49 protein-coding genes, 1 other RNA gene and 1 pseudogene (1 of these 51 running past the window's edge) are annotated in these 43,758 nt (G+C 47.1%); 37 read left to right on the plus strand and 14 right to left on the minus strand.

Annotation, left to right across the window (positions count from 1 at the left end; genetic code table 11):
* Together FQV30_RS07550 and recU are read right to left on the minus strand one after the other, a co-directional pair.
* Positions 1 to 1,175, minus strand: the beginning of a protein-coding gene (locus tag FQV30_RS07550; RefSeq protein ID WP_146499478.1) for a penicillin-binding protein 1A. It extends 1,636 nt beyond the left edge of the window; only the first 1,175 of its 2,811 coding nucleotides appear in the window; the start codon lies at positions 1,173 to 1,175; its stop codon lies beyond the left edge, outside the window.
* A 33-nt stretch (positions 1,176 to 1,208) separates the two neighbouring features.
* Positions 1,209 to 1,805, minus strand: coding sequence for a Holliday junction resolvase RecU (gene recU, locus FQV30_RS07555; protein ID WP_146499479.1), 597 nt, complete (start codon positions 1,803 to 1,805; stop codon positions 1,209 to 1,211).
* A gap of 190 nt (positions 1,806 to 1,995) precedes the next feature.
* Between recU and FQV30_RS07560 the strand changes: the two genes are divergently transcribed.
* The 11 genes from FQV30_RS07560 to FQV30_RS07610 all read left to right on the plus strand — a co-directional run bounded on the left by FQV30_RS07560 (position 1,996) and on the right by FQV30_RS07610 (position 17,143).
* Positions 1,996 to 2,364 (plus strand): YppE family protein, encoded by a 369-nt coding sequence (locus FQV30_RS07560; RefSeq protein WP_146499480.1) that lies wholly within the window; start codon positions 1,996 to 1,998, stop codon positions 2,362 to 2,364.
* On the plus strand, positions 2,357 to 4,627 hold the full coding sequence (locus FQV30_RS07565) for a DEAD/DEAH box helicase (RefSeq protein WP_146499481.1): 2,271 nt from the start codon (positions 2,357 to 2,359) through the stop codon (positions 4,625 to 4,627). Before FQV30_RS07560 ends, FQV30_RS07565 begins: the two co-directional genes overlap by 8 nt.
* A 6-nt stretch (positions 4,628 to 4,633) precedes the next feature.
* Entirely contained in the window at positions 4,634 to 5,881 is a 1,248-nt protein-coding gene (locus tag FQV30_RS07570) for a ribonuclease H-like domain-containing protein (RefSeq protein WP_146499482.1), read from the plus strand.
* Between the two features lie 152 nt (positions 5,882 to 6,033).
* Positions 6,034 to 6,327: a cell division regulator GpsB gene (gene gpsB / locus FQV30_RS07575; protein WP_146499483.1), complete on the plus strand. Its 294-nt coding sequence runs from the start codon at positions 6,034 to 6,036 to the stop codon at positions 6,325 to 6,327.
* Between the two features lie 48 nt (positions 6,328 to 6,375).
* Positions 6,376 to 6,755, plus strand: an RNA gene (rnpB, locus tag FQV30_RS07580) — RNase P RNA component class B.
* 133 nt (positions 6,756 to 6,888) lie between these two features.
* Positions 6,889 to 8,025 carry a THUMP domain-containing class I SAM-dependent RNA methyltransferase gene (locus FQV30_RS07585; protein ID WP_146499484.1) on the plus strand — a complete coding sequence of 379 codons (1,137 nt, stop codon included), beginning with the start codon at positions 6,889 to 6,891 and terminating at the stop codon, positions 8,023 to 8,025.
* A gap of 51 nt (positions 8,026 to 8,076) precedes the next feature.
* Positions 8,077 to 9,984 (plus strand): ATP-dependent DNA helicase, encoded by a 1,908-nt coding sequence (locus FQV30_RS07590; RefSeq protein ID WP_146499485.1) that lies wholly within the window; start codon positions 8,077 to 8,079, stop codon positions 9,982 to 9,984.
* Between the two features lie 92 nt (positions 9,985 to 10,076).
* On the plus strand, positions 10,077 to 11,537 hold the full coding sequence (locus FQV30_RS07595; RefSeq protein ID WP_370512374.1) for a carboxypeptidase M32: 1,461 nt from the start codon (positions 10,077 to 10,079) through the stop codon (positions 11,535 to 11,537).
* A gap of 235 nt (positions 11,538 to 11,772) precedes the next feature.
* Positions 11,773 to 12,534, plus strand: coding sequence for an SDR family NAD(P)-dependent oxidoreductase (locus tag FQV30_RS07600; protein ID WP_186725548.1), 762 nt, complete (start codon positions 11,773 to 11,775; stop codon positions 12,532 to 12,534).
* Positions 12,535 to 12,628: 94 nt separating this feature from the next.
* Complete coding sequence (locus tag FQV30_RS07605; protein ID WP_146499488.1) at positions 12,629 to 16,210, plus strand: dynamin family protein; 3,582 nt, start codon at positions 12,629 to 12,631, stop codon at positions 16,208 to 16,210.
* 3 nt (positions 16,211 to 16,213) lie between these two features.
* On the plus strand, positions 16,214 to 17,143 hold the full coding sequence (locus FQV30_RS07610; protein WP_146499489.1) for a sulfurtransferase: 930 nt from the start codon (positions 16,214 to 16,216) through the stop codon (positions 17,141 to 17,143).
* 42 nt (positions 17,144 to 17,185) lie between these two features.
* On the opposite strand, the gene FQV30_RS07615 is transcribed toward FQV30_RS07610, so the two are convergent.
* On the minus strand, positions 17,186 to 18,526 hold the full coding sequence (locus FQV30_RS07615) for a hemolysin family protein (RefSeq protein ID WP_146499490.1): 1,341 nt from the start codon (positions 18,524 to 18,526) through the stop codon (positions 17,186 to 17,188).
* A 179-nt stretch (positions 18,527 to 18,705) separates the two neighbouring features.
* Here FQV30_RS07615 and FQV30_RS07620 point away from each other — a divergent pair, with 179 nt between their 5' ends.
* The 3 genes from FQV30_RS07620 to FQV30_RS07630 are packed head-to-tail and all read left to right on the plus strand — an operon-like array spanning position 18,706 to position 21,244.
* Positions 18,706 to 20,289: an amidohydrolase gene (locus tag FQV30_RS07620; RefSeq protein ID WP_146499491.1), complete on the plus strand. Its 1,584-nt coding sequence runs from the start codon at positions 18,706 to 18,708 to the stop codon at positions 20,287 to 20,289.
* Positions 20,289 to 21,038, plus strand: coding sequence for an SDR family NAD(P)-dependent oxidoreductase (locus FQV30_RS07625; RefSeq protein ID WP_146499492.1), 750 nt, complete (start codon positions 20,289 to 20,291; stop codon positions 21,036 to 21,038). Before FQV30_RS07620 ends, FQV30_RS07625 begins: the two co-directional genes overlap by 1 nt.
* On the plus strand, positions 21,035 to 21,244 hold the full coding sequence (locus FQV30_RS07630; protein ID WP_146499493.1) for a hypothetical protein: 210 nt from the start codon (positions 21,035 to 21,037) through the stop codon (positions 21,242 to 21,244). Before FQV30_RS07625 ends, FQV30_RS07630 begins: the two co-directional genes overlap by 4 nt.
* 32 nt (positions 21,245 to 21,276) lie before the next feature.
* Here the strand turns inward: FQV30_RS07630 and FQV30_RS07635 are convergent, their stop codons facing one another.
* The gene (locus FQV30_RS07635; RefSeq protein WP_146499494.1) at positions 21,277 to 22,077 is read right to left on the minus strand and encodes a TIGR00266 family protein; all 801 of its coding nucleotides are present in this window, start codon (positions 22,075 to 22,077) and stop codon (positions 21,277 to 21,279) included.
* 115 nt (positions 22,078 to 22,192) lie between these two features.
* Here FQV30_RS07635 and FQV30_RS07640 point away from each other — a divergent pair, with 115 nt between their 5' ends.
* The 3 genes from FQV30_RS07640 to FQV30_RS07650 all read left to right on the plus strand — a co-directional run bounded on the left by FQV30_RS07640 (position 22,193) and on the right by FQV30_RS07650 (position 23,744).
* Positions 22,193 to 22,945 (plus strand): nucleotidyltransferase domain-containing protein, encoded by a 753-nt coding sequence (locus tag FQV30_RS07640; RefSeq protein WP_146499603.1) that lies wholly within the window; start codon positions 22,193 to 22,195, stop codon positions 22,943 to 22,945.
* Positions 22,942 to 23,439: a cupin domain-containing protein gene (locus FQV30_RS07645; protein WP_146499495.1), complete on the plus strand. Its 498-nt coding sequence runs from the start codon at positions 22,942 to 22,944 to the stop codon at positions 23,437 to 23,439. Before FQV30_RS07640 ends, FQV30_RS07645 begins: the two co-directional genes overlap by 4 nt.
* A 65-nt stretch (positions 23,440 to 23,504) precedes the next feature.
* Positions 23,505 to 23,744, plus strand: coding sequence for a hypothetical protein (locus FQV30_RS07650; protein WP_146499496.1), 240 nt, complete (start codon positions 23,505 to 23,507; stop codon positions 23,742 to 23,744).
* Positions 23,745 to 23,786: 42 nt separating this feature from the next.
* Here the strand turns inward: FQV30_RS07650 and FQV30_RS07655 are convergent, their stop codons facing one another.
* Positions 23,787 to 24,431, minus strand: coding sequence for an SDR family oxidoreductase (locus tag FQV30_RS07655; RefSeq protein ID WP_146499497.1), 645 nt, complete (start codon positions 24,429 to 24,431; stop codon positions 23,787 to 23,789).
* A gap of 186 nt (positions 24,432 to 24,617) precedes the next feature.
* On the opposite strand from FQV30_RS07655, the gene FQV30_RS07660 reads away from it, so the two are divergent.
* The 3 genes from FQV30_RS07660 to FQV30_RS07670 are packed head-to-tail and all read left to right on the plus strand — an operon-like array spanning position 24,618 to position 26,398.
* Complete coding sequence (locus tag FQV30_RS07660; RefSeq protein ID WP_146499498.1) at positions 24,618 to 24,824, plus strand: hypothetical protein; 207 nt, start codon at positions 24,618 to 24,620, stop codon at positions 24,822 to 24,824.
* A 47-nt stretch (positions 24,825 to 24,871) separates the two neighbouring features.
* The gene (locus tag FQV30_RS07665) at positions 24,872 to 25,882 is read left to right on the plus strand and encodes a S66 family peptidase (protein ID WP_146499499.1); all 1,011 of its coding nucleotides are present in this window, start codon (positions 24,872 to 24,874) and stop codon (positions 25,880 to 25,882) included.
* Positions 25,883 to 25,900: 18 nt separating this feature from the next.
* Positions 25,901 to 26,398 carry a GNAT family N-acetyltransferase gene (locus tag FQV30_RS07670; RefSeq protein WP_146499500.1) on the plus strand — a complete coding sequence of 166 codons (498 nt, stop codon included), beginning with the start codon at positions 25,901 to 25,903 and terminating at the stop codon, positions 26,396 to 26,398.
* A gap of 144 nt (positions 26,399 to 26,542) precedes the next feature.
* Here the strand turns inward: FQV30_RS07670 and FQV30_RS07675 are convergent, their stop codons facing one another.
* Together FQV30_RS07675 and FQV30_RS17900 are read right to left on the minus strand one after the other, a co-directional pair.
* Positions 26,543 to 26,968 (minus strand): PQQ-dependent sugar dehydrogenase, encoded by a 426-nt coding sequence (locus FQV30_RS07675; RefSeq protein ID WP_146499501.1) that lies wholly within the window; start codon positions 26,966 to 26,968, stop codon positions 26,543 to 26,545.
* A complete protein-coding gene (locus FQV30_RS17900; protein ID WP_186725549.1) occupies positions 26,969 to 27,118 on the minus strand; it encodes a hypothetical protein in 150 nt (49 codons plus the stop codon).
* 67 nt (positions 27,119 to 27,185) lie between these two features.
* Here FQV30_RS17900 and FQV30_RS18180 point away from each other — a divergent pair, with 67 nt between their 5' ends.
* Entirely contained in the window at positions 27,186 to 27,308 is a 123-nt protein-coding gene (locus tag FQV30_RS18180) for a hypothetical protein (protein ID WP_255473350.1), read from the plus strand.
* Positions 27,309 to 27,318: 10 nt separating this feature from the next.
* Here the strand turns inward: FQV30_RS18180 and FQV30_RS07680 are convergent, their stop codons facing one another.
* From FQV30_RS07680 to FQV30_RS07695, 4 genes and pseudogenes are all read right to left on the minus strand, one after another.
* The gene (locus FQV30_RS07680; RefSeq protein WP_146499502.1) at positions 27,319 to 27,639 is read right to left on the minus strand and encodes a hypothetical protein; all 321 of its coding nucleotides are present in this window, start codon (positions 27,637 to 27,639) and stop codon (positions 27,319 to 27,321) included.
* A 14-nt stretch (positions 27,640 to 27,653) separates the two neighbouring features.
* The gene (locus FQV30_RS07685; RefSeq protein WP_146499503.1) at positions 27,654 to 27,854 is read right to left on the minus strand and encodes a hypothetical protein; all 201 of its coding nucleotides are present in this window, start codon (positions 27,852 to 27,854) and stop codon (positions 27,654 to 27,656) included.
* A 110-nt stretch (positions 27,855 to 27,964) separates the two neighbouring features.
* Positions 27,965 to 28,354: a ribonuclease HI family protein gene (locus FQV30_RS07690; RefSeq protein WP_146499504.1), complete on the minus strand. Its 390-nt coding sequence runs from the start codon at positions 28,352 to 28,354 to the stop codon at positions 27,965 to 27,967.
* Positions 28,355 to 28,362: 8 nt separating this feature from the next.
* Positions 28,363 to 29,046, minus strand: a pseudogene (locus FQV30_RS07695) (queuosine precursor transporter).
* A gap of 147 nt (positions 29,047 to 29,193) precedes the next feature.
* Here FQV30_RS07695 and FQV30_RS07700 point away from each other — a divergent pair.
* Positions 29,194 to 29,391 (plus strand): zinc-finger domain-containing protein, encoded by a 198-nt coding sequence (locus FQV30_RS07700; protein ID WP_146499505.1) that lies wholly within the window; start codon positions 29,194 to 29,196, stop codon positions 29,389 to 29,391.
* 54 nt (positions 29,392 to 29,445) lie between these two features.
* Here FQV30_RS07700 and FQV30_RS07705 read toward each other — a convergent pair whose 3' ends face one another.
* On the minus strand, positions 29,446 to 30,015 hold the full coding sequence (locus FQV30_RS07705; protein ID WP_146499506.1) for a GNAT family N-acetyltransferase: 570 nt from the start codon (positions 30,013 to 30,015) through the stop codon (positions 29,446 to 29,448).
* Between the two features lie 159 nt (positions 30,016 to 30,174).
* Here FQV30_RS07705 and FQV30_RS07710 point away from each other — a divergent pair, with 159 nt between their 5' ends.
* Both FQV30_RS07710 and FQV30_RS07715 read left to right on the plus strand, forming a co-directional pair.
* Positions 30,175 to 31,401 carry an ATP-grasp domain-containing protein gene (locus FQV30_RS07710; RefSeq protein ID WP_146499507.1) on the plus strand — a complete coding sequence of 409 codons (1,227 nt, stop codon included), beginning with the start codon at positions 30,175 to 30,177 and terminating at the stop codon, positions 31,399 to 31,401.
* Positions 31,402 to 31,418: 17 nt separating this feature from the next.
* A complete protein-coding gene (locus tag FQV30_RS07715; RefSeq protein WP_146499508.1) occupies positions 31,419 to 33,383 on the plus strand; it encodes a hypothetical protein in 1,965 nt (654 codons plus the stop codon).
* Positions 33,384 to 33,556: 173 nt separating this feature from the next.
* Here FQV30_RS07715 and FQV30_RS07720 read toward each other — a convergent pair whose 3' ends face one another.
* Positions 33,557 to 33,763 (minus strand): cold-shock protein, encoded by a 207-nt coding sequence (locus tag FQV30_RS07720; RefSeq protein WP_146499509.1) that lies wholly within the window; start codon positions 33,761 to 33,763, stop codon positions 33,557 to 33,559.
* A gap of 159 nt (positions 33,764 to 33,922) precedes the next feature.
* Between FQV30_RS07720 and FQV30_RS07725 the strand changes: the two genes are divergently transcribed.
* From FQV30_RS07725 to FQV30_RS07745, 5 genes are all read left to right on the plus strand, one after another.
* Complete coding sequence (locus FQV30_RS07725) at positions 33,923 to 34,558, plus strand: HD domain-containing protein (RefSeq protein ID WP_146499510.1); 636 nt, start codon at positions 33,923 to 33,925, stop codon at positions 34,556 to 34,558.
* Complete coding sequence (locus tag FQV30_RS07730; protein ID WP_146499511.1) at positions 34,555 to 36,435, plus strand: ABC-F family ATP-binding cassette domain-containing protein; 1,881 nt, start codon at positions 34,555 to 34,557, stop codon at positions 36,433 to 36,435. Before FQV30_RS07725 ends, FQV30_RS07730 begins: the two co-directional genes overlap by 4 nt.
* A 21-nt stretch (positions 36,436 to 36,456) precedes the next feature.
* Positions 36,457 to 37,587 (plus strand): conserved virulence factor C family protein, encoded by a 1,131-nt coding sequence (locus FQV30_RS07735; RefSeq protein ID WP_146499512.1) that lies wholly within the window; start codon positions 36,457 to 36,459, stop codon positions 37,585 to 37,587.
* Positions 37,588 to 37,760: 173 nt separating this feature from the next.
* Positions 37,761 to 38,072: a hypothetical protein gene (locus FQV30_RS07740; RefSeq protein WP_146499513.1), complete on the plus strand. Its 312-nt coding sequence runs from the start codon at positions 37,761 to 37,763 to the stop codon at positions 38,070 to 38,072.
* 75 nt (positions 38,073 to 38,147) lie between these two features.
* Positions 38,148 to 38,357: a hypothetical protein gene (locus tag FQV30_RS07745; protein WP_146497619.1), complete on the plus strand. Its 210-nt coding sequence runs from the start codon at positions 38,148 to 38,150 to the stop codon at positions 38,355 to 38,357.
* 152 nt (positions 38,358 to 38,509) lie between these two features.
* Here the strand turns inward: FQV30_RS07745 and FQV30_RS07750 are convergent, their stop codons facing one another.
* Positions 38,510 to 38,905: a hypothetical protein gene (locus FQV30_RS07750; RefSeq protein WP_146499514.1), complete on the minus strand. Its 396-nt coding sequence runs from the start codon at positions 38,903 to 38,905 to the stop codon at positions 38,510 to 38,512.
* A gap of 258 nt (positions 38,906 to 39,163) precedes the next feature.
* Here FQV30_RS07750 and FQV30_RS07755 point away from each other — a divergent pair, with 258 nt between their 5' ends.
* The 8 genes from FQV30_RS07755 to FQV30_RS07785 all read left to right on the plus strand — a co-directional run.
* A complete protein-coding gene (locus FQV30_RS07755; RefSeq protein WP_146499515.1) occupies positions 39,164 to 39,373 on the plus strand; it encodes a hypothetical protein in 210 nt (69 codons plus the stop codon).
* A gap of 14 nt (positions 39,374 to 39,387) precedes the next feature.
* A complete protein-coding gene (locus tag FQV30_RS17905) occupies positions 39,388 to 39,534 on the plus strand; it encodes a hypothetical protein (RefSeq protein WP_186725550.1) in 147 nt (48 codons plus the stop codon).
* 50 nt (positions 39,535 to 39,584) lie between these two features.
* Positions 39,585 to 39,980, plus strand: coding sequence for a hypothetical protein (locus FQV30_RS07760; RefSeq protein ID WP_146499516.1), 396 nt, complete (start codon positions 39,585 to 39,587; stop codon positions 39,978 to 39,980).
* A 172-nt stretch (positions 39,981 to 40,152) separates the two neighbouring features.
* The gene (locus tag FQV30_RS07765; protein WP_146499517.1) at positions 40,153 to 40,590 is read left to right on the plus strand and encodes a BrxA/BrxB family bacilliredoxin; all 438 of its coding nucleotides are present in this window, start codon (positions 40,153 to 40,155) and stop codon (positions 40,588 to 40,590) included.
* Entirely contained in the window at positions 40,587 to 41,378 is a 792-nt protein-coding gene (locus FQV30_RS07770; protein ID WP_146499518.1) for a class I SAM-dependent methyltransferase, read from the plus strand. Before FQV30_RS07765 ends, FQV30_RS07770 begins: the two co-directional genes overlap by 4 nt.
* A gap of 355 nt (positions 41,379 to 41,733) precedes the next feature.
* On the plus strand, positions 41,734 to 42,327 hold the full coding sequence (locus FQV30_RS07775) for a YpjP family protein (RefSeq protein ID WP_146499519.1): 594 nt from the start codon (positions 41,734 to 41,736) through the stop codon (positions 42,325 to 42,327).
* Positions 42,328 to 42,401: 74 nt separating this feature from the next.
* Entirely contained in the window at positions 42,402 to 43,346 is a 945-nt protein-coding gene (locus FQV30_RS07780) for a thymidylate synthase (RefSeq protein WP_146499520.1), read from the plus strand.
* A gap of 12 nt (positions 43,347 to 43,358) precedes the next feature.
* Positions 43,359 to 43,758, plus strand: a 400-nt coding sequence (locus FQV30_RS07785; protein ID WP_146499521.1) for a dihydrofolate reductase, incomplete at its 3' end; no start/stop codon positions are given.

Genomic DNA, 43,758 nt, shown 5'->3' on the forward strand with positions numbered 1-43,758 from the left:
ATCGTCGACCCGATAACACGGTCTTTGGAAACTGCATAGTTTCTCCGGACATCACCGCTGTAATCACGGCCAGCCCCGATAGCGCGGATGCCGCCAGTTTCTGTATCGACAATCGTCATCGCGGATTCCACATCTTCGTCGAAAAACAGATCAGAGGACATGGCTTCGTTTACCGCTTTTTGTACTGATGGGTCCAGCGTCGTATAGACGGTCAGCCCCTCATCCAGAGAAATGTCTCCATCAAGCGATTCAAGCTCGTCTTCCACCATTTCCATGAAAGCTGTATACTCCCCGGTCGCTGCGGTTTGCTGGCGGTCCTCTTCTTTTAGCAGCGAATCTTCAATAGGCACTGCTTGGGCTTCCTCTTTCTCGGCTGTGGTAATTTTGCCATGCTGTTCCATCAGGCTCAAAACAACATTTCGTCTTGTTTCTGCCCGCTCAGGATTTTTGAAAGGGTTGTAGCCGTTAGGGCTTTGAGGCATTCCGGCCAACATGGCCATTTCATGCAGTTCCAATTCGTTAAGCGGTTTTCCAAAGAAATATTCGGCTGCCGTTCCGAAGCCGTAGATATTGCCGGACATCAAGATTTTATTGAAGTACATCTCGAAAATTTCTTCTTTTTCGTACTTTTGCTCAAGCTTATAAGCCAAATAAGCTTCCTGGGCTTTTCGCTTCAACGTTTTATCATTGGATAGAAACGAGTTCTTGATCACTTGCTGTGTGATTGTACTCGCTCCCTGAGAACCGAATCCACCGGTTATGTTGGCGACAACTGCGCCTCCGAGCCGGATCACATCGATGCCGGAATGCTTGTAGAATCGGTTGTCCTCAGTTGCCAAGATAGCATCTTCCATCTCTTTCGGAATATCCTCATAGTTGATATAAGTCCGGTTTTCAGTGGTTATATAAGGGATTTCCGTTTCGCCGTCAGCAGCTAAAAAAGTTGGGGTGATAGGGTCTCTCAGCAACTCTTCATCAATTTCCGGCGCGCTGCTTGCATAATAAGCGAACAGCCCGGCTCCGCATATAAATCCGATCAATCCGATCAAAACAAGTGCTGTAAAGATTCGTTTGATCCAGGAAGTTCCTGGCTTCTGCTTTTTCTTGCTGGTCTTTTTCTTTTGTTGTTCGATTGCTTTTCTGCGCTGTTCGCGCGAAATTGGTTTTTCGCTCACAATCGGTTCCTCACTTTCATAAATATGACTCGGTCAAAGCTTTTGTAGAATGGGCAGGTAATCAATGGGAGGAAAAGCTCCGGGTGCAATCTCGAAAGAGGTTTCTTCAACTTCTTGCAACGTAATTGACTTTCGGCCGCCGGCTAGCATCCGGTCCCAAAAGATTTCCAATGATTCAAAACGCATTACAAAATAACGCTGCAGGGATGAAAAACGGAGAATCAGAAACGCTATGCCATTTTGCTTGACTACTTGTGACATATGGTGGATTTGATGTTCATGAATATTCTTCAACGGAAAGGAAGTTCTATTCTCCGTCTCCTTAGCTTCAAAATCGATGTATCTTCCGTTCCAAACGCCGTTGTAATCCGTTGTGGAAGGGGTTCTGAAATAAGCTTCCCGAATCACCGCCGCACTTCTGGAAGGATACTCGACTTTGACGATTTGCACTGGGACCGGTTTTTTATGGATCAAAGCAAGACCCAGCTGCAAATAATATTCGTTTGTTTCGTTCAACTCATCCTCTAATGTCTTACCCCGATTGCTGAAAGAAAAATCCTTTTTCTTTTTTGCTGCCGGCATTTTATTTGATGGAACGAATTTTTTTCCGTTCGGATAGTTGATGGCCATTGTGATACACCTCGCTTACTTTATCATATCACACGCATTTAGACGATGCCTGTGCAGAAAGGTTTCAAAATCACTAGACCTATGATACTGGATTCATCTTTACTTTCCAACTGAAAAGAATGTCTGTTCGATAAAGTTCGTCTCGTTTTTGCTAATATGATAAACTTAAAGCAATGGAGGGGATGAAAAAATGACAGTCCGAGAACTCTCTTCCGTATTATATGATGAATGCGGAAAATGTCTGGACCGCTTCTACGATATGCGCGAACGCGACGCGGTCCCGGATTTCTATGACGATGTAAAACCATATGCTGATTATTGGCACGAAAAGATAAATGAATGGCAGCAGGAATCGCTGTCCTATATTCAAAAAGAACGGCCGAAATATGTCCATAAACCGCAAATCGACACGGCTGCAGAAGGCATGGCGCAATTCTTTGTCCAAAGTTTTTATAAAGAGACAAGCAAAAAACGCTTTATCCAAAGCATCCAATCGGCACAATATACGCTTCAAACATTTATAAATGCAATTGATGAAAGAGCGGGAAGCCATGATTAGACGGAAGACCTTACCCCAGTTGATGAATGAATGGAAAACGGAGCCGGATATGATGGAACGGATTGTCCATTGGCACACGATGAAAGAAAAACCGGCAAAATATGCCGAACATCCTCCTCAAATGCACGCCAGCCTGAAAGAAGCACTCCGGAAAAAGGGGATTGAAAAGCTGTACACGCATCAGCGCGAGGCATTTGATTTGGCCGCCGCCGGCAAGTCGTTTACAGCCGTTACACCGACCGCATCAGGGAAATCCTATTGCTACCATTTGCCGGTGCTCCATGCGATCCTGAACGATCCAGGCGCCCGGGCGTTGTACTTGTTCCCGACCAAAGCGCTCGCGCAAGACCAGAAAAGCGATTTGCACGATTTGATCGAGAAAACAGAACAATCGATTTTGTCCTATACGTATGACGGCGATACTTCTCCGGCAATCCGCACAAAAGTGCGGAAAGCGGGCCAGATTGTCATGACCAATCCGGATATGCTCCACTCTGCGATACTGCCGCACCATACCAAATGGGTTTCCCTTTTTGAAAATCTTCATTATATAGTAATTGATGAGCTTCACACTTACAAAGGCGTTTTCGGAACGCATGTAAGCCATGTTATCCGCCGCCTGAAGCGCATCTGCGAATTCTATGGCAGCAATCCGGTGTTCATTTGCACATCCGCCACGATTGCTAATCCTAAGGAACTGGCCGAAAAACTGACAAACACGGATCATGTGCTGATTGACGAAAACGGCGCGCCGAGCGGCAAAAAGCATATTGTCTTCTACAACCCGCCAATCATCCATCCAACGTTCGGCGTTCGGCGAAGCGCCATTCTTGAGGTTCGGGACTTGGCGACCCACCTGATCAAGCAGGGCATTCAGACGATTGTTTTTGCCAAAAGCCGTGTGCGGGTCGAGATGCTGGTCACCTATTTGCAGGCAGTCACGAAGATGAAACTGCAGGACGAGTCGATCAAAGGATACCGTGGCGGCTATCTGCCATCTGAACGCCGTGCAATCGAAAAGGGCCTCCGTGATGGGACGATTCAATGCGTGGTATCCACCAATGCATTGGAACTTGGGGTCGATATCGGACAGCTCCAGGCGTGCATCATGACCGGCTATCCGGGCAACATAGCAAGCGCCTGGCAGCAAGCGGGGCGAGCGGGAAGAAGGCAGGATGAATCACTCGTCGTTTATGTGGCGCAGTCAACAGCGCTTGATCAATACATTATCAACCATCCTGAATACTTGTTGGATCAGTCTCCGGAAGAAGCGCGCATCCACCCGGAAAATATCATTATATTGATGGACCATTTGAAATGTGCATCGTTTGAACTTCCGTTTACAACCGATGATCAATACGGCGAATTCGAAGTGCAGGAGCTTCTGGAATATTTGCAGGAACAAGGGGTGCTCGTTCGGACTTCAGACCGTTGGCATTGGATGAGCGACCGCTTTCCGGCCCATGATATTTCACTGCGCTCGGCAACACAGGAAAATGTTGTGATCATTGACCAATCCGTTCCGGCCGACACGCGTGTGATCGGGGAGATGGACCGGTTCAGCGCCATGACCCTGCTGCACGAAGAAGCGATCTATCTTCATCAAGGCACGCAATTCCAGGTGGAGATCCTCGATTGGGAGGAGAAAAAAGCGTATGTCACAGAAGTGGATGTGGATTACTTTACCGATGCCAATTTGGCGGTCGAGCTGAAAGTGATGAGTGAAGACAAAACGCGGGAATTCCACGATGCTTATGTTCACTTCGGAGATATTGCTGTCCTGGCGATGCCGACAATTTTTAAGAAAATCCGTTTTGATACGCATGACAACATCGGTTCAGGACCTATTTCGTTGCCAGCAGAAGAGCTTCATACAAGTTCGACTTGGCTCAGTTTTGCCCGTCCGGAGAATTTCAGCGAAGCCGAATTGTCTGATACGATGACAGGTGCCGCCTATGCCATCGAATCGTTTATCCCGATTTTTGTGCAATGCGACCGAAGGGATGTGCATGTCGTGCCGCAAGTGAAGTCGCCGCACAACGACTTGCCTTCGTTTTTCATCCACGATTCTTATCCCGGAGGCATCGGCATAAGCGAGCGGATCTACGATTTATGGCAGCCGCTGCTCGACAAAGCACAGCAGCACGTTTCAGAATGCCCGTGCCTGGATGGTTGTCCGTCCTGCATCGGCGCCCAGGATGCCGCTATCAGCATGAAAGGCCATGTCATTCAATTATTGAATGATCTTCGCAATGAGGGGTGAGTGGACATGTCATTTGAAAGCAAATTGCTCCAGATGAAAGGCTTGCTGAAAAAAGAACCGGCAAAAAAGCAAAAAGCGAAAACGGCTGATCGCCCAGTGCATGAAGACAAATGGAACAGAATCGGCTTGGAGCTCAAGGAAAACAAATTTGGCTTTGTGTTCCGGAAGAAAATCCGCTATCCGCTGGATATGGTTCATGGGAATGTGGAGCTGGGACAGCTGGACAGGGTTCTGGCAGCATGGGGGGACGCCCCTTTTGACCATCCCTTTAAACTGTCCGCAGACGATCCGATCGTCTTTTTTGATACCGAGACGACAGGATTGAGCGGGACGGGTGCATATATTTTCCTGATTGGGCTGCTTGTAAAAAGGGAAGACTGCTTTGAGATGACGCAGTACATCATGCCGGACCCGTCGCATGAAGCTGCTTTTTTATATGAAACAGGTTTATGGAAAGACGAAAATCCCATCATCTTTTCATATAACGGGAAAAGTTTCGATTGGCCACAGTTGATGTCGAGGTGGACTATGCATCGCAATGTGCTGCCCAAGCTTCCCGCTCCCCGCCAGATCGATTTGTTCCATGGCACGAAACGCATATGGAAAAACGAGCTTGAGCGAATGAAATTGAGCACCATCGAAGAGGAAAAATTGGGATTGAAGCGGGAAGGCGATGTGCCGGGCTACTTGATCCCTGCCATCTATCTGGATGCAGTGAAAAGCGGTTTTCCGGAAGCATTGGAAAAAGTGCTGTTCCATAATGAATTGGATATTTTATCGTTGGTTTCGCTTTATGTTCTATCCTCCGATTTGCTGATGGAAGATTTTGTGTCGGAGACAAGCGGAGCGTATACGAATATCGGAAAATGGTATGCCGACTTGAAGCAGTTTGACCAAAGCGCGATTTACTTGGAACATGTGACCGGACAGCGCGGGGCCCAAGCGGCTCTAGCCCGGTATTTGCTGGCCATCCAGAAAAAGAGGGGCGGCCATCCGCTTGAAGCGGTCCGGCTTTTTAAGGAAGCGGCCCCTCATTTGCGCGGGACCATCGAAGTCGAAGCGTGGATCCATGCGGCAAAATTGTATGAACACCAGATCGGCGATTTGGATCAGGCGATCATCATGACGGGATTTGCAAAAGAGGCGAGCGAGCATACGAAAGTCCGCAATTCGCTGATTTTGGATCTCCAAAAAAGGCAGCGGCGCTTGGAGGAGAAAAAGGCAAAAAATCATCCCCAAGTTAACAAGATATAGACATGAAAAACCTGCCTTATGCTATACTTAGTGTAAGACAGGTTTTTTCGTTTGACTGATAATTGATTTGATAAATAACGGTTGATTGAACTAACAATTTGCGGAAAGCCATTCGCGAGTTGAAGTTTCACCCTATGGAAGGACGATATTAAATGGAAACTAAATTTACAGCAAAAGACATACTGGAGAAAGATTTTAAAACAGGCATGCGCGGTTACAACCAGGATGAAGTGGATCATTTTTTAGATGAAATCATCCAGGACTATGAAATCTTCTCTAAAAAAATCGAGCAGCTCCAGAACGAAAACAAGCGCCTGCGAGCTGAAATCGAAGAGATGCCAAGAAAACAAGCGTCTCCAGTGCCGGGCACAACCAACTTCGACATTCTGCGCCGGCTGTCTCATTTAGAGAACCATGTTTTCGGAAACAAACTGCATAACGACTAATATAGTTGTTTTCTTTACTGAAATAACGTATACTAGTAAAGCCATTTGAAATTCTGGCAATCGCTCCGGCTTCTCGCCGGAGAGGAAAGTCCATGCTCACACGGACCTGAGACGGCCGTAGTGATCGCGCTCAGCGAAACAATAAGCTGGGGCAGCTGTTTTCAGCTGACGGCGGGTAGAACGCCTAAGTCTTCGGATATGGCCGAAATACCCTGAAGGTGCCACAGTGACGGAGCTGCATGAGAAATTGTGCAGGTGGAACGAGGTAAACCCCGCGAGTGAGAAACCCAAATTATGGTAGGGGCACTTTTCTGAAGGAATTCAACTGAGGAAGAGGCGGGAGAGAAACCCGCAGATAGATGGTTGCCGTCCACTAGTACGAGGTGCAAACTGCTTGAGTACGTGGAAACAAAACATGGCTTATAGAATTTCTTCTGGTTTTAAACTGATAAAAAGGCTCTCCTTTAGGAGAGCTTTTCTTCATTATGATAACTGATCGCAGATTGCCAGCTGCTAATAAAAACTAAAATAATATGGCATGCACCAAGAAAGGGCGTTATTATGGCTACATTCAAATTACTTGCTACTGCGGCAATGGGCCTTGAGTCGATCGTTGCTGACGAAGTGAAAGCGCTGGGCTTTGAAACCCAGACCGAAAACGGAAAAGTCTTTTTTGAAGGAGACGAGAAGGCGATCGTTAAAGCGAATCTTTGGCTTCGCACAGCGGACCGGGTAAAAGTCATCGCCGGTGAATTCGATGCATATACGTTCGATGAGCTGTTTGAAAAGACAAAAGCGATTGAATGGGAAAAATTCCTTCCAGTCGATGCGGAGTTTCCCGTATCTGGAAAATCCGTAAAATCAACGCTCCATAGTGTGCCGAACTGCCAGTCGATCGTCAAAAAAGCGATTGTCGAACGGTTGAAAAAAGCTTACTTCCGTAATTCGTTTCTTGATGAATCGGGACCCCGCTTTAAAATAGAAGTTTCCATTTTAAAGGACAAAGTCCAATTGTCGATCGATACGAGCGGTGCCGGCTTGCATAAACGCGGCTATCGCCTCGACCAGGGAGAAGCTCCGTTGAAAGAAACACTGGCAGCGGCTCTTGTTAAACTGTCCCGCTGGACTCCGGACCGTCCATTTGTAGACCCGTTTTGCGGATCAGGCACCATTGCGATCGAAGCGGCAATGATCGGCCAAAACATAGCGCCTGGCTTCAACCGTGAATTCGACAGTGAAGCATGGCCCTGGATCAAGCCGCAAATTTGGGAAGATGCCCGGAACGAAGCGGAGGAATTGGCAAATTATGACCAACCGCTAAATATTCTTGGTACGGATATTGATCACCGCATGGTGAAAATTGCTGAAGAAAATGCGCTGGAAGCTGGTTTTGCTGATTTGATTTCATTCAAACAGCGGCAAGTGAAAGACTTTACTGCGCAGGAAGAAAATGGCGTCATTATCGGCAACCCGCCGTATGGAGAGCGGATCGGTGAGATTGAAGCCATTCAGGAAATGATTCAGGATATGGGGCGCGTGTTCTCAAAACATCCGACTTGGTCCGTCTATATGCTGTCTTCTATGGAGAAGTTCGAAACACTTTACGGCCAGCCAGCCACAAAAAAACGAAAACTATTCAATGGTTTTATCCGGACAGATCTGTTTCAATTCTGGGGAGAAAGCCCAAAAAATAAATGACTAGAGAACGGGAGGGCTGACAGCTCTTCCGTTTCTCTGTGAGGAGCGTCTATGAGACAACCACTACCATTTCCGTTAACGAAAGACAAAACTTTTTTTGAATCGCTCAGCGAGTGGATCGGCGATATTTTTTACGATGTGCTTCCTGAAAAAGGCTATGATGAGCGGGACGAACAGATCTTTATGGCGTTTCAAATCGAGCAGGCGTTGAAAGAAAAAGCGGTCCTGTTCGCAGAAGCCGGCGTCGGAACGGGCAAGACGCTTGCGTATTTGCTTCCGGCTATCGCCTATGCACGCTATAAAGGCCGGCCGGCGCTCATTTCCTGCGCTGACGAAACTTTGATCGAACAATTGGTCAAAAAAGGCGGCGATATTGACAGGCTGAACGAACTTTTCGGCTTGAAACTGGATGTCCGGCTGGCGAAATCGCGTGATCAATATTTATGCCTGCAGCGCCTGGAAGGCGCTCAAAAACGGAGCGACGCTGAATTTTTGGACGATATCGAAGACAGCTTGCCGGAATTTGTGAACAAAACCTTTTCAATGCAAAACACTTTTCCATACGGCGAGCGTTCGAGCTTTCCGGATGTCACGGATGAAGAGTGGCAACAGGTCAATTACCATCCCATCCAGAATTGCGCAGCATGCGAACTGCGCAACAAATGCGGCCAGACGATTCATCGCAACCACTACCGCGAAGCGACTGATCTGGTCATTTGCTCGCATGACTTTTTGATGGAACATATTTGGACAAAAGAAACCCGTGCACGGGAAGGGCAATCGCCTTTGCTTCCTGAATTTTCATTGATTGTGCTGGATGAAGGGCATTTGCTGGAATTTGCTGCTCAGCGCGCTTTGACTTACGAAGTGCAGGAGAGAACATTGCTTGAAGTGACTGAAAGCATTATGGTGGACGGCGTGCGCGAAAAAACTTTGGGAATGATTGAAAAGAGCATTGACTTGCACAATGAATTTTTCAGGACGCTTCGTGCTTGTTTGATTCCCAGCCAAGAAGACCGGAAAGGCATCCATAAAAAACCGGAACTTGTTGCGCTCGGCAAAGAGCTGGTCCGCCATATCGATGAAATGATGGAAGAATTCGTCTTTGAAGGAGAACTGTACACCATTCCGGAGTATGAATTGAAAATGGCTGAAGAATATTTTGAGCAGTATACGTTCTCGATGCGCTTGTTCGTAGAAGAAGGCGACGCCATCAACTGGCTCGAAGTGAAGGATGAAGTGGAGACGCTTGTAATCATGCCGCGTCTTGTGACAGACATCTTGGATGAGAAATTGTTTGACGGCAAAGTGCCGATCGTCTTTTCTTCCGCCACACTGTCCGTCCAGAAAGATTTCACGTATCTTGCCGACAGTCTGGGAATCTCCGGCTATCAATCTTTTTCGGTGCCTTCACCGTTTGACTATGAGGATGTCATGAAAGTCGTCAAGCATCCGCTGCATCAAAACGATAAGCATCAGCGGGTTTTCGAGCTGTTCGGCACGAACGACCAAACGCTTGTGCTGTTCAAGTCCAAAGAAGATATGGACAAATTCAAAGAAACCCTGCCTGTGGGACATGGAGTGAAAATCGAGTTTGAAGGTGACCGTGAATTGTCCACGGTAGTCAGGGAGTTCCAGGAGGGGCAATTCCAGGTGCTCTGCTCCTACCATTTATGGGAAGGCCTCGATCTGCCGGGTGAAGCGCTGACAAAAGTGGTCATTGTTGATCTGCCGTTTCCTCCTAAAGATCCGGTATTTGATGCAAAACGCAAATTCAGTGCCAACCCATTGGAAGAAATCGATTTGCCATTCATGCAGCTCCGTGTCCAGCAGGGCATTGGGCGTTTGATCCGGACATCCAATGATCACGGGGAAATCCATCTGCTCTTGAACGAAGACGAATTGGCCATTGAGCATCTATGGGAATCGATTCTTCCGGTCCAGGCGGAAAACGCCTAAACTGGCCAGCTTCTTGTGATACAATAAGCTCAGTATGTATAGGAGGGATTGCCTTGCCGCCCAAAAAAAAGTTTATCGAACACCTGAAAAAAATGAACGGCTATAATGAAGCCGTTTCACTGTTATATTGGGATTTCCGCACAGGAGCACCAAAAAAAGGCGCTGATTTGCGTTCTGAAACAATCGGGATATTATCTTCTGAAGTGTTCCATTTATCGACTTCTGACGAGTTTGGCGAGATGATTTCCAATTTGGAAGAGAAAAAAGATGATCTGGATCCGGTCATGCGCCGGTCGGTGGAAGAAGCGAGAAAAGATTATGATCTAAGCAAGAAAGTTCCGCCTGAGGAATACAAGAGCTATGTCGTCTTGCAGGCAAAAGCAGAGTCGGTTTGGGAAGATGCCAAAGCGGCAGCCGATTTCACATTGTTCCAGCCTTATCTAGAGGATTTGGTTGCCAGCACGAAAAAAATGATCGGCTATTGGGGCGAGAAAAACGGCAGCCCATACAACACGCTGCTGGATCAATACGAGCCAGGCATGACGACGAAAGTGCTGGATGATGTGTTTGGCAAACTGCGCCAACGCATCGTGCCATTGGTTAAAAAAATTCAGGCATCACCGGACAAGCCCGATACCGATTTTCTATTCCGGCAGTTTCCAAAAGAAAAACAGCGTGAATTCAGTTATGAGATTTTGGGGCAATTGGGCTACGATTTTGAAGCGGGGCGACTGGATGAAACGGTCCATCCGTTCATGATCGGCATCAACCGCCACGATGTGCGGATTACAACAAAATATGATGAAAAAGATTTCCGGACAGCGGTGTTTGGGACGATCCACGAATGCGGCCATGCGCTGTATGAACAGAATTTCAGCGAGAAGCTCTCAGGCATGCCGGTCGAGGACGGTGCTTCCATGGGAATCCATGAATCGCAGTCGCTGTTCTTTGAGAATTTTATCGGCCGCAATGAGCAGTTCTGGAAAAGTAATTTTGAACTGCTTCAAAGTTATGCTCCTGACCAGTTCGGCGAAGTTGAGCCCGGGGATTATTACCGGGCAATCAATGAAGCAAAGCCATCGTTGATCCGCATCGAAGCAGATGAACTGACTTATGCCCTTCATATCATGATCCGCTATGAACTGGAAAAAGGGTTGTTCAACGGGGATGTGCAAGTGAAGGATCTCCCAGCGCTTTGGAATGGGAAATATGAGGAGTATCTAGGGATCCGGCCTGGAAATGATGCTGAAGGAGTGCTTCAGGACGTCCACTGGGCGGGCGCGAGTTTTGGTTACTTCCCTTCCTACGCCCTTGGCTATATCTATGCAGCCCAGTTGAAAAACGCCATGTTGAAAGACGTGCCGAATTTCGATGGACTGCTCGAACAGGGCAATATAGCCCCGATCCGCGAATGGCTGACCGAACACGTGCACCAGCATGGAGCAATGAAAAAACCGCTCGAAATCCTCGAAGACGCAACAGGCGAAGGCTTGAATGCAGAACATCTGGCTTCTTATCTGGAAGACAAGTATACTAAGATCTATCGCCTGTAAAATATGAAAGACCTTGAAAGCGCAGTGCTTTCAAGGCCTTTTTTGTATATCTCTTGCTACTCCCCCATAGAGCAATATGCAAGCCGAAATAGGAGCCGATTTTCCCGGCTTTTGACATGGTACGGGGGACTTTGCCTGTTCTATGGTATGTATTGAAGCGATGGAAGTTTTATTGAGTTCCCCCAACACTTTTCCAAAAAAGAACTTTTTGATTATAATGAAAACAGGAGGGGATATGATGTTGAAATCATTCAGTTTAGAAGGCAAGACCGCTATCGTTACGGGAGCGGGGAAAGGGATCGGCAAAGCCATCGCACTTGCGGTTGCAGAAGCGGGAGCCAATGTTATGCTTGTTGCCCGGACGGAAGCCGACCTTAAACAAGTACAGCAGGAAATCGGCAATGGCCGGACGGATTATTGCGTAGCGGACATCACCGACCGGGTGCAAATCCGGAACGCTGTAGCGAAAACTGTCAAGGAGTTTGGAGGAGTCGATGTGCTGGTTAATAACGCGGGCATGAATATCCGCTCGTCCCTTGCCAACGCAACTGACGCCGAGTGGCATAAGATCATGGACACCAATGCCCAAAGCGTCTTCATGTTTTCCCAAGAAGCGGCGAAAGAAATGAACGGCGGAGGTTCAATCATCAACATCAGTTCCGTCGGCGGCGAACGCGCATTAAAGACCGGCATCATCTACGCGGCCTCTAAAGCGGCGATCATCCAGATGACAAAGGTCATGGCGATGGAGTGGGGTGCATCTAATATCCGGGTCAATGCGATTGGCCCGTGGTATTTCAGAACGCCGCTGACTGAAAAACTGCTGAATGACGAAGAATACCTCGATTCGATATTGGCTGTCACGCCGATGAAGCGGGTCGGCGAACTTCCTGAAGTGGCATCGCCTGTAGTTTTCCTGGCATCTGATGCAGCCAGCTACATAACCGGGCAAACATTGTTCGTTGACGGCGGGATGACCATCCATGGTTTTTCCTGATTTTAAGAAATCCTTTCCTGTGGGAGAGGATTTTTTTCGTTCCCGTATAAAAAATGATATGATAGTAGCAGTATTTGAAGAAGGGGATTCGTATATGACAGCTTTAGATTATGAAAAAGAATTGATCGATACAGCGCGGCTTTATCAAATTTTTGAAGAGAACGAAGATGCAGAACGTGCGGCCAAGGCGGAATTGTTTGCGAAAAAGGTGTTGAAAAACAATTTCATCATCGGTTTTGCCGGCCATTTTTCATCAGGGAAATCATCCATGATCAATGCGCTGACAGGCGAGACGTTATTGCCGTCCAGCCCGATTCCGACAAGCGCCAATATCGTAAACGTCCAAAAAGCCGATGCGGATTTCGCCATCGTCAATATGAAAGACGAAAAGCCGGTGTATTTTCCGGAAAACTATGATTTTGAAGCTGTCAAAGCATTTTGCAAGAGCGGGAATGTTATCCAAATCGAAATCGGCCATAAGGATTCTGTCTTGCCGCAAGGCATTACCGTCATGGACACGCCAGGCGTCGATTCCACCGATGACGCCCACCGCATGTCGACCGAATCTGCGCTCCATGTCGCCGATATGGTTTTTTACGTAATGGATTATAACCATGTACAGTCGGAACTGAATTTCAATTTTACGAAAGAACTTCAGAAATACACGGATTTGTATCTGATTGTCAATCAAATTGACAAACACCAAGACCAGGAACTCAGCTTCGCTGATTTCAAGCAGTCGGTCCAGGATTCTTTTGCGGCTTGGGGCGTGAAGCCTAAGGGCATCTTCTTTACTTCGCTGAAGGATTATGAATTTCCAGGAAATGATTTTGCGAAAGTGAAAGACTTGGTCGCCTCTTCGATGGAAGGCTGGAAAGGGCATGTCGGCACTGCGGCGCATCAAGCGCTTCAGCAATTGAAAGACGAGCATCTGCGGTTTTTGGAAGAAGAAAAAATTGAACGGCTCCATGCTTTCTCTTCTGTACTTTCGCCGGAAGAATGGGCAATGCGGGAAGATGTGAAAATCGAAATGGCCAAAGTATCCCGGCGGATGTCAGTGCTGGATTTTGACGATTGGCAGAAAAACTTCGAAAAGTCCCGGAAAGAACTGGTGGAAAACGCCAATATCATGCCTTATGAATTGCGGAACGCCTTAACCGCTTATCTGGAATCGGTGCAGCCGAATTTCAAAGTGGGATTGTTGTTCAGCGGCAAGAAGACCCAGGAAGAACGGGACGCACGCAAAATCGAAGTAGGGGACCGCTTGGCGACAGTTGTCGCTTCCCAAATCTCAAACCATATGAAAAAGTTGATGAAGGCCAGTTTGAAAGACGCTGGATTGTTGACTGATGAGGAAGCGCTTGCTATCGACGGCAAGGCTTATGATGTGCCATTTTCTGTTGTGGAAGAACAGATTCCGCGAGGGGCTGTTTTGTCTGGCGATGCCGTCTTGAATTTTGCCAACAGCATAACTTCTGCTGTCCAAAAATGGTTCATCAAAGAAACCGACGGCTGGAAAAAAGCGCAGAAAGAAAAATTCGAAGCGTTATCCGATGACGCCAGCACGGAAATGGATATGAAAGCGAACCAACTGAATCAAAAACTTTTGGCAATCCAAACATTAGAAGAAATGGACAGCCGAATTGGAAAAGTGAAACGTGATTTTTCAGCGGTCCTGCCGACGCAAAAACAGGCGGCCGAGGAAAAGGTGCGGCAGTGGCAAAAGAGTTTCCATGTCTCTGTAGAAGACATGAAGAAATTTGATCCGTCAATGCTTCAAGCGGAATCTGCTGAAGGGCCGGAGAACGAGCGGAGCACGGAAGAAGCAGCGGTGGCATCGTTCAATGAACAGGAAGTCATGCACAGGGCTCTGCGGACATCCGATGCCATTGCGCCGATCAAAGGCTTTGCCGAAACCGCAGAGTACTTGAAGAGAAAAGCGGCAAGGCTGAATGGCCAAGAGTTTACGATCGCTTTGTTCGGGGCATTCAGTGCCGGGAAATCTTCGTTCTCCAACGCATTGCTTGGTGAAAAGGTGCTTCCGGTATCGCCAAATCCGACAACAGCCACCATCAACCGGATCCGTCCGGTAACCCGAAATCATCCGCACGAAACAGCGGACGTCCGGCTGAAAACGGCAGCCCAGTTGACGGAAGATGTCCGGAATTCTTTCCAGGCACTTGGAGTCCCTGTGGCATCGCTGGACGAAGCTTACAAGAAAGCTTCGCAAATACCTGCCATCCAAGCCGCGGAACAGCAAGTGCACAAATCGTTTATCGCAGCGTTTGAAAAAGGCTACCCGGTGTTCCAGAACAAATTGGGGGAAACCATACGCGCCAACCGTGAAGAATTCGGCGAGTATGTGGCCAAGGAAGAAAAAAGCTGCTTTGTCGATGAAATCGATTTCTACTATGACTGCGACCTGACCCGGAGCGGAGTGACGCTCGTCGATACGCCGGGAGCGGATTCCATCAATGCGCGGCATACGAATGTGGCTTTTGAATATATCCGAAATGCCGACGCAATCCTTTTCATCACCTACTACAATCACGCGTTTGCCCGGGCTGACCGCGAGTTTCTTATCCAGCTTGGCCGGGTCAAAGACGCTTTTGAAATGGACAAGATGTTCTTTATCGTCAATGCAATCGACTTGGCAAACAGCGAGGAAGAAAAAGAAGCGGTGGAAAACTATGTAAGAAGCGAATTGCAGCGTTTCGGCATCCGGTTCCCGCGCCTGTTCGGGGTCTCGAGCCTCATGGCGCTGGCGGACAAGCAATCTTCCGGCATGCCGCAATTTGAAGAAGAGTTCCATCATTTCCTGAAAGAGGAACTGAAAGGGATGGCTGTCCAGTCGCTTGCGGAAGAAGAGCATAAAGCACTCGGCCGCTTCCGCAGCTTGATCGAACATACCGAAAAAAATCTTCTGAGGAAGGACGAACGGCTTGGGGAATTGAAGCGGCTTGAACAGCAGCTGCGCATTCTTTTCAGCGCATCCATTGCCAAGCTTCTTGAAAAGGAGGCGCTGCAGGAGTTGGACGAACTTGTTTACTATGTGAACCAGCGCGTGTTCTACCGCTTTAACGATTTCTTCAAGGAAGCCTTCAATCCCTCAGTATTTACGGGGAAAGCGCCACAGCAAGCGCTGGATGCAGCGCTTGCAGAAATCACCGGCATGGCGGCGTTCGATTTTCAGCAAGAACTGCGGGTCACCAATTTCCGGCTGGCCCAGTTTATTGAAAAGAGATTAGCGGGGCGTTTCAAGGAAGATACGCAAAAACTGATCGACATGAATCCGGACTTTTCCTTCACGCCGTACGAACCGGAGGAGCCGGCCATGCTTTCGGTGGACAAACCGTTTCACAATGCTGACTATAGTGCAGTTAAATCCCACTATAAAAACAATAAAAGCTTTTTTGAGAAAAACGAAAAAGAAAAGCTTCGGGACGCCTTGCAGGCATTGATGGAACCCGATGCTCTCCGTTTTTTGGAACAGGAAAAAGTGAAGTTGGCTGAATGGGCGGAATTCTGGATTGAACAGGAAGCGGAAGGGCTGCGCCAGCATATCCTTCGGCAGGCAATCGATCAAATCGATTCGGAACGGACGCTTCTCCAAGAACAGGAAAAGCTGACAGAATGGAAAGAACGGCTATCAAATTTACTTGGCGAAAGGGTGTAGAGGATGAATGTTTTTATAGAAACGACTGATACAGAAAATTACCGATGGATCGACGCGAGGTTTGAACTCGGCAAACCGGAAACAGGCCGTTCGCTTTATGATCAGGAACATGTAGCCGGTTCCATTTTTTGGGACTTGGAAAAAGATTTGTCGGACATGGAAACGGAAGGCGGCCGCCACCCGATGCCTTCAAAAGATCAATTGACCCGGTTGGTCCGTTCAAGCGGTTTGACGCCGGAAGATCAAGTGGTCATTTATGATCAAGGAGGCTCTCCTTTTGCCGCACGTGCGTGGTGGCTTTTGAAGTATGCAGGCTTTGAACACGCCTATATCAGCAAAATCGGCTACTCTGCATTGAAAAACAGAGGGATTGCGGTTACATCCGAAGTTCCGGAATACGCGCCGACTTTTGCAGAACTTCAATTTGCCGATGCCTTGTATGCAGACCGCAATTACGTGAAGAACATTATCGCCGGCAAAGAACTGGGGGTATTGGTCGATGCGCGTTCAGCGGAACGGCATGCGGGAATCCACGAACCGCTTGATAAAGTGGCTGGACGGATTCCGGGAGCCCGCAATTTTGACTGGGCCCAGCTTGTCCATGGCGATGAATTCTACGAAGATGTCGACTTTAGTGATATTCTCCAAAAAAATGAACCGGCTGTCGTTTATTGCGGCAGCGGCGTTTCCGCAGCGGCTTTGTATGCAATGCTGACGGAAAAAGGGCATCATCAGCTGCGGCTTTATACAGGAAGTTTTTCAGATTGGATTATGGACGAAGAAAACGTTGTGGAAATCGACCGTTCGGAACATCCGGAAGCAGCGGACGAAGAAACAAAGGCGATCTTGGCCAAGCTGATCCAGGAAGGCTATACCGGCGAAATGCTGATGAAAAAATTCGAGTTTGAAAAATCGCAGATCGGGAAGAAATGAATTTGAAAAAACCTCCTTCAGCAATGCTGAAGGAGGTTTTTCTTAGACATTCAAATCAGGTGTTTCTTTTCCGCTTTCTTCCGCTTCAGGCACCTTGGTCAGCAACACCGATATAATCTGATGGTTTTCCATTTCCTTCACAGTAACCGCATGATCCGCAAGCGGAATAGAACCGCCTTCTTGAATATCGGTGTTTTTCAATTGAATCCAGCCGCCGATCGTATCGACGTCCTCGCTTTCATCAAAAGACAGTGCAAACCGTTCTTCAAGGTCGGCAAGCAGGACCCTGCCGTTCAAAAGGTAGTTGTCGGCATCAAGCGCTTTGATGTCTTCTTGTTCGTCTTCGTCGAATTCATCTCGGATTTCGCCGACAATTTCCTCTAATATGTCTTCCATTGTTATCACACCGGCAGTACCGCCGTATTCATCGATGACAATTGCCATATGGACCCGTTCTTTTTGCATTTTAAGCAACACATCCTGGAGCGGGGCGAGTTCATGTACAAATGGAATGTCATGGACAATGATGCTTTCTTTCAAGTTCTGCTTGTACGTATAGTTTGTCAGCATTTCTTTCACATTGATAAAGCCGATGATATCGTCCTTGTCGCCATTTTCCGTTACCGGATAACGCGTATACTGATTATGCCGGACAATTTCCATCAAATCGGGGTGTTCCATCTCCAGAGAAATGGTTTCCATCTGAGTGCGGGGCAGCATGACGTCCTTTGCCGTCCGTTCGTCGAACGAAAAGATATTCTGCATGTAGGAAAGTTCTGTCTGGTTGATTTCGCCGCTTTGATAGCTGTGTGTCATGATGATTTTCAATTCTTCTTCTGAATGGGCTTGTTCATGCCCGGCCGGCTCAATGCCGAACATCCGCAAAAAGACGCGGGCCGAACCGTTCATCAGCCAGATGAATGGGCCCATGATGACCCCGAAGATGATCAAAGGGCGGGAAAAAAACAAAGCCATGTTTTCCGCATACTGGATCGCCAGTGTCTTGGGGGCCAATTCACCGATTACTACATGGATATACGTAATCAATGTAAAAGCAATCGCGACAGAAAGGATGGAAGAAGTGGTTTCGCCAATGCTCAGATGATCAAAGAGCGGATGCAAGATCCGTTCCACTGTCGGTTCACCGAGCCACCCGAGCCCGAGTGCTGTAACGGTAATTCCGAGTTGGCAAGCGGATAAATAATAATCCAAATTATCAATGATTTTTTTGGTTCGCTTTGCGCCTTTATGGCCTTCGGATATCAGCTGGTCAATCCGGGACAATCTCACTTTGATGATGGAGAATTCAGAGCCGACAAACAATGCCGTCAGCCCAATAAGCAAAACGACCAAAAACAAGTTCACGTAAAGTATACTGTCCAATTAATCCCTCCGGCTTGGAGGGTTCACCTCTGCTTTCATAATATGAGAATAATTATACCATAAATCATGGCCATATTCTTTTCAGATGCCTGACTCAAAACTTTTGCCAATTCAAATCAATCTTATTGTCTGCAGCAGAATTTGGATTTATGATGGATAAAGAGAAAAGGAGTGGTCAAATGAAAGTGTTGTGGCATGGCGGAGTCATCTATACGATGGCTGCTGAAGGAGAAACAGCGGAAGCGGTTCTGGTCGCGGACGGAAAAATAACAAAGCTTGGCACTTATGAAGGGTTGAAGAAAGATGCGGATACAGAAGTGGATTTGAATGGCAAAGTGGTTTATCCAGGGTTTGTTGACAGCCACATGCACATGATTGGCCACGGCGAAAAATTATTGCGCGTGGATTTATCGAAATTTGAATCTGCAGAAGAAATGAAGGCGCGGTTGTTGATCGAAACGAATAACCTTGTCGGCAATGAATGGTTTATCGGCGAAGGCTGGAACGAAAATAATTTTCCGGACCGGAAGATTTTTCACCGCAAGGAACTGGATGAGATTACAGAGGCGCCAATGCTCTTAAAAAGGGTCTGCAGGCATGCCATATTGGCAAATTCCAGCGCCTTGGCGCTGGCAGGCATCACAAAAGACACACCCGATCCGGAAGGCGGCGTCATCGTCCGGGATAATGACGGTGAACCGACAGGCTATTTGCTCGATGCCGCGCAAGATTTGGTATCCGCTAAAGTGCCGGAAGTGAGCATCGGCTATCTGACGCGGGCGCTTGAAAAGTCGGTCGATCATTTGCTGTCTCTTGGTTTGACGGGTGCCCATACAGAAGACATGGGGTATTACGGCGACTATTCCCGCCCGCTGCAGGCATTCAAGAACGTGATCACCGAAAAGCGGAAATTTCGGGCTCATTTATTGCGGGCACATAGCCAATTTGAAAAAATGATGGAAGGCGCAGAATATTTCGAGCCGTTCATCGATCCAGGGGCCATGAAAATTTTTGCGGATGGAGCAATGGGCGGAAGAACTGCGCTGCTCAGCAAACCATATAATGATGATCCTTCCACCAGCGGTGTGGCTATCCATGGCGATGATGAACTGAAAAGGCTTGTTGCTATGGCAAGAACACATGGGGAAGCGGTAGCGATCCATGTGATCGGCGACCTTGGTTTGGAAAAGGCGCTTGATGCCATCGAAGAGAATCCGGTTCCAAAAGGGAAACGCGACCGCCTGATCCACACAGTGGTGGTCCGCAAAGATTTGGTTGAACGCATGCAAAAACTTGATGTTATCCTGGATCTGCAGCCGAGCTTTGTGACTTCCGATTTTCCGTGGGTCATGGAACGTCTCGGTGAAGAGCGGATGGAATGGGCATATGCATGGAAGAAGCTTTTGGATAGCGGCTTGATCATAGCTGGCGGTTCGGACGCGCCAATCGAAGAAGTAGATCCGCGTCTTGGCATCTATGCTGCTGTTACAAGAAGAAATCCCTATGACACTCATGAAGGGTATCTGCCTGAAGAAAAACTTTCCCGTTTTCAAGCCATCCAGCTTTACACGAGCGGCTCAGCTGCAGCAATCTGCAAAGAGCACCAGCGGGGCATTATACATGAAGGCTATGATGCAGACTTTACCGTATTCGATCGGGATTTGTTCGAAGGTGCCGAAGAGCAGCTTCTCGAAGCGCAAGTGGAAATGACGGTAGTGGCAGGTGATATCATGCATCAAAAAATTAGCAAGGTGCATAGTTGATGGAGGCGTATATCGTCACCGGGGCATCCAAAGGAATTGGCCAAGCTTTATGCCGCCAATTGAACGAATCGGGCCAGTTTGTCATCGGCATTGCCCGTTCCAAAAGTGAAGGGTGGAGCGGAGGACGCTTCTTGGCGTACGATTTGAGCGATCTGCCGGGAATCCCGCAGTTAATGGCGGATATTGCCGGAGCGCTTCCGGAGGACATCCATCGCTTGGCCTTAATAAACAACGCCGGCACCGTAGAGCCGATCGGTTTTTCTGACAACAACGATCCAGCAGCAATTCAAGCGAACATCAATTTGAATTTGACGGCGCCGATGATTTTAAGTTCCGCTTTTATCGGGCAATTCAAAGGGCTGAGTTGTGAAAAAGCAATCGTCAATATTTCGTCCGGTGCCGGACGGAAAGTATACCAAGGCTGGAGCGCCTATTGCGCGGCTAAAGCGGGGCTTGATCATTTCACCCGGGTGATTGATGCGGAAGCGCCTGAATTTAAAGTGGTTTCTGTCGCGCCAGGCATCATCGACACTGGAATGCAGGAGCAGATCCGGAACAGTAATGTACAGGATTTTCCGCTTCTCAGCCGTTTTCAGGATTATAAAAAAGCCGGTAAACTAAGCACTGCGGAAGAAACAGCGGAAAAGCTCATCCGACTGATGAACCGGCAGGATTTCCGTTCTCTGGATCCGGTTCTGGATTTGCGGGAGCTGCCGCCTTATGAAAAAGAAGGGATGTCTGATCAATGAGCGCAACGCCAAAAGAGATACTGCGAAAATTGAACAATGCCGAACAAAGGGGTGTTGATATGGCGAGCCCGAAAGCTGTGGTCGACTACATGCTCGCCCAAGGCGAAAAGCAATCGATATTGTATTTCTATAAACCGAACAGCCTGGAATTCGATTTCGGCAAATTCAATAACGCTGTCGCCGAAATGCGCGGGCTGAAAAAATAAGAAAAGGCTTGGAGTTTTCTCCAAGCCTTTTCTTATTTTCCGCCCAATAGATCGAACAATCCGCCTGCGGCGCTTCCTTCACCTTTTGAACGGCCTGCTGGATTCTGGGGGGCCGCCGCGAAAACGCGGCTCGCCAGACGGCTGAATGGCAGCGATTGGATCCAGACGCTGCCTGGTCCTTTGAGCGTCGCAAAGAACAGGCCTTCGCCGCCAAACAAGGCAGTTTTGATGCCTGAGACGGGTTCTATGCTGTAATCCACGTCTGCTGTCATAGCCACTAGGCAGCCGGTATCGACACGGAGCACTTCGCCTTTTTGCAGATTCTTCCGGTAAAGCGTTCCGCCTGCATGGACAAACGCCAAGCCGTCGCCTTCAAGTTTTTGCATGATGAATCCTTCGCCGCCAAAAAAACCTGTGCCAAGTTTTCTTTGCAGTTCGATGCCGATCGATACTCCTTTTGCGGCAGCCAGGAACGAATCTTTTTGGCAGATGATTTTGCCGCCAAGTGTGCTCAAATCCATCGGAATGATTTTCCCGGGGTATGGTGAAGCAAAGGATACATGGCGCTTGCCGCTTCCATTATTGGTGAAAGCGGTCATAAACAAACTTTCACCTGTAAGCAGCCGTTTGCCGGCACCCATCAATTTGCCCATCAAGCCACTGCCGCCTGCGCTTTGAGAACCATCGCCAAAAATCGTCTCCATAAAAATGCCATCTTCCATCATCATCAAAGAACCGGCTTCTGCGATGACAGTTTCACCCGGATCCAGTTCAACTTCGACAAACTGCAAGTCGTCGCCGTGCATCTTGAAATCAATTTCGTGGTTATTCATCTTTTTTCCTCCTCTTGTTTTATGTATTGATATAATAAGTACGATGACAGCTTCAGAAAAGTTTCATTACTTGAAAGAGCCAGGAAAAAAGACGAAAGAGGTGAAGCGTTTGTCCATTGCACGTCCTTGCGCCGAGAAAGCGGCAGCGAAATTTGTTGCCCGGCATTTTCCCCTTTGCCAATGCGCTGTGCTTGCAGGCAGCACCGTCAGAGGAGAAGCGACATCCCGATCAGATCTCGATATCGTAGTTTTCGACGAGCATGTGCCGGCTGCATACAGAGAATCCTTTGTTGAAGAAGGATGGCCGATCGAGGCATTTATCCATAACTTTACATCGTATCAAGCCTTTTTTGAGAGTGATTGCAGGCGCGGCAGGCCTTCCTTGCCGAAAATGGTGGCAGAAGGAGTCGCGATCATAGAAGATGCGCGCCTCAAAGGGATGAAGGCTGAAGCCAAGCGTTTGCTGGAAAAAGGACCCGAACCGTGGCCAGCCGAAACCATTCGTTCCAAGCGTTATTTTCTAACGGATTTGCTGGATGATTTTATTGGCAGTTCCGACCGGATGGAGGACTTGTTTATCGCCGGTGCCTTGGCGGAAGCGGCCAGCGAGTTTGTCTTAAGGACAAATCGCCAATGGATTGGCCAATCCAAATGGATCATGAGGGCGCTGCGAAATTTCAATCCGGACTTTGCAAAGCAGTTTTCTGAGGGCTTTGACGATTTTTATCTCACAGGAAACAAAGAAAAAATCATCGCCTTGGCTGATTTGGTGCTGCGGCCATACGGCGGGCGGCTATTTTCAGGTTTTTCGCTTGGAAAGCCTGAAAATTCCGCCCTCAATAAAGATGGAAGGCAGGAAATGATATGAACGCAGATTGTTGGATCCGGCAGCTTGAAATGGAAGAACATCCGGAAGGAGGCTATTTCAAGCAGTCTTTCAAGGCAAAAGAGACAATTGCGCCAGAAAGCCATACGGGAGCCCGGAATTTGTTTACGAGCATTTACTTTTTGCTGCGTTCTGAGAACATTTCCCATTTTCATCAATTGAAGTCCGATGAATTGTGGTATTTCCACGCAGGCAGTTCTTTGACCGTCCACATTATAGATGAATCCGGCAAGTACCGGCAAGAGAAATTGGGGCTGGCCATTGAAAAAGGGGAAAGGCCTCAAGTGCTGGTGGAAAAAGGCGCTATTTTCGGCTCATCCGTGGATGCCGAAAACACCTTTTCCCTCGTTGGGTGCATGGTATCCCCCGGATTCGATTTTGCCGACTTCAAGCTGTTCAGCCAGCAGGAATTGCTCGGAAAATTTCCGCAGCATGAAGGAGCCATACGGCGGCTCGCCTATGAGCAGCTGCCATGAAGTGGTGTCGGATTCTTTTGAAACATGCTAGACTTTAAAAAAAGCTTAAAGGATGAGGGACAGTTATGGGAATGTTTTTGCTGTTATGCATTATTGCCGTTGCGATTTTTGTAGGAGTCGCTTCAAAAAAGTTTTACGATAAACCGTACGTTGTCAATTTTGCAATCGCTTTGCTGATGCTGCTTCTTGTGATCCAAACCATCATGATGCAGCCGATTACAGCTTTTGGCTATGCTGCAATTGCCATTTGTTCAATTGCGTTTTTGTTCCAATTGGTGCTGGGTGTGAAAAACGTAAAAGCATAAACGAAAAAAAGAGGGATTCAGTCAACTGAATCCCTCTTTTTTTTACAAACGATTTAAAGCGTCCTCAATTTCATCGTCCCCTGCAATGATTTCAAACGTTTTTCCATGGAGCTGCTCGCTTGCCAGCGCGTAGTGAAGCACTTTCGCGACATCTTCCCGCGGAATCGGACCGCTTTCCAAATTTTCGCCTGCTTGGATTTTTCCGGTGCCAGGTTCATCTGTCAAGGCGCCAGGGCGAATGATTGTGTAAGCAAGGCCACTTGACCGGAGTATGTTGTCGGCATGATGTTTGGCCACATAATAAGGGGCGATTTCATCTCCCCATTGTTCACGGCGGTCAGCATGGATGGCACTGACCATCAGAAAGCGGTCAGTGCCTGTTTTCTGGGCCGCTTCAATGGTTTTGGCAGCGCCATCCAGATCGATCAATAAGGTTTTATCGGCACCAGTTGCCCCCCCGCTGCCGGCCGTAAAGACAACCGCCTCGCATCCAGCCATCACAGCCGCGATTTCTTGTACGCTTTCCTCCAAGCTGACCAAAACCGATTCGACATTCAAACTATTGAAAAAGCTGATCTGTTCTTCCTTCCGCACCATTGCTATGGGTGTATGATTCGGATCTTCGCTGAGAAGTTTCACGAAATGCCGCCCGATTTGCCCGTTCGCGCCGACTACCAATACTTTCATAAAAACACGCTCCTTTCGAAATGGTTTACTTGTTCTATACCCTCGCTTTTTTGCTTTAAGCAGAGAAGGCCTAAAACAGCGGTTTTATCAAAATAGTTTGAAATAGGACTTTCTTAACAAGTTGACTTTGTTGTAAGATTGACTTATACATAGTTAAAACCATTATATTGAAATAGGAGGAGCTCAATGGAACCGAGAAAAAAACGGAAAAACAGAAATCATATGCCTGAGAAAAGCCATTCAGGCTTATCTTACGGAGTTTTAAATGTTCAACACCATCAGATTGAAAGAAAACCAAACAAGTTCTTCGACTTTTTGACGCAGACTTTTCTTTTCCTGCTTGGCGGCGTGATTCTTTGCGGCATGCTTTATGCTTTGGTTTCCTATACATAAGAGTAGAGATGAACTGGTTTTAAAAAAATATAAAAGGGGACTTTTGATTGATAACTTATCCTAAAAGGTCTCTTCGCACCATAGGTGTCACAGCCCCATCTTCCGGATTGCGGGAAGAGTTGCATCCTTTGCTTCATTTGGCGAAGGAAAGGCAAGAAAGCCGGGGATTCCAAGTCAAAATAGGGGAAACACCGTGGACCCAGTTTGAAGCGAAGTCAGCGCCAGCTGAGAAGCGGGCGGGCGAGCTGATGCGAATGTGGACCGACGATTCCATCGATCTGATTTTTCCGCCATGGGGCGGGGAATTGCTGATTGAAATTTTGGAACATCTTGATTTCAGCCGAATCGGACCAAAGTGGATTTTTGGCTATTCGGATACCAGTGTTCTGTTATTGGCAGTTACGTTGACGACCGGCATCGCTACAGCCCACGGAACGAACATCATCGATCTGCGGGGAGAAGAAGTGGACGGGACGACTGCCCGCTGGCTGGATGTTTTGAAAACAAAAGAAGGAGAGAAGATAGTACAGGAGTCTTCTCCTTTGTTTCAACGAAAGTGGCAGCATGGCAATCCGTCGCCTGTTGTTTTCCATTTGACGGAGCCGACAGTATGGAAAACCGCTTCAAACCAACCGGAAAATTTTTCAGGGCGCCTGCTCGGCGGATGCATTGACGTGATCCGCCATTTGGCAGGAACTCCGTATGGGGACGTCCGCCGTTTCCGCTCCAAGCATATTCCGGGGGAAGCGGTTGTTTGGTTTTTTGAAAACTGCGAATTGAGCGTCACTGATTTGAGACGATCGTTAACCCAAATGAAGTATGCCGGTTGGTTCGAAAACTGCAGCGGGCTCATGTTTGGAAGAAGTCCGGCCAATACACCGGTTGGGGGATATACAGCAGAAAAGATGTATGAGGAACTGGCGCATGAAATGGACCTTCCGGTCATCTACGATATCGACTGCGGGCATGTTCCGCCACAACTGACACTTGTCAACGGCGCATATGCAGAAATAGAAGCCAAAGACGGCAAAGGAATCATCATACAGCAATTCAAGTAATTGGAAAGGACAGGATGGATGGATATAAGAATTTTATCTGTTGAAGACGCTGAAGCATATCACGCGCTTCGAATTGAAGCGTTGAGAAACGATCCTGACGCATTTGCCGCAAGGCTTGAAGACGCGCTGAAAAAGCCGGTCGAGGCGACGAAAGAAAATCTGGCCCAGGAAACTGCGGTTACATGGGGTGCGTTCGTTAATGGGGAGCTGGCAGGAAATGTCACGATTTCCCGCAACACTTTAGCCAAGATGAACCATAGGGCGTCGGTCTTGGCGGTTTATGTAGCACCGGAATCACGCGGCCAAGGATTGGCGCGCAAGCTGATGGAAGAGCTGATCCGCTATGCGGAAAACTGGAGCGGCCTTGAAAGGCTGGATTTGGCTGTTGCTGCCCACAATGAGCCGGCGAAGCGTTTATATGCGGCACTCGGCTTTGAAACTTATGGATTGGATCGCCGCGCTATGAAAACAACCGGAAATTACATCGACGAAGATTTGATGGTGAAATTCATATGAAAAACGCCGATCCGCTGAAGGATCGGCGTTTTCTCTTTAGAGGACCAGATGAATGCCGTTTCAAGAGCCGGGCAGGAGAATCAGTTTGTCATCTTCATTGTCCGGCTGGCCGCGGCCGTCCGTATTGTTCGTAATAAATACACTTCATTTCCATCTGCCAAAACATCGCGTATGCGGCCATACCCCGATTGTCGCAAACAGGACTCCGTCATCGTCCAGTTCAAGCCGTCCGCCGTGATGGTCTGAGCCGGTCGGTATGCCATCAAGCAGTACCGCTTTTTCCTGCCATGTGTTATCCTGAAGTTCGAAAATGGCAATTTTGTTCAACGGCTGCCCATTTTCTTTGTATACATAATATCCATATGCTTGTTTGGTTTCGGCGAAATCAGCTTTCAAGACAAAAACAAGAAAACCGGCTTCCGGAACAGAGGCGAGGGGATCGGAAAACCGGACTTCTTGACGCGCCAATTCACCAGCTGCGTCAATATAGGCGGCAGTCCCTGAGCGTTCGGAAATGTAAAATTCATCTCCTGTTTTATTGATTGCCCACGGTGTCAAGCCCTGTAGCAATCACTTCGGCCTCTGCCGGTGCGTTCCTGCTGAAGGAGCCGTGGTTTCTTGGTCTGGATTTCCGCCGGCCGGGCTTTGTTTTGTCATCCCAGGAGAGCTGCAGGCTGTGAGCAAGTTCAAGGAAAACGGCAAAGCCAACAGTTTTTTCATTGCATAACCTCCTTTTTTTCATCTAAGGGAAGGCGCGGTGAATAGGAAATGATAAAGGAGGGGAACCATGTCTTTTTACAAGGAAGCGAAAGAGCAGGAAGAAATCCGCAAAAAGAAAAACCGCATCCGGATTGCCACCTGGATTATCATTGCGATTGCACTCGTATTGGTCTGGTATTTCACCAAATAAGAAAAGAGCCTTACAAGGAAGGCTCTTTTTTTACTTGCCGCATATCGGCAATAACCAGTACGATTGTGATTCCGATCAGAAGGTTGATCACCAGCGGATCGAGAAACCGGTCCCGAAGTGCGAAAGCGACCGTGGCCGCATAGAATGCCGCATTGGCCAGTTTAGTGGCCGGAGGCAAGGGAGCGCCCTTTGGAAAACGCAGCCGTCCCATTTGGAACAGAAGAAACGACAGCAGAACCACCAAAAAATAGGGCCAGCTCAACTGGCCGACAGCATTGTTGATGAGAAGGAAAACGGCCAAAGGAATACTGTAGAACATAATGTATTTCATATCCATTCACCTTTTCATTGTTTATTATTTCGTGAAGAAAAAAGCGTGTATAAATTATACACAGACAACCCGACAGCCAGACCCACGACAATCAGGGAAATGACAGGATAAACGGATATTCCGTTGTTGATGATTTCAACAGCACGCGTATAAAGGATCAATGGTCCAATGATCAAAATAAAAATATCAAGAGCGGTTCCAAGTTTTGTTCTCATAATGGCATCCTCCAATTTGCTTAGCTCTTTTAATAGTAACAGACTTCATCCCGGACGTCTTTGTACAAAAATAAAACACCCGCTCCATAAAGGGGCGGATGTTCAACCGTTCATTTGTTGGCGCGGAGCTCGCTTCTCGCAAGGTCGTCAGCTGCCCGGTTTTGCGAATCCGGAATCCATTTGATAAAGCAGAAATCGAATTCTTCGGAAATCTTCAATGCTTCTTCCAAAAGCGGTTTGAACTTCTGGTTTTTCGTAAAGCCCCTGTCAAAAGCATCCACCGCCACCTGGGAATCCGACTTGATGGAAACCATGCCGGTCGATAATTCCCTCGCCAGCTGCAAACCCTTGACAAGCGCGGTGAATTCAGCCATATGGTTGTCCATTTCGCCGACATATTCGCTCCATTTCACCAAATGGCCTTCTCCTCTGATAAAAACTCCGACCGCGCTGACTTTCGGAGTTCCGGCAGTTGCCGCATCGACAAACACTTCAAGCATGAAATCACCTACTTCTCGTCTGCCGGTTTGATGCGTTTGGCCATATAGCCAAACGGCGTATCAAGTACAGAGACGATAAATTTAAGAACGTACGTGGAAAGGAAAATCTGGATCCAAATATCAAACGGATAAACGCCGTAAAAGGCGATGCTTGTAAAAATCAATGTATCAAGCAGCTGGCTTACCAGCGTGGAACCGTTGTTCCGGATCCAGAATTGGCCATCCGAAGGGAAAATCCTGCGCAGGGCAGTGAAAATTCATACATCCAGATGCTGGCTCGCCAAATAGGCGATCATGCTGGCGACAGCGATTTGGGGAATCAAGCCGAAGATGGTGTGCAGCGATTCATCAGCAAAATCACTTGCCGCCGGTACAAATCCCATGCCGAATTGCATTGCGGCAATCATGGCCAAAAGTGATGAAAACCCGAGCCAAACAGCTTTTTGCGCATCTTTTTTGCCGTACTTTTCATTTAAGATATCAGTTGCCAGGAAAGTGGAAGCATACAAGCTGTTGCCTAATGTTGCAGTCAATCCGATAATCTCTATGGTTTTGGTCACTTGTATGTTGGCCAAAATCGTAGAAATGGCAACCCAGGCGAACAATCCCGATTTCCCAAAGAATTTGTACATGATCATTAACATCAAAAAATTGGCCAAGACAAAGCTGAGCCCAAGAAATTCATTGAACAAAAAAAGTCCTCCTTAGTTTTGATAAAGCGGGAGTTCACGAACCGCTAAAACCTTATGAAAATGTCCTAGAACAGTATATCTATTGTTGGATTAAAACACAAATGCATAGTAAAATAACAGAATGCTATTTTTCTGAGGAGTGAAGCAGTGAATAAACTTTCAATTATGAACGAAATAGATGAAATGCTCGATACGTACTGCGAAGGCTGCTTCGTAAAGCGGCAAGTACGGAAAGACCATGGAAAAACAGCTGCACACCGTTTTTGCATCAGCAAATGCACCGTCGGCTCGCAGCTGCAGTTTTTAGGGGAAGAGCTGAACAAGATCGGGACAAGTGAAAAATGATCACCAAAAAAACTCCTGTGTGCGGAAACAGCCATTTCCATACACAGGAGTTTTTTATTCGGCTTTGCTCTGCGGCTTTGCTTTACGCAATTGCAGCACTTCATCTGCCGTTTGGGGAGGAGCGCCGTAGAGCTCTTCTCCTTTGAAAGCATGGACTTCTTCATATGCTTCTTTCATTTTCTCCATGACCCAATCTTCGGACTCCGTATTAGGGGACCAGTAAAAGATATCCATTTCACTGCGCTCTCCGGTAATGGGGTGTTTCCTTACATATTGGATTGATGGAACTTTTTTGAAATTCTGCTTTTGGTAAAAACGTACACGTTTTGCTGTTTCGGGGTCTTCTTGGGAAATGGGGTCAACTTCAAGGATGATCATCTTATTTTTCTTTTTGACCCGATCGATGATTTTGCTGCCAAGGCCGCTGCCGCGCGAAGAACTGTTCACCAATATATAATCGATAAACAGAAAATCGGGTTTTTCAAAATAAACCAATGTATATTGGGGTCCTTCATCAAGTTTATAGCCGTCCGGTTTTTCCTTGAACAACTGCTTCATATGGTTTTCCGATTTCATTTCCTTGACCGGGAAATAATCGCGGAGGCTTGAAAACCAACTTTCCATCGCATTCAGTTCCTTTCTCTGCTGCTGAGATTTTGGTTATTCAATTTCCCCCCATAAATGGATAATAAACCTTTATGGAACGAAGGTTTATATTTTTTCGCATTAGGAAATACTCTAATGTATATTGCAAATTATCATGGGGTGAGAGGAAGTTATGCTATGACTGAAACAAACACGAACAAAAAAAAGACCGCCATTCTAGGATGGAGTATTCCGGCAATTGAAGCGATGGACAAATTGAATCGGCCATTCGTGGTAGTAGGGCCGCCAGATTTCATCAGTTTCGCCAAGGAACATGATATTCCATTCGTGCCATGGGATTTTGACCGCTTGAATGAAGGTTCAGAAGAGCTGTATGAACAACTGGCTCAAATGGACGTGAAACTGGCTGTTCCCATCTATGAAGAAACCGTTGAATGGGCAGGCGTATTGAACGCCAAGTTTTTCGATGACCCCCGCGTTTTCAACCGGTCGCTGCTGCTGCGCGACAAAGGTCTGATGAAACGGAAAGCGCAGATGTCGGGCATCAAAGTGGGCGTGTTTGAAGAAGCTTATTCAAAAGATGACATTTACCGCTTTTTGAAGCGGGTGAATGATGCATTGATCAAAATTGACGGCGACGTGAATGACCCAATCCACATCAAGCCGCTGAACAAGGCGGGCACAGTCGGGCATATGGTCATCCGCGATGCAAGCGATATAGATAAAAGTGAAGTGCAGGAATTCCCCTACTTGATGGAAAGCCATCTGGACGGACAGGAATTTTCCTGCGAAGCTTTTATTCATAACGGCGAAATCAAATTCTTGAACATTACCGAGTACGTCAAGCTTGGCCACTCCAACTTCGTACCAGCATCTCCGGCATTGGAAGAATGGCGTCCGCAAATCAGGGAACAAATCCAAAAACTGGTCGACTCGTTCGAAATCAAATACGGCGTGATCCATCCGGAGTATTTCATTTCCCACGACGGGACATTGAACTTCGGGGAAGTTGCGGCGCGAGTGCCGGGCGGGCATATTTTCGACTTGATCGAACGCGCTTATGGGTTCAATGCCTTCCAAGCACAAATCCTGTGCAGTGATCCGGATACGACCCCAGAGGAATTGGATGCGTTTTTCCCGGAAGAAGTAACTTCTGCCCGCGGCTACGCTGGAAGTTTGATGGTCTACCCGCGTGTGCGCCTGATCGAAAAATTGGATATTCCAGCCGAGCTTAAAAATGACCCTTACTTTGAAAAACATGATTTGTTCATCCCCGTCACTTCAAAAGTAGCGGAACGCGTTGGATTCGGCAACCATTACGGCACTTTGTTCTTCTTCGGGGAAGACAGCGGCCGAATGACCGAACTGCTTAAAAAATACGAAAAATATGATTTCTATCATTGATAATCGGGGGTATACGTATGGCTACTGAAGCATCTACTGTAAAAGAAAAATTTGGGCAAGCCCTCCGGACTCTTGAAGAGGCAAAACCGTTTGCCAAGAGCATGTATCAGACGGAAGTTTTCCAGCTTGCCACCGAACTGGCGGCAACTGATGAAGGATTGGAAATGCTGTATGAATTCGCGGCTGACTTTGACAGGGCCGGGGTTTTCAACGGAGGCCCATGGGCAGAAGCGGACAACCTGGAACCGGCATTTGTCGGAGGGTCCCTTCGCGTAAAGGGCCTGAATTCAGTGGTGGAATTGCTGAGCGAGCTGCGCATGCTGTCTATTACGGAAGAGAAATATGTCCATGAAAAAGTTCCGCCTGAAGAAGCTTCCGCTTTTCTGAATGAAGTGCTGGCTTTGAACTTGGATTTGTTGTTTCCCGCCGAAACAGAGGAAGCGCGTGTCGAAGGCGGAGGGGCGCATCTTGAGCGCGGCGAACGGCTTTTCCGTTTTCTTGGGAGCAAGCTGTCCTACCGCGCGGTAGCACACAAGCTTGTGGAGGAGATTGAGCGATTGACAGTCCAGCGGCCAATCATGGTCGACCGGATCATCAACATGATTGAAACCGCGACTCAAATGATCGATGAAAATATCGATGAAAACACGAAAGAAACACTGCAATATTTCCAGAAAGCGATCACAACTCCTACTACGATGAGCGAACAGCAGCCGAACCTGAAAGAATACCGCAGAAAACTGGTAGAAGCAGACGACGAAACGCTCAGAAAAGAAGCACGGGAGTATGCGGTGTCCATGAACAAAACGGGCCTAGTGGCTCCGATCGCGGCTATTTTCATGCGTTATCTTAATAGAAGCAAGCCCGAACTTATTCCGGAGTTCCTCGACTTGTCTGAAATGGGAACGGCAAGTTTCAATGCGAATCAGGAACTTGTCCGCGATATGATTCACTTTTCCGTTTACCCGCAAACAAGCAAAGTGATCTACGGCTTGTTCCGGATGCTGGACCGCGGGGTATTGACGCAGGAACCGCTAATTCCCGCCATTCGAAGACTGTTTGACATCGATATACGTCCTGAAGTGAAAAAGCGGATATTGCGGCAGGACTTCCGGAAAGCGGGGCTTTCTGCAAACGGAGTATTGATAGGCGGCGTTATTTCCGTTCTGGGCCAACCGCTTGGAATCGGACAGGGGCTGAACCCGACATGCCAATCTGCTCGCGCATTAAGCTTATGGGCACAGCATGGCGTTGGCCAACTTCTGGAGTATATTGCTCGGGCTGTGCGGGAAAATGATATCGACATGACTTTCGAAGGAGAGGAAATCCACTCGAATTCAATTGAAGACGGGGTTGCGGGCGAAATCCATCATGAATTGGATCCGGTTTCGAGCGTACTTGTCCCGCATCTTGATAAGATCTACAATGAAATGATGAAGAAAACCTTGCTTCGTGGAGAAGATGGCCATAAATGGGTCAACCCGGAATTCTATGGCGAATGGATTCCGCGCGGATTTGCCAACATCATTGATCCGTTCACGGGATTTGTGACAGATTATGATGCATTTGTCCGCTTGTTCTATGCAACACACCATCCGCTTTATAATGAGGGATATGAGTTGATCTATCCGAACCCTGTCGGCATCTACATCACCAATGTCCACGGCAAGCTGCTGGGGCTGCATGCGGTTTCCATTCAGCGCATTGCCCAGGATCCGGATGAGGAATACCGCATCTATTTCTATAATCCGAACAACGACAGCGGACAGAACTGGGGCCAAGGGATCGAGACAAGCGTCAGCGGAAACGGGGAGCTTGAAGGCGAATCTTCACTGCCATTCCATCAATTTGTCGCGCGCATGTACGCGTTCCACTTTAATCCGTACGAACAGGGCGACACATATATGGTAGAAGACACTGACGTCGAAGCTATTGAAAAACTGGCGCGCGAAAGCTGGGGCCAGACCTATACTTGGGCATAACAAAAACTGAACAACACAGGCCAAGACCCGGGGATAATACCGGGTCTTGTTTTGGGTTGCCTTTTCTTTATTAGCCGCTTCAGCATCTATTCGCATAAAAAAGGGGACTATTCCAAACGTCAATTTGAATGACTTTTTGGGATAGTCCTTTTCTGTTGTTTGCCATTGGTTTTTTAAGGTTGAATCAGCACTACATTAGCTGCTTGGGGACCGCGGTTGCCGTCAATAACTTCAAAAACAACGTTCTTGCCTTCCTGGAGCGTGCGAAACCCTTCGCCTTGAATACCGGTAAAATGGACGAAAACCTCATCACCGTTGGCAGCTTCGATAAAGCCATAGCCTTTTTCTGCGTTAAACCATTTCACTGTTCCTTGGTGCATGCACGTTCCCCCTAGTATTGAGTCGTAGCGCGGTACCATTAAAAAAGTCTTTTAATGGTGGCTATACTATACCTGAAGCCTTTCCAATCGTCAATGGCATGAAACACGATCAACGGAGAAAGGTTATAATGGAAGTATTAGATGAAAAGGAGACCTGTTATGACAAAAGCGATTATTGAGCAATGCGAAAAAGTGGTTAAAGAAATCTACAGCACATTTGATGCGAGCCATGACTGGCAGCATATCGAACGCGTGATGCAAAATGCGAAGGAGATCTTGAAGCATGAGAAAGCGGATGCATTTTTGGTGGAAATGGCAGTTTTGCTTCATGATGTTTCCGATCCGAAATACCGCAAAGAAGGAGAAGATTTGGAAGGGGATATCATGAACAGCCTTGGTTTGGCGGAAACTGTAAAGTCGGAACTCCGCGGCATCATCCAATCCGTATCCTTCAAAGGCGGGAGCGGAATTCCGGCTGAAACGGCCGAAGCGAAAATTGTCCAAGACGCTGACCGGCTGGATGCCATCGGGGCGATCGGCATTGCACGAACGTTCGCTTTTGGCGGAGCGAAAGGCCGCAAGCTTTACGATTGGCAAGAACAACCGCGGCAAAATATGAGTGAAGAGGAGTACCGGTCAAAGCCGACAAGCAGCGCTACCCATTTTTACGAAAAGCTATTGCTGCTGAAAGACCGGATGACCACTGCTTCAGGAAAGCAAATCGCTGAAGAACGGCATCAATTTATGTTATCCTTTTTAGAGCAACTTCAAAAGGAAACGGATGGGAAAGCATGAGCCATATAAATATAACAAACTTAACAAAAACTGTTGGAGCCAAAACTTTATTCAAGGACGTGGAATTTTCACTGTATCCAGGAGAGCGCGCGGGCTTGATCGGTGTTAACGGAACAGGGAAATCGACGTTGATGTCGATATTGGCCGGTGAAGTCGAAGCCGATTCGGTAACTGTAGACCACCCGAAAAAATACCGGATCACGTATTTGAAACAAGAACCGGAATTTGACGAGTCTTTAACCGTTCTGGAAACGGTCTTTTCAGGTGATTCCCCGATATTGGCATTGAATCGCTCATATGAACAGGCACTTCAAAATATGATGGTCGATTCAAGCTCTACGCAGCTGCAGGACGAGCTGATGAAAATACAGGAAGGCATGGAGCGGGAAAATGCATGGGATGTCAATGCGCTGGCGAAAACGGCATTGACGAAACTCGGCATTGACATGTTCGACCAAAAAATCGGTGAATTGTCAGGCGGCCAGCGCAAACGGGTGGCGCTGGCAAAAGCGTTGATCGAGCCAGCGGATCTGATCTTGCTCGATGAACCGACCAACCATCTGGATGCCATATCGACGGAATGGCTGCAAGAAACGCTGCTGCGCATGAACAGCGCCATGTTGTTTGTGACCCATGACCGTTATTTCCTGGATGCGGTATCGACCCATATTTTCGAGCTGGCCGACCAGACGATGTATACCCATAAAGGAAACTACGGCGATTATTTGGAAAACAAAGCAATTCGCGATGAAATGGCAGCTTCTTCACAACAAAAATTGGAAAACCGCTTCCGCTCTGAGCTGAAATGGATTCGCCGCGGCGCAAAGGCGCGTTCAACAAAACAGAAAGCACGCATTCAGCGCTTTGAAGAAATCAAAGAAAATGTTCAAAAAGAAAACGACAACACATCTCTGGAGCTGTCCATGCAAAGCCAGCGCCTCGGCAAGAAAATCATCGAAGGCGAGAATCTGGGCATGGCTTTTGGCGACAATGTTATTTTCCGCAGCTTCAGCTTCCTTCTGCAAGGGGGCGACCGAATTGGAATTGTCGGCCCGAACGGTGCTGGGAAATCAACATTGATGAAAGTGCTTGCGGGTGAGTATGGACCGACAGAAGGCAGAATTGACTATGGCAGCACTGTTAAGATTGCCCATTTCACGCAGCATTTGCCAGATATGGACGAATCCCAGCGCATGATTGAATACATTCAGGAAATTTCCAGCGACTATGAAGCCGCAAAAGGCGTCCGCTTATCTGCGACCCAGATGCTGGAGCGCTTTCTGTTTCCTTCAAATGCGCATGGCACGTTGATCGGGAAACTGTCAGGCGGAGAACGCAAACGCCTATATTTGTTGAAATTATTGATGGAACAGCCGAATATCTTATTTTTAGATGAGCCGACAAATGACTTGGATATTCAAACACTGTCTGTCTTGGAAGACTTCCTGGAGAACTTCCCGGGCGTCGTTATCACAATATCGCATGACCGCTTTTTCCTGGACCGCATCGCACGAAAATTATGGACGACCGGTACAGGGGAAATTTTGGAATATCAAGGGTTGTATACCGAGTTTATCAAGGAAAAAACAGAGACCGTAACGGCCCCAGTGATAGAATCTGAACCTGCAAAAGAAGCGCCAAATCCTGAAAAGCCGAAAAAGAAAATGACGTATAGCGAACAAAAAGAATACAGCACCATTCTCGATGATATTGCGGAAGTGGAAGCGCAAATCGAACAGCGGCAAGAAGACATGGCATCTTGTGGTTCCGACTTTGAGAAATTGAACAAAATAACGGAAGACATTGATAAACTGACCGAGCAATATGACCAGATGATTGAACGGTGGACTTTCCTCCAGGAAATCGCAGAGTCATAAATCGAACAGGAGGGACTATGTGTGAAAATCAAAACAATCGAACCGACTCCAAGCCCGAATACGATGAAAGTGATCATCGACCAGGAACTGCCGTTTGGCAAAAGCCATAATTACAACGAGAGCAATTTGGAAGGCGCTCCATCGGAAGTGAGGAAAATCCTGGCGGTGAAAGGCGTTAAAGGCGTATACCACGTAGCTGATTTTCTTGCGGTCGAACGAATCGCGAAATTTGACTGGGAGGCGATTTTGGCAGAAGTCCGCCGCATATTCGGCGAAGACAGCAGTCACGCAAACGATGAAATTCAGATTGATGAACATTTTGGAGAGGTATACGTCCACGTTCAGCAGTTCAAAGGAATTCCGCTGCAAGTGAAAGTGTTTGACAGCACATCTGAAAAACGCTTTGCGATGCCGGAACGATTTATGAAAGCGATGAGCGCCGTCATGGATCCGGCTGAGGAAAACTATCTGCTGCAGCGCAAATGGGCCGACTATGGCGTCCGGTATGGGGAAAAAGAAGAAATCGGCCAAAGCGTGGCCGAAGAACTCGAAGCCGCTTATCCACAAAGCCGTTTGGATGGCATGGTTGCAGAGAACCAGGAGGAAGATTCGGAAACGGTCGTCCGCGGCCGGAAAGTAACAGTGGAAGAATTCGATGTTCCAGACTGGGAAACGCGTTTCCAATTGCTTGAGCAGATGAACGAAGGTGAACTCGACGATCTGCCGCTCCTGTCAAAAGCGCTGGAAGATGAGAAAATGTCTATACGCCGCCAGGCAGCCATTTATTTAGGCGACATCAAAGACAAAGCTGTTGTCCCCCTTATGGAACGGGCGATGAAAGATAAAAGCTGGGCGGTCCGAAGAACAGCCGGAGATGCCATAAGCGATTTAGGTTTTCCTGAATTCGAGCCGATCATGATTGAAACATTGAAAGACAAAAACAAACTTGTCCGCTGGAGAGCTGCAATGTTCCTGTACGAAGCAGGGACTGAAGCAGCGTTGCCCGCTTTGAAAGAGTCGGAAAATGATCCGGAATTTGAAGTGAAGCTGCAAATCAAAATGGCAATTGCCCGTATTGAACAGGGCGAAGAAGCAAAAGGTTCGGTTTGGAAGCAAATGACCGAAGCCCGCCAGGCGATAAAAGAAGATTGATGGCAGAACACTGGCCTCAGCCCGTTCCAAATGGTGCTGAGGCCAGTTTTTTTATGCAGATGGATCCGATGGAGAAAACAAAATGTTTCTCAAATCGGAGAAAGAGGTAAACTCCATTAAACACAAAGTATTTCACCGAGTGAAAGCAGCGGTGAAATGGGAGGGGTAAAACGATGGAATCAGACATCTACAGCATTGAACTGCTTCATCAGGGGAAATACGAATCATGGGAGTTCAAAGATGAAAGCGAGCGTGACGAGTTGTTCAATAAGGTGAAAAAAAGATACGCAGGCAAAGAAATCCAGGACAAAAACCATGCGGATGATCGGAATATTGTGCAACTGAGCGCTACGAGCCTGCATATCAAAGCGGGGAATGACGTGTCCCAGACCGTGCCATTTGAATGGTATGATTATGACGTGTTCGGTGAGATGCTGTCGTATATCAACAGCCAGTACACCAAACAAAACAAAAGCATTTCTTGATCTGACGAAAAAAGCCGATTTGTGCAGGGATTCTTCCCTCTTTGCCGAATAAGGAATAGAGAAAGGAGGGATACGATGCCAAAAAAGTTCAACTTGATTTACCATTTCGTGGACGGCGATACATGGGGGGGCGAAGAAGTGGATGTGCATGTAGCGGCAGATGAAATCTCCGATCATTTCACACAAAATCTTTGCCAGCCTGACGTGGAATTGGTCTCGCATTCAACAAACGAAAAAAAATTGGTGAAAGATCTAAAGTCGGTAGAATTAGTTTTCAGGTGGTGAGTGTCCTATTGGGCGCTCTTTTTTCATTTTTCTGGAGCTTCCAAAAGCGAACAAAAAGAGAAGATAAACCGAGAAGGCTAAAGGGGATTTTCTATACAAAAAGAAGCTGCAATAAACTGCAACTTCCGGTGCGCCTTGCATACTCCGCCAATCTAATAATTCTTCAATACATCGTCAATGGCCGAATTGGCCACCAGTTGGACGGAAATGATCTGATTGATGTTAAGAACCGCATGTTTGATATGGTTGACTGTTTTGCCGGTCTTGAATTTTACATCCTCCAATAGGATCGTTTCACTAAAATCCAGATCCTTCAGAAAGTGATTGTCCTGGCTTTTCAATTCAGATCTTGTATAGAAGTTGGCTTTGGAATAATTGATCGGTACAAGTTCATCCGCGTGCGCAGGTTCTCTTGTTTCTTCTTTGATCGCCAAAAGTTTGCCGAAATAAATGCCTGCCGGCGTGATGAACGATAAGGAGTTGTCCCGTCCAAACTCCCCTTCCATCGCCAGCCGAAGAACGTTGATGGTTTCTTGCATATTCCCCATGATGAGCACCTCCTTTCCCTTTAACAATTCGACAAGAAAAGGGATTTACCTACTGTTCTGGACAAAGTAAGATGGAATATTTCTGAATAGCAAATGCCCTTTTTGAAATGAGCGGGAGAAAAAAGAACCACGATATGAATCGATTGAATCATATATTTCTTATATTTTAAATATATTTCTATAGTTTTTAGTTCAGAATAAGCGTTACTTCCTTAAAAAAGTATGATAATCTAATATTAATGTTAAGGGGGATGCCTTGTGAATATTACGATCAAAGGAAGAACGTTAAACGAATCACGGAGTTATTTAGTAGCCAGGGAAATAATAAGAGAGACCGATGTGGAACATCCATTGGATGTCGAAGCGTTTCTCCAGGAATATACGATTGAAGAATGTGAAAAATCCATCATCCTTCGTCCTCCGACTGTCGAAGGCATACATATATCTTTGCTGAAGCCATCCAAATAGGGTGGCTTTTTTGATTGCAGCCTGAATGGGATCCTCAAGTAATTGGCATTGGAATTGATATTTCGGAAGCAGAGGGAAAGAAGGAGATTTTTGTATATGTCCAAGAGGGTTTATGTGAAGAAAAAAGACTACTGAAATTTTTAGATAATGGTGCTTTATAACTAACTAAAGCGTATAATATCCTTAGGTAAATTTTAGGAGGGAGTACGCAATGGAAAATATTTTATATCGTTTGACTACAAGTACGGAAGAACCTTCTGCAAAGGGCAAGGAGACACATTTAGATTATTTGGATTATGAAGAGGCTTTGTCATGCTACAACAAGGCTATCGAATCAAAAACTTCCGGCGAAGCGGATGTCCAGGCTTTTGAAAAACCATACCTGTTGGTCAAGAACGATTATGAAAGCAATCCTCGTGGGCAGTGGCATTGGTGCAATCTGAAAAATGAAGAAGGAGCTTTGTTCACGATGCGGATTGAGCCGATTCATTTTTTTGAGGCGGAATATTTTGCATCCGAAGACATTGAAGAAAGGTACAAAGCGATATACGGATATAAGGAAAACTCCTCCAGTTTTTTTACCCGGCTTTTCAAGCGCAGAAAGTGAATCCCCCTGTTCTGAGCATCGAAACAAATACTTTTTTCCACCTATGATGGAAGCACTAAACAATGACGGCTCAAGCGGAAAATTAGGAAACTGGTTCGCGGGTAGGTTAGAATAAAAGGAGAAAACGCTTTGAACCAGGCGTATTTGAATTTTAATGAAAGAAGGCGGAAACATGAATGCGTATGATGAATACATGAAAGGCATTGTTGCTCCAATGCGCCAGCAATTGACTGACGAAGGCTTCAAAGAATTATTGACTGCAGAAGAAGTGAATGAACATATGAGCGAAGCATCAGGAATCAGCCTGGTCGTCATCAACTCCGTGTGCGGATGTGCCGCTGGTCTTGCTCGTCCGGCTGTTATCGAAGCGGTAAGACAGGCTGATGCCAAACCAGACCACTTGGTGACCGTTTTTGCTGGCCAGGACAAAGAGGCGACAGCACAAATGCGCAATTATTTTGAAGAAATTCCACCGTCATCTCCGTCGGTAGCGGTATTGAAAGATGGCCAACTGGCTTACTTCATTCCGCGCGAGCAAATTGAAGGACATCCCGTCGATCATATACGCGAGCACCTAAAGCAGGTGTTGCAGCAGGTAGCTGCAGAGTGAAAACGGTTGTGACGACGGCGTACCGGACAACGGACGCCTTGGTAATGAAAGGCGGGATAATTTCCCGTGATTTAGGAGCCCCTTTTATAAGCCGCAACAAGCGTTCCGTCGGCAAACTGCATGAAGAATTGGGCGCTGATATCCTTGTTGTTGCAAAAGAACGCCTCGAGTTTTATCCGATGGGTAAAACCGAGCCGTTCTTTTTTCATCCCAATTCTTCTGCTTTTCGGACAAAACGCCCGCTAGAAGAAGACCCATTGATCGAAGTATCTGGCCTTGGAATCGGCGATTCGTTTGTCGACTGCACATTAGGCATGGCATCTGATGCCATTGTGGCCTCGCAATGGGTAGGGAACGAAGGGGAGGTGGTCGGTTGCGAGTCCCATCCGACAATTGCCTATGTCATTGGAAAAGGACTGGCTGCATATGACAAAATGCCGCATTTATCCGAAGCCATGAGGCGGATCCGCGTCATTCCGGCAGACGCCGTCGCATACTTGTCTTCGCTGCCGGACGATTCTGTGGACGTGGTTTATATGGATCCGATGTTCACTGAAGAAATTGCGGAAGCTTCAAATTTCCTGCCGCTCCGAGAGACTGCGGATATGGGGCAGCTGACTGGAGCCTGGGTAGGACAAGCGGTTCGGACGGCCCGGAAAAGCGTCGTGCTGAAAGCGCATTTCAGGTCAGGCGATTTTGAAAAGTACGGATTCAAAAGACGCGTACGGCCCAATACGAAATTCCATTATGGCGTCATCGATTGCCGTCCTGAAAAAGTTCCGGAATGAAACATGCCGGAACTTTTTTTCTGCTGAAACAAAAGAAGAACAAAAATAGCAGGCAGATCCGATTGCTTCGGGTCCGCCTGCTATTAAAACTTTTTGTGCATAATAAGTTTTCAGTCAGTTTTTCATATAGATCAATCTGTATAATGCAATGAAATCAAATATGCAAGCATGCCCAATAGGCCAAGCCCAGCCAATAATGAAGTATCCAAGAAATTTCCTCCTTTTTCGAAAAAACAGAGCTAAATGAATAACTTTATTGTACAATGAAATACAAGAAGATGAAACCTTTACCAATAAAATTCGTCTAAAATAGCAATGTAAAGTAAGAAATTGTTCAAAAATGAGGGTGATGTTGATGAAAAGCTGGTGGCAGAAATCACTGATGATTGCAGTGGCCGTCTTGACATTGGGCGCTATTTCCCCGAACCATACATTGTGGGAAACCATTCTTGACGATAAAGGTACACAAAAATCACATGCAGCCGCGAATGAAAGCAAAGACTATACTTATGACTGGGTCGATTTAAGCGAGTATTATGTTAACGGCCGGACAGTGATCGATTCGTTTTATCAAACTTCAGAAGAGCAAGCTTATATGAAATTCGGTTCCCGCATAGGACCGGTTATTCAAGGCCAATTCCAAACCGCAATATTGCCGAATATCCAGCAAGCGATCGATATGCATCTTGGCAGCCTTGGAGCAGAAAAGTTAAACCGGTTGGCCATCAGCGAAAAACCTGCTGGAGATTATGCTGAAAAAATATTTCACATTTACGACATCAACACTAAAAAAGATGAAATCCGATTCCATGTAAGAACAGAGAAAAAGCCTCAAGAAGGCTACTTTTTCAATTTCCATTATCATATTGCGGAAGACAATTACCAAAAACATTATGCCCTTGGCGATATTTATTGGTCGAAAGACACGCCGCCCAAGTGGCTTTCCTAAAAACCGTTACAGTTGTAACGGTTTTTTTTCGTAGTTTTTGTTATTATAAAAAGGATAACGGAGGGGAACAAATTATGAAACAATATTTAGATTTATGCGAACACATTCTACATAACGGAACAAGAAAAGAGGACCGTACCGGAACCGGAACGCTCAGCGTGTTCGGCTACCAGATGCGGTACAACTTGAATGATGGCTTTCCGTTGATGACAACAAAAAAAACGGCATTCCGGCTGATCGTTTCGGAATTGCTGTGGTTCATCAAAGGTGATACGAATGTCCAGACGCTGATCGCGGAAAACAATCATATCTGGGATGAATGGGCTTTTGCCCAGTGGGCCGAAAGCGAAGAATACGAAGGACCGGACATGTCGGACTTTGGCAGAAGGGCGCAAAAAGACCCGGAGTTTGCTGCGGTCTATAAAGAACAGATGACGATTTTCCAAGAAAAAATCCTGTCGGACGATTTGTTCGCGGAGAAATACGGCGATTTGGGGCCGGTGTACGGAAAACAGTGGCGCTCATGGGCGACAACGACGGGCGATACGATCGATCAGCTTCGCAACGTGATTGAAGCGATCAAAACAAATCCCGATTCCAGACGCCATCTCGTGACGGCGTGGAATCCGGAATTTGTGGACGATATGGCACTTCCGCCATGCCATACGATGTTTCAATTTTACGTGGCAGACGGCAAGTTATCCTGCCAGTTATACCAAAGAAGCGCAGATGTTTTCCTGGGCGTTCCTTTCAATATAGCTTCATACGCCTTGCTCACCCATCTAGTAGCCAGAGAATGCGGACTTGAAGTCGGGGATTTTGTCCATACGACAGGAGACACACATTTATACACAAATCACCTGGAGCAAGTAAAAGAGCAATTGACCCGGGAGCCGAAAAAGTTGCCTACATTAAAAATAAATGAAGAGATTGAGTCAATCTTCGATTTGACTCTATCGGATATTTCTATAGAAGGCTACGACCCGCATCCTAGAATTTCAGCTCCAGTGGCAGTATAAGGAGGAATAGGCATGATTTCGTTAATGGTGGCACATGATCCGAACCGGGTGATCGGCAAAGACAATCTACTGCCTTGGCATATCCCTGAAGATTTGGCATATTTTAAAAAGCATACACTTGGCAAAGGAATCGTCATGGGGCGCAATACCTTTGAATCTATAGGGCGCCCGCTGCCAAAGCGGCGCAATATTATAGTAACGCGCAATCCGGAATACCAAGTGGAAGGCGCTGACGTGGTCCACACGCTGGATGACGCCATCCGGTTAGCCTCAGAAGTTCATGAAGAAATTATGGTCATTGGCGGAGAAGAAGTTTTCCGGTCGGTTTTGCCGCGTGCGGACCGCCTTTATATCACAATGATCAAAAAACCGTTCGAGGGGGACACTTTCTTCCCCGAGTATGGAACCGAAT

It is taken from the genome of Planomicrobium sp. CPCC 101110 (assembly GCF_007859395.1).
Lineage (GTDB): Bacteria > Bacillota > Bacilli > Bacillales_A > Planococcaceae > Planococcus.

Coding starts and splice junctions, on each gene's coding strand:
- recU (WP_146499479.1), bottom strand. CDS start 1,805: ATGGCCATCAACTATCCGAACGGAAAAAAATTCGTTCCATCAAATAAA.
- FQV30_RS07560 (WP_146499480.1), top strand. CDS start 1,996: ATGACAGTCCGAGAACTCTCTTCCGTATTATATGATGAATGCGGAAAA.
- FQV30_RS07565 (WP_146499481.1), top strand. CDS start 2,357: ATGATTAGACGGAAGACCTTACCCCAGTTGATGAATGAATGGAAAACG.
- FQV30_RS07570 (WP_146499482.1), top strand. CDS start 4,634: ATGTCATTTGAAAGCAAATTGCTCCAGATGAAAGGCTTGCTGAAAAAA.
- gpsB (WP_146499483.1), top strand. CDS start 6,034: ATGGAAACTAAATTTACAGCAAAAGACATACTGGAGAAAGATTTTAAA.
- FQV30_RS07585 (WP_146499484.1), top strand. CDS start 6,889: ATGGCTACATTCAAATTACTTGCTACTGCGGCAATGGGCCTTGAGTCG.
- FQV30_RS07590 (WP_146499485.1), top strand. CDS start 8,077: ATGAGACAACCACTACCATTTCCGTTAACGAAAGACAAAACTTTTTTT.
- FQV30_RS07595 (WP_370512374.1), top strand. CDS start 10,077: ATGAACGGCTATAATGAAGCCGTTTCACTGTTATATTGGGATTTCCGC.
- FQV30_RS07600 (WP_186725548.1), top strand. CDS start 11,773: ATGATGTTGAAATCATTCAGTTTAGAAGGCAAGACCGCTATCGTTACG.
- FQV30_RS07605 (WP_146499488.1), top strand. CDS start 12,629: ATGACAGCTTTAGATTATGAAAAAGAATTGATCGATACAGCGCGGCTT.
- FQV30_RS07610 (WP_146499489.1), top strand. CDS start 16,214: ATGAATGTTTTTATAGAAACGACTGATACAGAAAATTACCGATGGATC.
- FQV30_RS07620 (WP_146499491.1), top strand. CDS start 18,706: ATGAAAGTGTTGTGGCATGGCGGAGTCATCTATACGATGGCTGCTGAA.
- FQV30_RS07625 (WP_146499492.1), top strand. CDS start 20,289: ATGGAGGCGTATATCGTCACCGGGGCATCCAAAGGAATTGGCCAAGCT.
- FQV30_RS07630 (WP_146499493.1), top strand. CDS start 21,035: ATGAGCGCAACGCCAAAAGAGATACTGCGAAAATTGAACAATGCCGAA.
- FQV30_RS07635 (WP_146499494.1), bottom strand. CDS start 22,077: ATGAATAACCACGAAATTGATTTCAAGATGCACGGCGACGACTTGCAG.
- FQV30_RS07645 (WP_146499495.1), top strand. CDS start 22,942: ATGAACGCAGATTGTTGGATCCGGCAGCTTGAAATGGAAGAACATCCG.
- FQV30_RS07650 (WP_146499496.1), top strand. CDS start 23,505: ATGGGAATGTTTTTGCTGTTATGCATTATTGCCGTTGCGATTTTTGTA.
- FQV30_RS07655 (WP_146499497.1), bottom strand. CDS start 24,431: ATGAAAGTATTGGTAGTCGGCGCGAACGGGCAAATCGGGCGGCATTTC.
- FQV30_RS07660 (WP_146499498.1), top strand. CDS start 24,618: ATGGAACCGAGAAAAAAACGGAAAAACAGAAATCATATGCCTGAGAAA.
- FQV30_RS07670 (WP_146499500.1), top strand. CDS start 25,901: ATGGATATAAGAATTTTATCTGTTGAAGACGCTGAAGCATATCACGCG.
- FQV30_RS17900 (WP_186725549.1), bottom strand. CDS start 27,118: ATGAAAAAACTGTTGGCTTTGCCGTTTTCCTTGAACTTGCTCACAGCC.
- FQV30_RS18180 (WP_255473350.1), top strand. CDS start 27,186: ATGTCTTTTTACAAGGAAGCGAAAGAGCAGGAAGAAATCCGCAAAAAG.
- FQV30_RS07680 (WP_146499502.1), bottom strand. CDS start 27,639: ATGAAATACATTATGTTCTACAGTATTCCTTTGGCCGTTTTCCTTCTC.
- FQV30_RS07685 (WP_146499503.1), bottom strand. CDS start 27,854: ATGAGAACAAAACTTGGAACCGCTCTTGATATTTTTATTTTGATCATT.
- FQV30_RS07690 (WP_146499504.1), bottom strand. CDS start 28,354: ATGCTTGAAGTGTTTGTCGATGCGGCAACTGCCGGAACTCCGAAAGTC.
- FQV30_RS07705 (WP_146499506.1), bottom strand. CDS start 30,015: ATGGAAAGTTGGTTTTCAAGCCTCCGCGATTATTTCCCGGTCAAGGAA.
- FQV30_RS07710 (WP_146499507.1), top strand. CDS start 30,175: ATGACTGAAACAAACACGAACAAAAAAAAGACCGCCATTCTAGGATGG.
- FQV30_RS07715 (WP_146499508.1), top strand. CDS start 31,419: ATGGCTACTGAAGCATCTACTGTAAAAGAAAAATTTGGGCAAGCCCTC.
- FQV30_RS07720 (WP_146499509.1), bottom strand. CDS start 33,763: ATGCACCAAGGAACAGTGAAATGGTTTAACGCAGAAAAAGGCTATGGC.
- FQV30_RS07725 (WP_146499510.1), top strand. CDS start 33,923: ATGACAAAAGCGATTATTGAGCAATGCGAAAAAGTGGTTAAAGAAATC.
- FQV30_RS07730 (WP_146499511.1), top strand. CDS start 34,555: ATGAGCCATATAAATATAACAAACTTAACAAAAACTGTTGGAGCCAAA.
- FQV30_RS07740 (WP_146499513.1), top strand. CDS start 37,761: ATGGAATCAGACATCTACAGCATTGAACTGCTTCATCAGGGGAAATAC.
- FQV30_RS07745 (WP_146497619.1), top strand. CDS start 38,148: ATGCCAAAAAAGTTCAACTTGATTTACCATTTCGTGGACGGCGATACA.
- FQV30_RS07750 (WP_146499514.1), bottom strand. CDS start 38,905: ATGGGGAATATGCAAGAAACCATCAACGTTCTTCGGCTGGCGATGGAA.
- FQV30_RS07760 (WP_146499516.1), top strand. CDS start 39,585: ATGGAAAATATTTTATATCGTTTGACTACAAGTACGGAAGAACCTTCT.
- FQV30_RS07765 (WP_146499517.1), top strand. CDS start 40,153: ATGAATGCGTATGATGAATACATGAAAGGCATTGTTGCTCCAATGCGC.
- FQV30_RS07775 (WP_146499519.1), top strand. CDS start 41,734: ATGAAAAGCTGGTGGCAGAAATCACTGATGATTGCAGTGGCCGTCTTG.
- FQV30_RS07780 (WP_146499520.1), top strand. CDS start 42,402: ATGAAACAATATTTAGATTTATGCGAACACATTCTACATAACGGAACA.